The organism is Inquilinus sp. CA228, from assembly GCF_052078665.1.
Lineage (GTDB): Bacteria > Pseudomonadota > Alphaproteobacteria > DSM-16000 > Inquilinaceae > Inquilinus.
In genome coordinates this window covers 1-54556 of record NZ_JBQJIK010000014.1, presented here as the reverse complement: position 1 = coordinate 54556, position 54556 = coordinate 1, and the positions used below count along the sequence as shown (strand labels likewise).

The 54556-nt window shown below is 71.2% G+C and carries 56 protein-coding genes (1 of these 56 cut by a window edge); 20 read left to right on the top strand and 36 right to left on the bottom strand.

What is annotated here, in order from left to right; all coding sequences use genetic code 11:
• The 4 genes from panB to ACTOWL_RS09025 form a co-directional block, all read right to left on the bottom strand.
• Positions 1-372, bottom strand: partial view of a 3-methyl-2-oxobutanoate hydroxymethyltransferase gene (panB, locus tag ACTOWL_RS09040; RefSeq protein ID WP_441320882.1) — the start only. Its footprint begins 453 nt before the window's first position; only the first 372 of its 825 coding nucleotides appear in the window; the start codon lies at positions 370-372; its stop codon lies off the left edge, out of view.
• Positions 373-516: 144 nt separating this feature from the next.
• Positions 517-993, bottom strand: coding sequence for a carboxymuconolactone decarboxylase family protein (locus ACTOWL_RS09035; RefSeq protein ID WP_441320881.1), 477 nt, complete (start codon positions 991-993; stop codon positions 517-519).
• Positions 994-1096: 103 nt separating this feature from the next.
• On the bottom strand, positions 1097-2515 hold the full coding sequence (locus tag ACTOWL_RS09030) for an amidase (RefSeq protein WP_441320880.1): 1419 nt from the start codon (positions 2513-2515) through the stop codon (positions 1097-1099).
• A 58-nt stretch (positions 2516-2573) separates the two neighbouring features.
• Positions 2574-2858, bottom strand: a complete 285-nt coding sequence (locus ACTOWL_RS09025) for a GNAT family N-acetyltransferase (RefSeq protein WP_441320879.1) — start codon at positions 2856-2858, stop codon at positions 2574-2576.
• 186 nt (positions 2859-3044) lie between these two features.
• Between ACTOWL_RS09025 and ACTOWL_RS09020 the strand changes: the two genes are divergently transcribed.
• Positions 3045-4286 (top strand): class I SAM-dependent methyltransferase, encoded by a 1242-nt coding sequence (locus ACTOWL_RS09020; RefSeq protein WP_441320878.1) that lies wholly within the window; start codon positions 3045-3047, stop codon positions 4284-4286.
• 43 nt (positions 4287-4329) lie between these two features.
• Here ACTOWL_RS09020 and ACTOWL_RS09015 read toward each other — a convergent pair whose 3' ends face one another.
• Together ACTOWL_RS09015 and ACTOWL_RS09010 are read right to left on the bottom strand one after the other, a co-directional pair.
• The gene (locus tag ACTOWL_RS09015; RefSeq protein WP_441320877.1) at positions 4330-5514 is read right to left on the bottom strand and encodes an MFS transporter; all 1185 of its coding nucleotides are present in this window, start codon (positions 5512-5514) and stop codon (positions 4330-4332) included.
• Between the two features lie 111 nt (positions 5515-5625).
• Positions 5626-6789, bottom strand: coding sequence for a GSCFA domain-containing protein (locus ACTOWL_RS09010; protein WP_441320876.1), 1164 nt, complete (start codon positions 6787-6789; stop codon positions 5626-5628).
• A 177-nt stretch (positions 6790-6966) separates the two neighbouring features.
• Between ACTOWL_RS09010 and ACTOWL_RS09005 the strand changes: the two genes are divergently transcribed.
• Both ACTOWL_RS09005 and ACTOWL_RS09000 read left to right on the top strand, forming a co-directional pair.
• Entirely contained in the window at positions 6967-7860 is an 894-nt protein-coding gene (locus ACTOWL_RS09005) for a LysR family transcriptional regulator (RefSeq protein ID WP_441320875.1), read from the top strand.
• Between the two features lie 113 nt (positions 7861-7973).
• Complete coding sequence (locus tag ACTOWL_RS09000; protein ID WP_441320874.1) at positions 7974-9002, top strand: amino acid ABC transporter substrate-binding protein; 1029 nt, start codon at positions 7974-7976, stop codon at positions 9000-9002.
• Between the two features lie 38 nt (positions 9003-9040).
• Here the strand turns inward: ACTOWL_RS09000 and ACTOWL_RS08995 are convergent, their stop codons facing one another.
• The 5 genes from ACTOWL_RS08995 to ACTOWL_RS08975 form a co-directional block, all read right to left on the bottom strand.
• The gene (locus tag ACTOWL_RS08995; protein WP_441320937.1) at positions 9041-9481 is read right to left on the bottom strand and encodes a GNAT family N-acetyltransferase; all 441 of its coding nucleotides are present in this window, start codon (positions 9479-9481) and stop codon (positions 9041-9043) included.
• Positions 9482-9563: 82 nt separating this feature from the next.
• Positions 9564-9911 carry a hypothetical protein gene (locus tag ACTOWL_RS08990; RefSeq protein ID WP_441320873.1) on the bottom strand — a complete coding sequence of 116 codons (348 nt, stop codon included), beginning with the start codon at positions 9909-9911 and terminating at the stop codon, positions 9564-9566.
• A complete protein-coding gene (locus tag ACTOWL_RS08985) occupies positions 9908-10558 on the bottom strand; it encodes a glutathione S-transferase family protein (protein WP_441320872.1) in 651 nt (216 codons plus the stop codon). Before ACTOWL_RS08985 ends, ACTOWL_RS08990 begins: the two co-directional genes overlap by 4 nt.
• A gap of 70 nt (positions 10559-10628) precedes the next feature.
• Complete coding sequence (locus ACTOWL_RS08980) at positions 10629-11252, bottom strand: SRPBCC domain-containing protein (protein ID WP_441320871.1); 624 nt, start codon at positions 11250-11252, stop codon at positions 10629-10631.
• 117 nt (positions 11253-11369) lie between these two features.
• Complete coding sequence (locus ACTOWL_RS08975) at positions 11370-11921, bottom strand: methylated-DNA--[protein]-cysteine S-methyltransferase (protein WP_441320870.1); 552 nt, start codon at positions 11919-11921, stop codon at positions 11370-11372.
• Between the two features lie 202 nt (positions 11922-12123).
• Here ACTOWL_RS08975 and ACTOWL_RS08970 point away from each other — a divergent pair, with 202 nt between their 5' ends.
• On the top strand, positions 12124-12375 hold the full coding sequence (locus ACTOWL_RS08970; RefSeq protein ID WP_441320869.1) for a DUF1127 domain-containing protein: 252 nt from the start codon (positions 12124-12126) through the stop codon (positions 12373-12375).
• A gap of 15 nt (positions 12376-12390) precedes the next feature.
• Here ACTOWL_RS08970 and ACTOWL_RS08965 read toward each other — a convergent pair whose 3' ends face one another.
• Positions 12391-15666, bottom strand: coding sequence for a hypothetical protein (locus ACTOWL_RS08965; RefSeq protein ID WP_441320868.1), 3276 nt, complete (start codon positions 15664-15666; stop codon positions 12391-12393).
• A gap of 134 nt (positions 15667-15800) precedes the next feature.
• Between ACTOWL_RS08965 and ACTOWL_RS08960 the strand changes: the two genes are divergently transcribed.
• Entirely contained in the window at positions 15801-16532 is a 732-nt protein-coding gene (locus tag ACTOWL_RS08960) for an SIMPL domain-containing protein (protein WP_441320867.1), read from the top strand.
• 54 nt (positions 16533-16586) lie between these two features.
• Here ACTOWL_RS08960 and ACTOWL_RS08955 read toward each other — a convergent pair whose 3' ends face one another.
• On the bottom strand, positions 16587-17075 hold the full coding sequence (locus ACTOWL_RS08955; RefSeq protein ID WP_441320866.1) for a lytic transglycosylase domain-containing protein: 489 nt from the start codon (positions 17073-17075) through the stop codon (positions 16587-16589).
• A 118-nt stretch (positions 17076-17193) separates the two neighbouring features.
• Between ACTOWL_RS08955 and ACTOWL_RS08950 the strand changes: the two genes are divergently transcribed.
• Positions 17194-19275 carry a 3-hydroxyacyl-CoA dehydrogenase NAD-binding domain-containing protein gene (locus tag ACTOWL_RS08950; protein ID WP_441320865.1) on the top strand — a complete coding sequence of 694 codons (2082 nt, stop codon included), beginning with the start codon at positions 17194-17196 and terminating at the stop codon, positions 19273-19275.
• Between the two features lie 202 nt (positions 19276-19477).
• On the opposite strand, the gene ACTOWL_RS08945 is transcribed toward ACTOWL_RS08950, so the two are convergent.
• Positions 19478-20119, bottom strand: coding sequence for a hypothetical protein (locus ACTOWL_RS08945; RefSeq protein ID WP_441320864.1), 642 nt, complete (start codon positions 20117-20119; stop codon positions 19478-19480).
• 268 nt (positions 20120-20387) lie between these two features.
• Between ACTOWL_RS08945 and ACTOWL_RS08940 the strand changes: the two genes are divergently transcribed.
• Both ACTOWL_RS08940 and ACTOWL_RS08935 read left to right on the top strand, forming a co-directional pair.
• A complete protein-coding gene (locus ACTOWL_RS08940) occupies positions 20388-21287 on the top strand; it encodes an MBL fold metallo-hydrolase (protein WP_441320863.1) in 900 nt (299 codons plus the stop codon).
• Positions 21288-21389: 102 nt separating this feature from the next.
• Entirely contained in the window at positions 21390-22001 is a 612-nt protein-coding gene (locus tag ACTOWL_RS08935) for a helix-turn-helix domain-containing protein (protein WP_441320862.1), read from the top strand.
• A 452-nt stretch (positions 22002-22453) separates the two neighbouring features.
• Here ACTOWL_RS08935 and soxA read toward each other — a convergent pair whose 3' ends face one another.
• From soxA to ACTOWL_RS08875, 12 genes are all read right to left on the bottom strand, one after another.
• Positions 22454-23215 (bottom strand): sulfur oxidation c-type cytochrome SoxA, encoded by a 762-nt coding sequence (gene soxA / locus ACTOWL_RS08930; RefSeq protein ID WP_441320861.1) that lies wholly within the window; start codon positions 23213-23215, stop codon positions 22454-22456.
• Complete coding sequence (gene soxZ, locus ACTOWL_RS08925) at positions 23215-23535, bottom strand: thiosulfate oxidation carrier complex protein SoxZ (RefSeq protein ID WP_441320860.1); 321 nt, start codon at positions 23533-23535, stop codon at positions 23215-23217. The genes soxA and soxZ overlap by 1 nt, the downstream gene beginning before the upstream one ends.
• Positions 23532-23999: a SoxY-related AACIE arm protein gene (locus ACTOWL_RS08920; RefSeq protein ID WP_441320859.1), complete on the bottom strand. Its 468-nt coding sequence runs from the start codon at positions 23997-23999 to the stop codon at positions 23532-23534. The genes soxZ and ACTOWL_RS08920 overlap by 4 nt, the downstream gene beginning before the upstream one ends.
• A gap of 291 nt (positions 24000-24290) precedes the next feature.
• The gene (gene soxX / locus ACTOWL_RS08915) at positions 24291-24731 is read right to left on the bottom strand and encodes a sulfur oxidation c-type cytochrome SoxX (RefSeq protein ID WP_441320858.1); all 441 of its coding nucleotides are present in this window, start codon (positions 24729-24731) and stop codon (positions 24291-24293) included.
• Positions 24728-25984 carry an FCSD flavin-binding domain-containing protein gene (locus ACTOWL_RS08910; protein WP_441320857.1) on the bottom strand — a complete coding sequence of 419 codons (1257 nt, stop codon included), beginning with the start codon at positions 25982-25984 and terminating at the stop codon, positions 24728-24730. The genes soxX and ACTOWL_RS08910 overlap by 4 nt, the downstream gene beginning before the upstream one ends.
• Positions 25971-26282 carry a c-type cytochrome gene (locus tag ACTOWL_RS08905; protein ID WP_441320856.1) on the bottom strand — a complete coding sequence of 104 codons (312 nt, stop codon included), beginning with the start codon at positions 26280-26282 and terminating at the stop codon, positions 25971-25973. Before ACTOWL_RS08905 ends, ACTOWL_RS08910 begins: the two co-directional genes overlap by 14 nt.
• Positions 26279-28450 carry a molybdopterin cofactor-binding domain-containing protein gene (locus ACTOWL_RS08900; protein WP_441320855.1) on the bottom strand — a complete coding sequence of 724 codons (2172 nt, stop codon included), beginning with the start codon at positions 28448-28450 and terminating at the stop codon, positions 26279-26281. The genes ACTOWL_RS08905 and ACTOWL_RS08900 overlap by 4 nt, the downstream gene beginning before the upstream one ends.
• Before the next feature lie 11 nt (positions 28451-28461).
• Positions 28462-28935, bottom strand: a complete 474-nt coding sequence (locus ACTOWL_RS08895) for a (2Fe-2S)-binding protein (RefSeq protein WP_441320854.1) — start codon at positions 28933-28935, stop codon at positions 28462-28464.
• Positions 28936-29019: 84 nt separating this feature from the next.
• Positions 29020-29196 carry a hypothetical protein gene (locus ACTOWL_RS08890; protein ID WP_441320853.1) on the bottom strand — a complete coding sequence of 59 codons (177 nt, stop codon included), beginning with the start codon at positions 29194-29196 and terminating at the stop codon, positions 29020-29022.
• A gap of 151 nt (positions 29197-29347) precedes the next feature.
• A complete protein-coding gene (locus tag ACTOWL_RS08885; protein ID WP_441320852.1) occupies positions 29348-29719 on the bottom strand; it encodes a c-type cytochrome in 372 nt (123 codons plus the stop codon).
• A 39-nt stretch (positions 29720-29758) separates the two neighbouring features.
• Positions 29759-30121 (bottom strand): hypothetical protein, encoded by a 363-nt coding sequence (locus tag ACTOWL_RS08880; protein ID WP_441320851.1) that lies wholly within the window; start codon positions 30119-30121, stop codon positions 29759-29761.
• A gap of 141 nt (positions 30122-30262) precedes the next feature.
• Positions 30263-30922, bottom strand: coding sequence for an adenylate/guanylate cyclase domain-containing protein (locus tag ACTOWL_RS08875; RefSeq protein WP_441320850.1), 660 nt, complete (start codon positions 30920-30922; stop codon positions 30263-30265).
• A gap of 183 nt (positions 30923-31105) precedes the next feature.
• Between ACTOWL_RS08875 and ACTOWL_RS08870 the strand changes: the two genes are divergently transcribed.
• Together ACTOWL_RS08870 and ACTOWL_RS08865 are read left to right on the top strand one after the other, a co-directional pair.
• A complete protein-coding gene (locus tag ACTOWL_RS08870) occupies positions 31106-31825 on the top strand; it encodes a response regulator (RefSeq protein WP_441320849.1) in 720 nt (239 codons plus the stop codon).
• On the top strand, positions 31822-33261 hold the full coding sequence (locus ACTOWL_RS08865) for a sensor histidine kinase (RefSeq protein WP_441320848.1): 1440 nt from the start codon (positions 31822-31824) through the stop codon (positions 33259-33261). Before ACTOWL_RS08870 ends, ACTOWL_RS08865 begins: the two co-directional genes overlap by 4 nt.
• Positions 33262-33303: 42 nt before the next feature.
• On the opposite strand, the gene ACTOWL_RS08860 is transcribed toward ACTOWL_RS08865, so the two are convergent.
• Together ACTOWL_RS08860 and ACTOWL_RS08855 are read right to left on the bottom strand one after the other, a co-directional pair.
• Entirely contained in the window at positions 33304-34059 is a 756-nt protein-coding gene (locus ACTOWL_RS08860; RefSeq protein ID WP_441320847.1) for a TerC family protein, read from the bottom strand.
• A 58-nt stretch (positions 34060-34117) separates the two neighbouring features.
• Entirely contained in the window at positions 34118-34294 is a 177-nt protein-coding gene (locus ACTOWL_RS08855; protein ID WP_441320846.1) for a hypothetical protein, read from the bottom strand.
• 258 nt (positions 34295-34552) lie between these two features.
• Here ACTOWL_RS08855 and ACTOWL_RS08850 point away from each other — a divergent pair, with 258 nt between their 5' ends.
• Positions 34553-35416: a shikimate dehydrogenase gene (locus ACTOWL_RS08850; RefSeq protein ID WP_441320845.1), complete on the top strand. Its 864-nt coding sequence runs from the start codon at positions 34553-34555 to the stop codon at positions 35414-35416.
• Here the strand turns inward: ACTOWL_RS08850 and ACTOWL_RS08845 are convergent.
• Positions 35361-36095: a TetR/AcrR family transcriptional regulator gene (locus ACTOWL_RS08845; protein WP_441320844.1), complete on the bottom strand. Its 735-nt coding sequence runs from the start codon at positions 36093-36095 to the stop codon at positions 35361-35363. The two genes, ACTOWL_RS08850 and ACTOWL_RS08845, sit on opposite strands and share 56 nt — an antisense overlap.
• Before the next feature lie 214 nt (positions 36096-36309).
• Here ACTOWL_RS08845 and ACTOWL_RS08840 point away from each other — a divergent pair, with 214 nt between their 5' ends.
• The 4 genes from ACTOWL_RS08840 to ACTOWL_RS08825 are packed head-to-tail and all read left to right on the top strand — an operon-like array spanning position 36310 to position 41094.
• Positions 36310-36846, top strand: coding sequence for a TRAP transporter small permease (locus tag ACTOWL_RS08840; RefSeq protein WP_441320843.1), 537 nt, complete (start codon positions 36310-36312; stop codon positions 36844-36846).
• A 3-nt stretch (positions 36847-36849) separates the two neighbouring features.
• Entirely contained in the window at positions 36850-38130 is a 1281-nt protein-coding gene (locus tag ACTOWL_RS08835) for a TRAP transporter large permease subunit (RefSeq protein ID WP_441320842.1), read from the top strand.
• A 47-nt stretch (positions 38131-38177) separates the two neighbouring features.
• Entirely contained in the window at positions 38178-39188 is a 1011-nt protein-coding gene (locus ACTOWL_RS08830; RefSeq protein WP_441320841.1) for a TRAP transporter substrate-binding protein, read from the top strand.
• Between the two features lie 22 nt (positions 39189-39210).
• The gene (locus ACTOWL_RS08825) at positions 39211-41094 is read left to right on the top strand and encodes a bifunctional sugar phosphate isomerase/epimerase/4-hydroxyphenylpyruvate dioxygenase family protein (RefSeq protein ID WP_441320840.1); all 1884 of its coding nucleotides are present in this window, start codon (positions 39211-39213) and stop codon (positions 41092-41094) included.
• A gap of 6 nt (positions 41095-41100) precedes the next feature.
• On the opposite strand, the gene ACTOWL_RS08820 is transcribed toward ACTOWL_RS08825, so the two are convergent.
• From ACTOWL_RS08820 to ACTOWL_RS08790, 7 genes are read right to left on the bottom strand one after another with little or no spacing between them, the layout of a single operon-like run.
• A complete protein-coding gene (locus ACTOWL_RS08820) occupies positions 41101-41574 on the bottom strand; it encodes a YHS domain-containing (seleno)protein (protein WP_441320839.1) in 474 nt (157 codons plus the stop codon).
• Positions 41575-41600: 26 nt separating this feature from the next.
• Positions 41601-41735, bottom strand: a complete 135-nt coding sequence (locus ACTOWL_RS08815; RefSeq protein WP_441320838.1) for a hypothetical protein — start codon at positions 41733-41735, stop codon at positions 41601-41603.
• Complete coding sequence (locus tag ACTOWL_RS08810; RefSeq protein WP_441320837.1) at positions 41732-42589, bottom strand: alpha/beta hydrolase family esterase; 858 nt, start codon at positions 42587-42589, stop codon at positions 41732-41734. Before ACTOWL_RS08810 ends, ACTOWL_RS08815 begins: the two co-directional genes overlap by 4 nt.
• Complete coding sequence (locus ACTOWL_RS08805) at positions 42589-43770, bottom strand: OpgC family protein (protein ID WP_441320836.1); 1182 nt, start codon at positions 43768-43770, stop codon at positions 42589-42591. Before ACTOWL_RS08805 ends, ACTOWL_RS08810 begins: the two co-directional genes overlap by 1 nt.
• Positions 43748-45358 (bottom strand): thiamine pyrophosphate-binding protein, encoded by a 1611-nt coding sequence (locus tag ACTOWL_RS08800; protein WP_441320835.1) that lies wholly within the window; start codon positions 45356-45358, stop codon positions 43748-43750. The genes ACTOWL_RS08805 and ACTOWL_RS08800 overlap by 23 nt, the downstream gene beginning before the upstream one ends.
• Positions 45359-45862, bottom strand: a complete 504-nt coding sequence (locus ACTOWL_RS08795) for a YqhR family membrane protein (protein WP_441320834.1) — start codon at positions 45860-45862, stop codon at positions 45359-45361.
• A 21-nt stretch (positions 45863-45883) separates the two neighbouring features.
• Positions 45884-47215, bottom strand: coding sequence for a hypothetical protein (locus ACTOWL_RS08790; RefSeq protein WP_441320833.1), 1332 nt, complete (start codon positions 47213-47215; stop codon positions 45884-45886).
• Positions 47216-47606: 391 nt separating this feature from the next.
• Here ACTOWL_RS08790 and ACTOWL_RS08785 point away from each other — a divergent pair, with 391 nt between their 5' ends.
• From ACTOWL_RS08785 to ACTOWL_RS08765, 5 genes are all read left to right on the top strand, one after another.
• Positions 47607-48164: a sigma-70 family RNA polymerase sigma factor gene (locus ACTOWL_RS08785; RefSeq protein WP_441320832.1), complete on the top strand. Its 558-nt coding sequence runs from the start codon at positions 47607-47609 to the stop codon at positions 48162-48164.
• Complete coding sequence (locus ACTOWL_RS08780; protein ID WP_441320831.1) at positions 48161-48796, top strand: NrsF family protein; 636 nt, start codon at positions 48161-48163, stop codon at positions 48794-48796. Before ACTOWL_RS08785 ends, ACTOWL_RS08780 begins: the two co-directional genes overlap by 4 nt.
• 224 nt (positions 48797-49020) lie before the next feature.
• Positions 49021-49266 (top strand): hypothetical protein, encoded by a 246-nt coding sequence (locus ACTOWL_RS08775; protein ID WP_441320830.1) that lies wholly within the window; start codon positions 49021-49023, stop codon positions 49264-49266.
• A gap of 59 nt (positions 49267-49325) precedes the next feature.
• Positions 49326-50438: an ABC transporter substrate-binding protein gene (locus ACTOWL_RS08770; RefSeq protein ID WP_441320829.1), complete on the top strand. Its 1113-nt coding sequence runs from the start codon at positions 49326-49328 to the stop codon at positions 50436-50438.
• 269 nt (positions 50439-50707) lie between these two features.
• The coding region (locus ACTOWL_RS08765; RefSeq protein WP_441320828.1) for a hypothetical protein at positions 50708-54556 on the top strand (3849 nt) is incomplete at its 3' end.

The window sequence follows — 54556 nt, the reverse complement described above, 5'->3', positions numbered from 1 at the left end:
CATCTCCTCGCCGCCCTCCAGCTTCACGGCGGAGGCGCCCTCGGCCATCAGCCGGGCGGAGGCGGCGAAGGCGTCGCGCGGCGAGGCCTGGTAGCTGCCGAAGGGCAGGTCGGCGATGATCGCGGCCCGGACCGAGCCGCGGCGGACGGCGGCAGTGTGCAACGCCATCATCTCGAGCGTCACGCCGACCGTGCTGTCCAGCCCGTGCACCACCATGCCCAGGCTGTCGCCGACCAGCAGCGCGTCGACATGCGGGTCCAGCAGCCGGGCCACCGGCGTGGTGTAGGCGGTCAGCACCACGATCGGCTCCTGCCCCTTGCGGGCGCGGAGCTGCGGGATCGTGATGCGCCGGATCGCGGCGGAAACGCTCACCTCGGTGCACTCCCAGTCTTCGGGATCTGTCGTCCCGACCGGGATGCTGCAGTGCAAAATCCGTTGAGGCAAGCCGGATGTCACGGCGTGGAAAACGACGGGCGGCCGAAGCCGCCCGCCGGAGCCTACAGATCGGCCGGAACGTCAGGCCGCGGCCGCCTTCTTGCTCTCCGCGTCCGGCTGCGGCCCCTTGGCGAAGCCCACGGCCAGGCGGTTCCAGCTGTTGATCGAGCACACGGCCAGCGTCAGGTCGACCAGCTCGCGATCCTCGAACTGCGCCTTCACCGCCTCATAGATCGCGTCCGGCACCTGCCGGGTGTCGGAAACCAGGGTCAGCGCCTCGGCCCAGGCCAGCGCCGCCTGCTCGCGCGGGCTGAACAGGCCATGCGCCTCGCGCCAGCCGGCGACGGCGTCCAGCCGCTGCTGGCCCTCGCCGGCCTGGCGCAGCGCCTTGGCATGCATGTCGAGGCAATAGGCGCAGCCGTTGATCTGCGAGACGCGCAGGAAGATCAGCTCCTGCAGGGTCATCGGCAGGCCGCAGCCTTCGAGATAGGTGTGCACGCCGTACTGGGCCTTGATGGCACCGGGGGCGACGACGGCGTAGTTGAGACGAGCGGACATGGTCGAAAGCTTCCTCATCATGAGATCGGAACCGCCCATCGGGCGGTCTCGACATCAAGACGAGATGGCGTTCGCGGATGTGACGGGCCCGACCGAAAAATCGTCAGGCCGCCATCGGGATCGCCCGGCCGAAGCCGTTTTCCTTTGCCCAGGCCTCGATCGCGCGGGCGGCGGACAGCACCGCGTGGTCGCCGCGGCGGCGGCCGATGATCTGCAGGCCGAAGGGCAGGCCGGCCTCGTCGCGGCCGAAGGGCAGCGCCACCGAGGGCAGCCCGGCCAGGGTCGGGCCGTAGGCCAGCGCCAGCCAGTGGAAGTAGCTGGACAGGGCGGCGCCGTCGATCGTGGCCGGGTACCAGTCCTGCCACGGGAAGGGCGGGTGCCCGGCCACCGGGCAGATCACCACATCGACCCCGGACAGGAAGGCGTCGGCGTCGCGCACCACCCGGGTCTGCACCGTCAGCGCGCTGGCCACGTCGGCCAGGCCGAGCTTGAGCCCGGCGGCGACATTGGCGGTGACGTTCGGCCCGACCTTGTCCGGTGTCGCCTCGACCTTCTCGCGATGGCCGGCGACGAAGCCGACGGCGCGCAGCGTGGCGAAGGCCTCGTCCACCCCGCCCATGTCGACGGCGAAATCGACGCTGCGGCCGACCGCCGGCTCCAGCGCCTGGCGGGCGGCGCGGAAGGTCCGGCGGACGCGGCTGTCGACCGGGGCGAAGCCGAGATCCTCGGTGAAGGCGACGGTCAGGCCGCCGAGTTCGACCGGATTTAGCGCGCGGAAGGGCTCGCCCTCGACGCCGAGCGACAGCGGGTCACGCGGGTCGTGGCCGACCATCGCCGAGAGCATCAGCGCCGCGTCGGCCACGGTCCGCGCCATCGGCCCGTCGACCGACAGCGGCGACCAGCCATGGCCGCGGGTCTCGGTCGGGATCAGCCCCGGCGTCGGGCGGAAGCCGACGATGCCGCAATAGGCGGCCGGGGTGCGCAGGCTGCCGGCGAGGTCGGAGCCGGTGGCGAGCGGAACCATGCCGCAGGCCAGCGCCACCGCCGAGCCGCCGGAGGAGCCGGCACAGGTCAGGTCGTGATCGAAGGGGTTGCGGGTCGGGCCGAACACCTCGTTGCGGGTGTTGGCCCCGGCGCCGAATTCCGGCGTGTTGGTCTTGGCCAGCACGATCGCCCCGGCCTGGCGCAGCACCGCCACCACCCGCTCATCCGCCGCCGGCACGTTGTCGGCGAACAGCGGCGAGCCATAGGCGGTCAGCAGCCCCTCAGTCTCGCTGAGATCTTTGACCCCGATCGGCAGCCCGTGCAGCGGCCCCAGCGCGTCGCCGCGGCGCACCGCCGCCTCGGCCGCCCGCGCCTCGGCCCGGGCCCGGTCATAGGCCTTGGCGGTGATGGCGTTGACCGCCGGGTCGGCCGCCTCGATCCGGGCGATGCAGCTCTCGACCAGATCGACCGGCGAGACCTCCCCCGCCCCGATCAGGCGCCGCAGCTCCACCGCCTCGAGATCGCACAGCTCCGCCATGACCGCCTCTTGCTCCGGATTCTTGTCGGGCAAATCTGCGGGGCCGCGACGGACAGCGTCAACCGCGATCGGCGGCCACCAGATCCGCGTCGTCGGGATGGCGCTCGATGAAGGCGGCGATGAACGGGCACAGCGGCCGGATCGTCAGCCCGGCGGCGCGGATCCGGTCCAGCGTGCCGCGCGCCAGGGCGGTGCCGACGCCGCGGCCGGACAGCGCCTTCGGCACCTCGGTGTGGGTCAGCGCGACCACGTCGCCGTCGCGGCGATAGGCGACGAAGGCGGTGACGCCATCGACCACCATCTCGTACCGGCTCAGCGCCGGATTGTCGGCCACCTCGGCCATGGGTCTCTCCTTCGGATTCGCTGCCGGCAGTATGGCCCGGCGGCCCGCTGCAACAAAAAGGGTACACAAACGATCCGAGGCATGATCCTACTTTGCGCTTGGACAGGGGAATCGCCCCGGCATCCGGGTTCTCGGCTGTGCCCGACCCGCGCCAGGCGGCGACGGATCAATGTGAGATTGGGCAGGATGTTCATCGCACTTCTGAAATCGATCGTCCGGACCGGCAGCCTGCGGGTGATCGATGCCGCCGGCGTTACCCACAAGATCGGCGACGACTCGCCGCCCCGGGCGGTGATCCGGCTGAAATCGCGTCGGCTGGCCTACACCCTCGCTCTGAACCCCGGCCTGGCGCTGGGCGAGGCCTATATGGACGGCCAGCTGGCGATCGAGGAAGGTTCGCTCTACGACTTCCTGGCGCTGCTGGCGCGGAACTTCAAAGTCGACCGCAATTCCTGGCTGGCGCTGATCGAGCGGTTGACCCGCGGGCTGAAGCAGACCAATCCGGTCGGCAAGGCGCAGCGCAACGTCGCCCATCACTACGACCTGTCGGCCCAGTTGTACGACCTGTTCCTCGACACCGACCGCCAGTATTCCTGCGCCTATTTCGCCACCCCCGGGGACAGCCTGGAGACGGCACAGCTGAACAAGAAGCGGCACATCGCCGCCAAGCTGCTGTTCGACCGGCCGGGCCTGAAGACGCTGGACATCGGCTCCGGCTGGGGGGGCTTGGGCCTCTACCTCGCCCGCGAGGCCGGGGCAGACGTCACCGGCGTGACCCTGAGCACCGAGCAGCACAAGCTGAGCACGGCGCGGGCGGCCGCCGCCGGGCTGGCGGACCGGGCGCAGTTCCACCTGCGCGACTATCGGCAGGAGGCCGGGCCCTATCAGCGCATCGTCTCGGTCGGCATGTTCGAGCATGTCGGCAAGCGCAACTACGCCGAGTTCTTCGCCAAGCTGCACGGCCTGCTGGCCGATGACGGCGTCGCCCTGATCCACAGCATCGGCTATTCCGACACGCCGGGCCCGATCAACCCGTTCATCCGCAAATACATCTTCCCGGGCGCCGACCTGCCGACCCTGTCGGAGCTGGCGACGATGGCGGAGCGCCACGGCCTGTATGTCACCGATGTCGAGGTGCTGCGCATCCACTATGCCGAGACGCTGCGGCACTGGCGCGAGCGCTTCATGGCGCGCCGGGCCGATGCGGCGAAGCTCTACGACGAGCGCTTCTGCCGGATGTGGGAGTTCTACCTGGCCCTGTGCGAGGTCGGCTTCCGCTACCGCACCACCGTGATCTTCCAACTGCAATTCGCCAAGCGCATCGACACCGTGCCGATCACCCGCGACTACATGGTCGAGCGCGAACGGCAGATGGCCCAGACCGACACCGGTGACAGCGTGCCCGAGCCGAGCCGGGCCACGGGCTGAGACGAAAACGGCCCGCCGGGGATGGGCGGGCCGTCTTGCTGGATCAGGAGGCGCAGTCCGCGGCGGGGACCAGGGCCGGGGCGCGGCGGTCGAGCCGCAGGCTGAGCGTGGCCACCGCGACGCCGACCAGGGGCACCAGCGCCGCCACCCAGGGCACCGCGCCGAGGCCGGGCCCGTGCTCGATCACCTGGCCGCCGAGCCAGGCGCCCAGCGCGTTGCCGAGGTTGAAGGCGGCGATGTTGAAGCTGGAGGCCAGGCTCTGGCCGGCGCCTTCCGCCTTCTCCATCACCCACATCTGCAGCGGCGCGACGGTGGCGAAGCCGGCGGCGCCGAGCAGGCCGACGAAGACCACGGCCAGGACGGTGCTGTGCACGGCGAAGGTCATCAGCCCCAGCACCACGGCCAGGGCCAGCATGCTGCCCAGCACCGTCGGCACCAGCCAGCGGTCGGCGAATCTGCCGCCGAGCAGGTTGCCGACCACCAGCCCGCCGCCGAACACCAGCAGGATCGGGGACACCGCCTGCTCCGACACGCCGGTGATCTGGGTCAGGATCGGCGCGATGTAGGTGAAGACGGCGAAGACGGCGGCGAAGCCCAGCACGGTGGTCAGCAGGCCCAGCAGCACCGGGCGGCGCGCCAGCACCTTCAGGTCCTGCCGCCAGTCCGACACCTCGGCCGGCGCCTTGTCCTTCGGTACGGCGACGGCAATCACGGCGAGGGCGACGAGGCCGACCGCGGTCACGGCCCAGAAGGTTGCGCGCCAGCCGAAGCCCTGGCCCAGCCAGGTGCCGAAGGGCACGCCCAGGATGTTGGCGACGGTCAGGCCGGTGAACATGATGGCGATGGCCGAGGCCCGCTTCTGCGCCGGCACCAGGCCGGTGGCGACCACCGAGCCGACGCCGAAGAAGGTGCCGTGGGCGAAGGCGGTCAGCACCCGCGCCGCCATCAGCGTGGTGTAGTCGGGCGCCACCGCACAGGCCAGGTTGCCGATGGTGAAGATCACCATCAGCCCCAGCAGCACGGTCTTGCGCGGCATCCGGCCGGTCAGGGTGGTCAGGATCGGCGCGCCGGCGACGACGCCGAGCGCATAGCCGCTGATCAGGAGGCCGGCGGTGGAGATCGAGACGCCGAGATCGGTCCCGACCTCCATCAGCAGGCCCATGATCACGAATTCGGTGATGCCGATGCCGAAGGCACCGACCGCGAGGGCATAGAGGGCAACGGGCATGACGGCCACCTGGCGATGAAAGCTCATCGCTAGATGGTCGCCGCGCCCGGCTTGGATTATGCTTCGGGGAAGCCAATCAGTTGTGACGTGGCTTCCAAGGTGTCGAACCTCCTACTCCGCCGCGATCGCCGCCCCCTGGACCGCACGGCGCGCCGCGATGCGCTGCTGCCGCCGCTCCTCGCGGATCTTCGCCCGCTCCAGCTCGCGCTTCCGCTTCGCCGCCGCCAGCCGGGCCGCCTTGCGCTCATCCGCCGTCTCGGCCTCGTGCAGCGCCACCGCGGCGTGGCCGAGCTGGCCGATCAGCCGGTCCTGGCGCTGGGCGTAGCGGAACGAGGCCAGCAGCGCCTCGTCGTCCATCGCGGTCCGGCAATAGTAGCGCTCGAACACCTTCATGTTGAAGTCGAGCACATGCGAATAGACGTGCCGCCGGTCGTCCCGCCACTGGTGGCTGAAGCCGTGCATGACGATGTCGTAGCTCGGGAAATAGAACAGCCGCGGGTCGTCCGGCGCATTGCGGCGGAAGAACTCGTCCATCGCCGCCCGCAGGATCGCCTTCGACACCGCATTGGCCGACAGGCAGGTCACCGGCCGGAAGGTCGCGGTCAGCGGGATCGGCGACACAGTGAACAGCACCGCCGCATCCGGCCGGAAACCGCGGATCAGCGCATGGATCGCCTGCAGGTTCTCCAGGTTCTCGGCATGGCTGGTGACCCGGAACTTGTGCCGCGCCGGGTCGTATTTGTCCTTCGGCACCGCCCGCCAGAACACCTCGCCGGTCGGCTCGTCGTACCACACCTCGGACAGGCCGAGAGTGATGACGAACAGCTCCGCCTCGTCGAACAGCGCCTTGGTGCGCAGCCGGATAGCCTCGTCATAGCCGAACTGGGATGCGTCGTAGCCGTGCCACAGCTCGGCCTGCGGCGTCTTGCCCAGCCAGGCCCATTCGAACTGCTGGCGGATGGCGAAGGTGTTGACCATGCCGTCGCCCATGCTCGAGACATAGGCGAGGTTGTCGCGCTTGGTCAGGACGTTGAAGCCGGCCTTGTGCAGGTATCGGCTGATGTTCTCGGCGAAGCAGGAGCCGAAGGCGACGATCGGCGTGCCCCGGGTCACGAACCGCTCCGCCGGCATCCAGCCCTTGGCGAAGTAATCGACGACGACGCCGGCGCGATCGAGCGATTTGTCGCTCGGGTAGAAGTTCGTCGTCTCGCCGCGGAAGAACGTCGCGCTGGCCTTGCGCTGCACGCCGTCCTGCTCGATCAGGATTCTGGACATGGAAGATCCCCCTTGCTGCTCACAGGCCAATCCGTACGGGCCGACCAACACCTCGAAACCAGCTTTGATGCACCGCAGCATGACAGGACGTCGTTTCCGAATCCACCCTCGATGGCCCGAACCTTGAATCTCAAGATTTCGTGAACCGAGCCGCCGCGCCCCAGCCGAGAACCGCCCATGGACATCAACCGTTCCGGTGAAATGGAAGTCTTCGTGCGGGTGGTGGAGGAAGGCAGCTTCTCCGCCGCCGCCCGCCGCCTCGGCCTGACGCCGTCGGCCGTCGCCAAGCTGATCGGCCGGCTGGAGGACCGGCTGGGGGTACGCCTGCTGGCCCGCTCCACCCGCAGCCTGAGGCCGACGCCCGAGGGCGACCTGTTCTACGACCAGGCCAGCCGGATCCTGGCCGACATCGCCGAGGCCGAGGCCGGCATCTCCGGCGCCTCGGCGCCGCGCGGGCGGCTCAGGATCAGCGCCTCGATCCCGTTCGGCACCCATTGCGTGGTGCCGCTGCTGCCCGAGTTCCGCGCCCGCTTCCCGGCGGTGACCCTGGATGTCAGCCTGACCGACGAGGTCGTCGACATCCTGGCCGAACGCACCGACGTCGCCATCCGCCACGGGCCGCTGCGCGACAGCAGCCTGCAGGCCCGCAAACTGGGCGTCAGCCGCCGGATCCTGATCGCCGCGCCTGCCTATCTCGAGCGGCGCGGCGTGCCGCGCACCCCGGCGGACCTGGCCGGGCACGACTGCCTGACCTTCAACTACCGGCGCAGCTTCACCGACTGGATCCTGGCCGGGCCGGACGGCCCGAAGCCGATGCAGGTGACCGGGCCCCTGGTGGTCAACAACGGCGAGACCCTGCGCCAGGCGGTGCTGGCCGGAATCGGGATCGGCCGCACCGCCCTCTACCACGTCAGGCACGACCTCACCGCCGGCCGGCTGGTCGAGCTGCTGCCGGACTACGACCCGCGCGAGATGGAGGAGATCCACGCCCTGTTCCTGGGCCGCGGCACCATGCCGGCCCGGGTGCGCGCCTTCATCGACTTCCTGGTCGAGCGGTTGCGCTTCGACTGAGACCGTGCCGATGGCGGGTTCGGTCATGGATCTGCAACGAATTCTTCCTATAACCCCGCCGTCGCCCCGAACGCATCGGCGTCGCCTGCGCGGTGGCGGGAACGAGAGGTTTCATGCAGATCCGTCATCTTCTGGCCGCCTGCGGTGCGGCCGCCGTCGCGTTCGGCTTCGCCGGCTCGGCCCAGGCCGGCGCGACCCTCGACGCCATCAAGCAGCGCGGCTTCGTGGAATGCGGTGTCAACACCGGCTTGGCCGGCTTCGCCCTGCCGGACAGCCAGGGCCACTGGACCGGCTTCGACGTCGACACCTGCCGCGCCATGGCCGCCGCCGTGTTCGGCGACGCCGAGAAGGTCAAGTACACGCCGCTGACATCGGAGACGCGCTTCACCGCGCTGCAATCCGGCCAGATCGACCTGCTGATCCGCGCCGCCACCTGGACGCTGACCCGCAACACCAAGCTGGGCATCACCTTCACCGCCACCTATTTCTACGACGGCCAGGGCTTCCTGGTGCCGAAGTCGCTCGGCGTCTCCGGCGCCAAGGACCTCAACGGCGCCACCATCTGCATCCTGCCGGGCAGCACCAGCGAGCTGAACCTGACCGACTGGGCGCGCGCCAACAAGATCGACTTCAAGCCGGTCGTGATCGAGAAGCTGGAGGATGCGGAGGCCGCCTTCTTCGCCGGCCGCTGCGACGCCTACACCAGCGACGCCTCGGGCCTGGCCGGCACCCGCGCCGCCAAGGCGCCGAAGCCGGACGACTACGTGATCCTGCCGGAGATCATCTCGAAGGAGCCGCTGTCGATCGCCGTGCGCCAGGGCGACGACCAGTGGGCCAACGTTACCCGATGGGTGTTCAGCGCCATGGTCCAGGCGGAGGAGAGCGGCGTCACCAGCCTGAACGTCGACAGCTTTGCCGACTCGCCCGATCCGACGCTGCAGCGCCTGCTGGGCAAGACCCCGGGCATGGGCGAGGCGCTCGGCCTGCCGGAGAGCTGGGCCCATGACGCGATCAAGCAGGTCGGCAATTACGGCGAGGTCTACGAGCGCAACCTCGGCCTGAAGACCCCGCTGGGCCTGCCGCGCGGCGAGAACGCGCTGTGGAGCCAGGGCGGGCTGCAATACGCCCTCCCGATCCGCTGACCACGGGCCGCGGGGTGAAGCGCGCTTCGCCTCGCGGCCTATCCTCCCCGCGCCGCCAGCGCCGCGAGGTCGTCCCAGGCATAGAGCAGGTTGTGCGAGCGCCAGAGCGGGCCGGGATCGGTGTAGCCGCCGGCGCGGCGGCCGCCCTGGGCTTCGTAGAAGGCGATCGCCGGGCCGTTGCCGACCACCACGCCGAGGCCGAGCGCCGCATAGCCCCGTTCGGCCAGCGCCGCCGCCAGCGCGGCGAGCAGCCGTCGGCCGAGGCCGCGGCGGGCGAAGCCGCGGCCGACATAGAGGTACTTGACCTCGCCGCGGCCGTCGAAGGCGGGGTCGCCGGGCGGCCCGGCCAAGCCGAAGCCGGCCAGGGCGCCGTCGATCTCGGCGACGAGGGCGATCTGCGCCGGATCGGCCAGGGTCGCCTCCCAGCGGGCCTGGCGGCGGGCGACGTCGAGCGCGGCCGCGGCCTCGGGCGGCGCCAGGTCGCGATAGGTGTCGCGCCAGACCGCGACATGCAGCGCGGCGATGGCCGGCGCGTCGGCCGCGACGGCGGGCCGGATGGCGTCAGTAGGGATCGCTGGCCTCCAGGATTTCCTGCCCCATCAGCGCGCAGGTGTCGGGGATCTGGGCGTAGAGGAAATGCATCCGGTACTCGGCCTTGTAGATGAAGCCCCAGACTTCGAGCACGTCGAAGCGGCCCTCGCCCCGCAAGGCCTTGACCGTGCCCACGGTCTTCGCGGTGTCGTCGACCGACAGCTCGGTGTCCTCGCCGAAATGGAACGCCAGCAGCGTGCGGGCGTGGGCGACGGCGTCGGCGGCACAGGGATGGGCGGCCTGAGCCCGGGCGGGGCCGGCAACGGAGAGCAGCGCGGCGGCGACGGCCCCGGCCGCGGCGAGGAACCGGACCCTCATGCCGCGGTCTGCGCCGCGTCCCGGGCCTGGGCGCGCTGCACCGCGGGGCGGGTGGCCAGCGTGGCGAGATAGGCCGCCAGGGTCGGATTCTCCGGCAGCTTGCCCCAGCCGTGCAGCCATTGCAGCAGCGACCCGATCAGCACGTCGGCGGCGCTGAAGCGGGCGCCGAGCAGATAGGGTCCGCCGGCCTGCAGCGCGGTCTCGACCCGCCGCAGCGCCTCGGGGAAGGAGCACCAGCCGAGCGTGCTGGCCGGCGGCTCCTCCCTGCGCGGGAACACCGAATCGGACAGCGCCGGCTCGAGCACCGAGGGGCAGTAGCCGATCCAGTTGGTGTAGGCCGCGCGCTCGCGCGAGCCGACCGGCGGCGCCAGGCCGGCCTCGGGCAGGGTGTCGGCGACATAGGCGCAGATCGCGGCGCTCTCGGTCACCACCGCCGGGGGCGACCAGTCCCCGGCCGGGCCTAGGTCGATCAGCGCCGGCACCTTGCCCGCCGGGTTGATGGCGAGATAGGCGGGGTCCTTGTGCGTCGCCTTGGCGAAATCGTGCTGGGCGACCTCGAAGGGCACGCCCGTCTCCTCCAGCAGCCACAGGATGCGGCTGGAGCGGGAGCGCGGCGCGTGGTGCAGGATGAAGCGCGGCGTGGTCATGGGTCCTCCCCCGAGGAATGTCGTCGTGGCGGCAGTGAACCACAGATGCGGAGTGTGAAGCGAGAGGGCTTCAGCCCGGCTTCGCCTGCCCGACCAGCGTGGCGAAACGGTCGGCGACGCCGCGCCAATGCGCCCGCATCGCCTCGCGCGCGGCGGCATCCGGCAGCTTCTCATGATGGAAGGTTATCACGGTCTTCGCGTCTCCAGGCTGCAGCGCGATCTGTACGGTCGAGGGCGCCGCGTCGCCCGGCCGTTGCCGGGTCAGGCGCAGCCGGTCGCCCGGCTTGACCACGCGGATCTCGCCCGAGACGCCGTCCGGCTCCTGGTAGGCGACGCCCGGCGCCAGCTGCGCCGGCTCCGCCGTGCCGAGCCACAGGGCGCGGCCTTCCGGCGACAGCAGCAGGCGCCAGACGGTCTCCGCCGGCGCCACCAGGGTCCGGCTGACGCCGACCTGGAACCCGGCCCCGGCGGTCTGGCCCAGGGCGCGGCGGCCGATCGCCCGCTCATAGCCGACGGTGACCGACTGGCCCCACCAGCCGGACAGGCCATGGGTCTCGCGCAGCCAGGCGACGATGCGCGGATGCGGCCAGTCGCAGGCGCCGGCGGCGTCGAGCAGCGCCTGCCATTCCGCCGGGTCCTTGCCGGTCGCGGTCGCCACCGCCGTGTCGCCCGGCTCGTTCCTGCCGCCGGTCATGTCTCTCCCCCGGTTCAGCCGATCCATCCTCGCCCCCGCGCACCTGCTCGGCAAGCCAGGCGCGGAAGGCGGCCAGCTTGGGCGTCCGCCACGTGGCCGGCCGGGCGGCGTGAGGACTCAGACCGCCAGCGACAGGGCCGGCGGCCGGGCGCCTTCCAGCTCCAGCAGGGCCGCCTTGCGGTGCAGGCCGCCGCCATACGCGGTCAGCGTGCCGTCGCTGCCGACCAGGCGGTGGCAGGGCACCACCACCGAGATCGGGTTGGCGCCGTTGGCGGCGCCGACGGCACGGGCCGCCTGCGGCCGATCGAGGCGCTGCGCCAGATCGCGATAGGTCAGGGCGATGCCGCAGGGGATATCGCAGAGCGCCGCCCAGACCCGGCGCTGGAACGGCGTGCCGAAGGGCGCCATGGGCAGATCGAACACCCGGCGCCGGCCGGCGAAGTATTCGGTCAACTGATGCGCGATCGGGCGAAGGGCGACGGGATCGGCCGGCCCGGTCTGCAGCCCCTCCCGGGCCAGGCGGCGCTGGCTGAAGGTCGGGGTGCCGTCGGCGCCCTCGAAATCCAGGCCGACCAGGGCGCCCGTCGCATCCACCAGGGCCAGCATCGGGCCGAGCGGCGTGTCGACCCGGCCGGCGGTGATCGGCGGGATGGGGTCGGCGAAGATCATCGCCGCATCAGGCCCGGCGGGGCCGGCGCCGGCAACCTGAATCTTGCGGCTACTCGCCCCGGCAATAGGAGCCAAGTCAATTTCAGGAGTAGTCGGAATCCCGGCATTCCGAAACCGTCGTGCAACGCAGGCCGGCGACAGTGATGCTCCCAAGAAAGGGGTCGCGACCACACTCGTCCCACAGACCCCAGAGGTAAGGATCATGAGCATTCCTGTCGCACAGCTGAGCTATCCGTTTCACAGCAAGACCGGTTTTTCGCTCTGCCGCCGGTCGCCCTTCCGGCGCCTGTCCGCTCCGTTCGCAGGACTTTGGCGGCGCCTGACCGAACACAACCGCCTGCGGCGCGACCAGCGGCATCTGGAGCAGATGACCGACCACGAGCTGAAGGACATCGGCCTGCGCCGCGCCGGCCCCCGTCAGTTCCACCACATCGGCGACGCGGAGGGCGGCTGACGCCGCCCCGCCCGCTCACGGCCGGCCGTAGCGCCGCCGCTCGCCGCCCCGCACCAGCTCCACCGCCAGGTCCGGATGGCCGGAGGGCAGCAGCGGGTCGGTGATCCGCTCGCCGAAGCTGCGGCGCAGGCCGAAGACGTGGCACAGCATCAGGTTGGTGGTCAGGCCCGGCCCGCTGGAATAGACCCGCCAGCCGCCATCGGCGGCGATCGCCCCCTGCTGCACCAGGGCCCAGTCGGCACCGGCCGCATAGCGGTCGGCGAAGGCGGCGTCGCTGGAGCTGAAATAGGCGTTGCGCTGGCGCGGCGTCGCGTTCGGCACCACCTCGGTCGACGCCACCGGGCTGGCCTGCAGCAGGATCCGCCACGCCGCATCCGCCTCGCCATGCGCCGCCATCGCCTCGCCGGCGCGGAGATGGGCGTGGGTGTACATCAGCCCGATCTCGCGGCCGAAGAAGGCGGCGGATTCGGCCCGGCGGAACAGGGTCTCGACCCCGCCGCGATAGGTCACCGGCCGGTCCATCAGCCGGATGCCGTCCGGGAAGGTCAGGTGCTCGCGGATCAGCTCGAGATGGCGCTCGACCGCCTCGCCGGCGAACAGCCCGGCGATCAGCGCCCGCTTCATCGGCAACAGCGAATAGTGCAGGCCGGTGCGGGTGTCGTCCGGGTGCAGCAGCAGCTCGGCCACCGTGCCGTCGGGGTTGAACACGGCATAGCCGGCCAGCACGCCGTCGCGCACCAGGTGGCGCTGCAGGTCCCAATGCATCGACCCGGCCAGGGCCTCGATCTCGCGCGCCTTGGCGGCCTGGCCGGCATGGTCCAGCACCCCGGCCCAGCGGTTGAGCTGCTGGGTCAGCAGGGCGACAGTCCAGGCGCTGACCATCCAGTCGCGCAGATGCGGGTCGACCGGCTGCAGCGAATCGTTCCAGTCGCCCTCGCCGTAGCGCAGCAGCCGGGTGCCGGGGATGAAGCGCTCCTGCACCACCGCGACGATGCGGTCGATATGGGCCGAGACCGGATCCCGCCGCTCGGTGCGGGAAAAATCCTGCTCGTTGCGCCAGGCCAGCGGCTCGTCCAGGAAGGCCATGTCGCCGGTGGCCTCGATGTAGTCGCACAGCGCCTTCAGCGGCCAGACGATGACGTCGCCATGGGCGTGGCGGTCCTGGATCGGCGCATAGGGCTCGAGCATGAACCATTGCGGCCAGTCGCCCCGGCCTTCGTATTGCTGGGCGAAGACCGTGCGCAGCACCTCCTTCGCCGCGGCGTCGTGCTCCAGCGCCAGCAGGAACTCCAGCGCGCCCTGGCAGACGTCGCGGGTGCCCCAGGCGCCGCCGGTGTACTGCTCCAGCCCGTGCGGCACGGTCAGGTGGATCATCGCGTCATGCGCCAGCCAGGGGAAGGCGGCGTCCAGCGCCGCGCCCTCCGACCCGCCGCCGGTGACGCGCAGGCCGCGCGTCACCTCCGCCCAATGGGCGTTGGCCGAGCCCAGCATCTCCTCGAAGGACACGCCGGCGGCATAGCGGTCGGCCAGGGGGGCGGCCGCGGCGGGATCGGTCAGCGACCCGGTGACGGCGAAGCCAAAGCCGGCAACTGGGCCGGTGCGCAGCGCGATGTACCCGCCGCCACGGCCCTGCCCGTCGGCATAGAGCAGCTCGTCGCCGCCGACCGCCTCGATCGCTTCAGGGGTCGAAGTGACCAGGTGGTAGATCGAGTCGGGATAGCGCTGGCCCCACAGCCAGTCCGGGTCGGGGCGGAAGGCGATGCGCTTGCCGGCGGCGTCGATCGAAACCCGCCCGGCCTGCTCCAGCTCGCGCTCGCCGAGCACGAGATGGCCGAGGACGAGGAAGCGGCAGGGCGCGCCTTCGACCTCCACCTGCCACTGCATCGCCGTGTCGGCGCCGGAGACGGCGGCGCGAACGGTCGTGGTTCGGCCGCCGAAGCGGTAGATCCAGCGGGCCTCCGCCAGCCCCATCTCGAAGGCCGAGGGCACCGACAGCAGGCGCCAGGCCGTGCGGCCCGCGCCTTCTCCCGCATCCACCAGGATGCGCAGGCCGGAGGCGCGGGTGATGTTGTAGGGGTCGCGCGAGACCGAGAACAGCTTGTGGAACGAGGTGTTGCCGACAGTCAGCTGGGCGGCGAAGACGCCATGCGCCCAGACCGTGGCGCAGAGCAGCCCGTCCGTCGGCAGCAGCGCCGCGCCGGAGCGCAGCAGCGCGCCGTGGCGGCGGCGCAGGTCGCGCTCCTTGGCCCGCAGCACGACATGGCGGTTCAGGTCGCCCTCATCGGCGAAGAAGGATTGCAACTCGCCGTCCCGCCGCTCCTCCAGCCGCCGGGCCGGCCACAGCCGGTCGAGCGCGGCGGTGTCGAGATCCTCGGCGACCAGCGGCGGCGCATCCTGCAGCAGGCCGCGCACAGGGGTCTCCAGCGCCACCTCGGCCGGGCGGAACGCCTCGGCGGCCTGCAGCGCCTGGTCGACCACGGCCAGGTCTTCATCCGCCGACGCCGCCTTGTGGTCGGGCACGAACAGGCCGAAGAAGCGCCAGGACGCCTTGGCGCCGGGCGCCAGCGTCGCGGTGCTTGAAGCGATGGCCGGGCAGGCGACCTCGTGCTGCAGCCGCTCGCTTGGCAGGTTGCCCGTCACCTCGGCGCGGTCGCGGAAGCCGGGGCCGAAGCTCTGTGCCGCATCGGTGGCGAAGCCCGCAGCGCCCTCCAGGCAGCCATGCGCCACCCAGGGAAACCGGCCGCCCTGGGCCAGGGCCTGGCGGCTCATCACCACCGGGCCCAGCTTGGGATGCCGGGCGACATGGTGGTCGGTGTATTGTGAGCCATAGGCTTCGTTGTTCATCAGGAAGCCGCGGCTGCCGAGGCCGATATCCTGCAGCAGCACCGCCGCGACCTCGGCCGCCGCCGAGCCCTTGTTCTCGACCTCGACCCGCCACAGCCAGAGATTGACCTCCGGCGCCAGCCACAGCGTGGCGCGATGCGACAGGCCCTCGGCCTCGCCGGCCCAGACGAACCGGTCCGGCCCGACCCCGACCTCGAGCCGCGCCGCCGGCCCGACCGCCTCGACCACGCGGCCGCCGTCGAGCCGCAGCAGCACCCGGCCGATGCCACCCGAGATCGGCGATCCCAGCACCTGGTTGACCAGCACCGGGTCGCTCTTGTCATCCACCCGGTGCGACAGGGCGAAGATCGTGCCGTTCGGCAGCAGGGCGGCGGCGAGGCCGGTGCGGTTGGCGATCCGGCGCAGCCCGAGATCGGCGTCGCGCGGCAGGATGAAGTCGGCCGTCATTGTTGTTCCCTCCGTCCGGGTTCCCCTTCTACCCTGCCCCGGAGCCGATGCCTATGGGACCCGATACCTGCCTTGGCAGCGTCGCAATTCGTCCCTCTACTCCGCCCCAACCGCAACCCATCCGGGGACCGACCATGACCCGATTCCGCTCCAGCCTGCTCGCCGCCGCCCTGCTCGCCGCCGTGGCGGTGCCGGCCACGATCGCCGCCACGGCACCGGCCCTGGCCGCCGAGGCTGCCGCCCAGACCCTATCCCTGGCCGGCGAGGGCAGCGCCAGCGCCGCCCCCGACCAGGCCACCGTGACCAGCGGCGTCACCAGCGAGGGCAAGACCGCGCGCGAGGCGGTGGACGCCAACAGCAAGGCCATGGCCGCGCTGATCGACGCCTTCAAGACGGCCGGCATCCAGGCCGCCGACCTGCAGACCAGCGGCTTCTCGGTGCAGCCGCGCTACGCCCAGCCGAAGGAGGGGTCGAGCGAGGCGCCGCATATCGACGGCTACGAGGTGCGCAACCAGGTGACGGTCCGAATCCGCGACCTGACCAAGCTGGGCGCCGTGCTGGACACCGCGGTCGCCACCGGCTCGAACCAGATCGACGGCGTCGATTTCGGTCTGGCCGACCCGGCGCCGGTGCTGGACAAGGCGCGCGAGGCCGCGGTGGCGGACGCCCGGCGCAAGGCCGAGTTGATCGCCAAGGCCGCCGGGGTGAAGCTGGGCCGCATCCTGGCGATCGCCGAGCCGGGCGCCGAGCCGCCGCGCCCGATGATGGCCGCCTACGCCATGGAGAAGGCCGCCGCCGTCCCGGTCGAGGCCGGCGAGAGCGAGTTCACCGCACGGGTCAACGTGACCTGGGAGATCGCGCAGTAAGGAACCGGTCGAGCCACCCCAGTGACCGTTGAGACTGCGCTGCAGTCTCAACGGTCACTGTCCTTGAATGACGTGGATCGCCTCGTAGACCCGGCGGACCTGGTCGGCATAGGGGCGGCCCACCGCGAGGTTCTCCGGCCCGGCATTGTAGGCGGCGACGGCGGACCAGATGTCGCCGCCGCCGGTGGCGACCCGCATCTCGCGCAGGATCTCGCCGCCGACCAGCAGGCAGACGCAGCGGTCGGCCAGCAGCGCCTCGCGGGTGACGCCGAGCGCGGCCAGCCGGGGATAGTGGATCGAGTTGATCTGCATCATGCAGATATCCTCGGTGCCGTTGCTGTTGGCCGCGTTCACCGCCTGCTGCCGCCAGCGCGTCTCGACATAGGACATCGCCAGGATCAGCTCGGTCGGCACCCCGGCCTGCAGCGCGGCGCGGGCCATGCAGTCGCCGGCCGAGGCCGGCCCCGGCAGCAGCAGGGCCAGCGCCGTCAGCGCCGCCGCGGCCGGCCGCCCGCCCTTGGTTTTCCCGTCATGCCGAGCCATCGGCCCCGCCCGCTGCGCCGTCGGAAGGAACCGAAGCCTATACCATCCGGCTTGCGGATCAATGACATCGCCTATACCGAAGGTGATGCCGATGGGATCCGCTGAACGGGGAAGACCGATGGAGAAGGTGCACACCGTGGTCGAGGACGGGATCGCCGTCGTCACCATCGCCAGCCCGCCGGTGAACGCGCTGGACGCGGGCGTCCGCGCCGGCCTGGCCGAGGCGGTGCGCCGCGCCGATGCCGACCCTGCGGTCCGCGCCATCATCGTCGCCGCCGAGGGCCGCACCTTCATCGCCGGCGCCGACATCAGCGAGTTCGGCAAGCCGCCGGCGCCCCCGTCCCTGCCCGAGGTGATCGACGCCCTCGATTCGGTCCGCAAGCCGCTCGTCGCGGCGATCGGCGGCGCGGCGCTGGGCGGCGGGCTGGAGGTGGCGCTGGGCTGCCACGCCCGCATCGCCGGCCCGGCGGCGAAGCTGGGCCTGCCCGAGGTCAAGCTGGGGCTGATCCCCGGCGCCGGCGGCACCCAGCGGCTGCCGCGGCTGATCGGCGCCGCCCCCGCGTTCAAGCTGATGGCCGACGGCGCCCCGGTCTCCGCCGCCGAGGCGCTGGCGCTCGGCATCGTCGACGCCGTGGCCGAGGGCGACCTGCTGGCCGCAGCCAAGGCCAAGGCGCTGGAGCTGGCCGGGGCCGGCACACGGCGGCGGAGCCGCGACCTCGACCGGCAGCTGCAGCCGGGCGGCCGCGAGGCCTTCGAGCAGGCGGCGGCCGAGGCGCTGAAGCGCAGCCCCGACCTGCCGAACATCGCCGCCCTGGCCGAATCGGTGCGCGCCAGCTTCACCGAGCCGTTCGAGGCCGGGCAGGCGCTGGAGCGCGCCCGCTTCGTCGCCCTGGTCGCCGACGACCGGTCCAAGGCCCTGCGCTACGCCTTCTTCGCCGAGCGCGAGACCGCCCGCGTGCCGGGGCTGGCCAAGGACACGGTGCGGCGGCCGATCCAGCGGGCCGCGGTGATCGGCGCCGGCACCATGGGCGCCGGCATCGCCATGTGCTTCGCCAATGCCGGCATCCCGGTCACCGTGATCGAGACCAGCGAGGAGCTGCTGGCCCGCGGCCTGGACCGCATCGCCAAGACCTACGCCTCGTCGGTGCAGCGCGGCAGCCTGTCGGCGGAAGAGCAGGCCCGGCGCCTGGCGCTGGTGGCCGGCCGGGTCGGGCTGGAGGCCGCGGCCGACGCCGACCTGGTGGTCGAGGCCGCCTTCGAGGACATGGACGTCAAGCGGCAGATCTTCGGCACGCTGGACCGGGTGGCCAGGCCGGGCACGATCCTGGCCACCAACACCTCCTATCTCGACGTCGACCAGATCGCCGCCACGACCGCCCGCCCGGCCGACGTGGTGGGGCTGCACTTCTTCAGCCCGGCCAATGTCATGCGCCTGCTGGAGGTGGTGCGCGGCAAGGCGACCGCGCCGGAGGTGCTGGCGACGGCGCTGGACCTGGGCAAGCGGCTGGGCAAGGTGCCGGTGGTGGTCGGGGTCTGCCGCGGCTTCGTCGGCAACCGCATGCTCGCCCGCCGCACCCAGGAGGCCGAGCGCCTGCTGATCGAGGGCGCGTTGCCGCACGAGGTCGACGCCGCCCTGACCGGCTTCGGCTTTCGCATGGGGCCGTTCGCGGTCAGCGACCTGGCCGGGCTGGACATCGCCTGGCGCAACCGCAAGTCGCTGGGTCAGACCGCGCCGGTGGCCGACGCGCTGTGCGAGGCCGGCCGCCTGGGCCAGAAGGTGGGCCGCGGCTACTACCTCTACCCCGAGGGCGCCCGCAGCGGTGTGCGCGACCCGGAGGTGGAGGCGCTGCTGGAGGAGGTCTCGGCCAGGCTCGGCGTCGCCCGGCGCGCGATCCCGGCCGAGGAGATCGTCGAGCGGCTGGTCTATCCGATGGTCAATGAGGGCGCCCGGATCCTGGAGGAGGGCATCGCCGCCCGCCCCGGCGACATCGACACGATCTGGCTGAACGGCTATGGCTGGCCGGCCTGGCGCGGCGGCCCGATGTTCCATGCCGACCAGGTCGGGCTGCAGATCGTGGCGGCCCGGCTGGAGGCCTTCGCCGCCGCCCGCGGCGAGCCGGCCCTGGCCCCGTCGCCGCTGCTGCACCGCCTGGCCGATGCCGGCCAGGGCTTCGCCGGCTGGGCCGCGCCGGCACGTTGAGCAGGCGTCCCGCATGGGTGCTTCGGCGGCTTCGCCGTCTCGCCATGGGGGAAGCACAAGCGCCTCCGACCCCCCCCGCGGGGCGGGAGAGGCAAAAACAATCCGGTTCTCGCAGGTTGGGTTCGCGACAGCGAACCCAACTGGATCGGGGGCCGCGATGGCGGCCGGGTGTTGGGTTCGCCCAGGGCGAACCCGACCTGCCTTACCCGGTGTCGGGCGGCCTGGGCTTGCGGCCGGAGGCCGAGCGGGGTGCGGGCGCATCCTCAGGATCGTCCTCGCCGTCCTCCGACGGCAGGAAGCCCAGATTCTCCATGGCCACGTCGGCCATTTCGAGCCAGCGCTTCACATTCGGCGGGAAGTCCCAGCGCCGGCACAACGCCGCCACCGCGACCTCGGCCCGGCTGGCTTCGATCAGCTCCGCCACCTCCGGCTGCTCCACCCGCTCGCACACCTCGGTGGCGTGGCGCTGGACCTCCTCGGGGTCCTCGGACGATTCGTAGGCCGCCGCCAGCATCGCCAGCTTCACCCGCAGCGCGTGCCAGTCCTCCTCGGCCGCCTCGCGCTTCGCCGCAGCCTTGCGCCGCTCGTCGCGCTGCCCGGCGAACTTCTGCTCTAGGAGCAGGGTCAGCCGCAGCGACTTCGTGATCACGGCGATCCGCTGGCCATAGTCGACGCCGGGCTGCGGCGCCTCCACCGCTTCGGTGCGGGTGGCCTCGATGATCTCCATATGGACGTCCGCCGCCCGGGCGAGCATGCGCAGATGCCGCGCCGCCCGCTCCTCCGCGGGAGTGGCCGGGGCTTCCGAAACCGAATCGGTCTGCGCCTTGTCCATAGAACGTAGCATGAACGAGATCGCAGACGTGACCAGCGGTCCAAGGCATCCTGCGACGCGATGCGGCCAGATTGATTTCTTCTATAGGAGATTGAATTCTGCCATAGAAGAAATTAGTATGGCCGCGTCGTAAGGACACTTGGCCCAGTGCAGCATGGAGTTGCGGAGGTTCAATCCTCTGGCTGGTGGGCTAAAAGATCGCGTCGCGATGGCCAAGTCGGATCCGACCTCAACACTCACAATGGAGTGACCTGTGCCGCCATCTGAGGGCTTTGATGCCATGACACGTCGCAATGTTTTGGGAGCGGCTGGTGCTATCGCAGCCGGTACGGTCGCTTCGCAGAAAAAAGCCTCCGCCGGTGAGCGGCGCCTGCAAAGGACAGCGTCCGGCACAAACTTCGCACGCTATGAATTCGGCGATCTCACCGTGGTCGCGCTCCGCGACGGCTATGTGGACATGTTGCCCAGCCGGTTGCGCCAGGCGGGTGATCGTCCTTTTGGACCGGACATGCCGGCCCAGGTGACATTGGTCGACGGGCACCTCCGCCTGTCGGTCAACGCCTTCCTGGTGATCGATAGCGAGCAATACGTGCTGATCGATACGGGAGCGGCGAATGCGTGGCTGCCGACGATGGGCTCGCTGCTTGACGCACTGGCCGAGGCGGGCGTGGCGCGTGAGAGCATCACCACCGTCGCCTTCACCCACACCCACGCAGATCACGTCAACGGCGTGGTCGCCGCCGACGGCTCGGACGCGTTTCCCAACCTCCAGCGGCTGCTTGTTCCACAGGAAGAGCTGTCGATGTTCGATGGGTACGAACGGCTGTCTCGGTTTCGCCAGGCCCGTTTGCCCTTCGGGGATGGCTTCAAGCTGAGCGACAGCATCGCCGCCGTTCAGGCGCATGGCCATGAAGTCGGCCACACCGCATTCGAAGTGTCGAGCGGAGGCGAGACTCTGTTGATCTGGGGGGATCTCATCCATGTGCCCTCGATCCAATTCGAGAGACCGGAGCTGACTTGGGAATATGACGCCGACCAGCAACAGGCGCGTGCCAGCCGCGCCAAGATGCTGGAGCACGTGGCACAGCGCGGTGTGTTCGTCGCCGGTGCGCACCTCGATTTCCCGGGCGTCGGTTATGTCGAGCGTGCCGGGCAAGCCTATCGGTTCCTGCCGCTCTGATCCTCGGCGTCGGTGCCTTGGCGCGGGCTCGCCCAAGAGTGACATGCGCCCGCCCCGTACTTAGGATGGCCGCTGACGCACGCGAGCGGAAAGCGGAGCCAGTTGAGCAACCCCGAACACTCTCGGCCCGGAGCCCGCGATGCCGTCAGCGCTTTCGGCGACCGTGCCCGCACCATCCGCGAGCAGGCAAATCTCACACTTGAACAACTCTCCAAGTTGTCCGGGGTGAGCCGGGCGATGCTGTCCAAGATCGAACGTGGAGAGAAGAGTCCGACCATCGGCATCGCCAAGCAGATCGCGCATGCTCTCGGTGCTTCATTCTCTTCCCTTGTCGGTGACGAGTCGCCGACGCGTCGCGCCTTCGCGCTCGTGACGAAGGATCAGCGCCAGGTGTTTCGGGATCCGGAAACAGGGTTCGAGCGCTCCTTGCTTTCGCCGATGATGCCCGGCATGACCGTCGAAGTTGTTCTGCACCATCTGCCGGCGAACACGTCGACGGGCCGTTCGCCGCCGCGCCAGTCGGCGACCGCCAAGCACATCGTTGTCTTCCAGGGTCACGTGGTCGTCGCAACCACGGACAATGAGACGGTGCTGAACGAGGGCGATTGCCTGTATTTCGAGGCGGACGTCGAACACTGGTTCGAGAACCGCACATCCAAGCCAGCTGAATATTATCTGATCATCTCGGTGCCGCCGGCGAATCGCTCGTCCTAGTGGCAAGGCCGCTCATGGAACGGGCCGGACGCGCCCGCCATGCTGCCCTATGGTCCGCTTCTCACTCTTCGCAGTCAGGAGGCACGGCCGCGGCGCCACGACCCCAGGGTCCGCTTCCCGCCCATCCCGGCCGGTCTGACCGGACGGATCACGCGCAAGGCCGCCGCGGGGCAGCCTTCCCCTGACACTCGCACAAGGGTCGCAGGAACGGGATCGATGACGGTCCGATCGTTCCGCGTGCCGTGTCCGCTTTCGGGCAGGATTGGATCGCCGGAGATATCCGCTTGAGGGAAGCCAGCGAGGCCGGCGATCGTCCGCAACGAGCCGAATGCAGTCAGTCGACCAAAGATTCGACAGGTCGGATAAGCGACGCGCCGGGTCATATCCAACAGGAACGGCCGCGCATACCACTGTGATGGTGTTCCCACGGTGGCAGGCGCGCCCCACCGGTGTCAGGGGCGCACCCCCGGCGTCTCGACCGGCAGGCCCTCGGCGCGCGAGCGCAGATAGAGCTCGAGGGCGGTGAATTCCGGCGCGCCCCAGGCATAGGGCTCGGCCCGCACGCCGATCATGCAGTTGCGCATCCGCCGCTGCAGCGACCCGACCGACTGCCATTCGAGCCGGTAGATCGGGTAGCCGGTCGGATGCGCCTGCGGGATCACGCTGCCGCCCAGCTTCTGCCCCCAGCGCTGGTCGTGGCAGGCGGCGCAGGACAGGTCGAGCTGGCCGATCCGCCGCTCGAACAGCCGGCGCCCCTCCTCGACGAAGGGCGTCAGCCGCGGATCGTCGGCCGGCGTGACCGGCATGCCGCGCGACTGGTGGGCGACGGCGGTGGTCAGCGCCAGCAGCTCCTGGCTCTCCGCGGCAAAGGGCTCGGCACCCTGCCGCACCTGGCGGCACTGGTTGATCCGCCCCTGCAGGTCGATCGGCCGGCTGGTCGCCGCGTCGAAGGCGGGGTAGCGGGCGGCAACGCCGCGCATGCTCTCCGCCGCGTCGCCATGGCAGCCGGCGCAGCTGATGCGGGCGGAACCCCCGGGTTCCTGCCACAGCGCCTCGCCCTCCAGCACCCAAAGCATGCCCGGATTGCTGGCGTCGTCGCGCTGCAGCGCCTGCGTCTCCGGCGCCATGAAGTCGAAGCCCGAGCGCCGGTCGGCCGCCGGAGCCTGGCCGCCGACCGCCAGGGCCACGCCGAGCAGCAGGACCGCTCGCCACATCAGATGACGGTGATCTCGACCGCAGCCTGCTCGACCGTACCGTCGTCGGCGGTCCAGGCGAATCCGATCGTCCCCGATTCCGTGGCCACGGTGGTGAAGGCGATGAAGGGGTTGGCGGACATCGCCGGGAACAGCTCGGCCGAGAACACCTCGACGCCGCCATAGGTGCAGGCGAAGCGGTGGATGATGTCGCGCGGGATGGTCTGGCCGTTCGGGCCGAGGCGGTAGCCGGTCTCCATCTTGTGCGCGATCATCGCCTTGATCTCGATGACATCGCCGCGCCTGGCGGATTTCGGCGCGTTGATCAGGGCGCGGGTCACGACAGATCCTCGATGCAGGCGGCGAGCGTCACGATCACGTCGGCCTCGGCCGACCAGACGCTGCCGTCGCTCATCTCGGCCAGGGCGACGATGGTCTGCGAGGTGGCGAGGCGGATCCGGGTGGCGACGCTGGCCCGGCCGGAGCGGGGGCCGAGATGGAACACCACGATGTCCGCCTGCGGGTTCTTCTCGTTGACCAGGGCGATGCGGCGGACGTGGTCGGCCTCGGTCATCGGGCTGTCCACCGCCACCGTGACGCCGACGGCATTGCCGTTCTCGACCAGAGGCGGGACGTCGAACCGCACCCGGCCCGGCCGGATCTCCGCCCCGCCGGCAAAGCCGCGGATGGCTTCCTGCAGCGACGGGCGGGCCCGGGCTCGCGAGGGGGCAAGCACCAGCACCGCGAGCGCAGCCCCGGTCGCCAGGATGCCGCGGCGGGCGAGGCGGAGATCGGATCCGCGCATCCGAGACTTGGAGGCGGAGTGAGCATTGTTATCCTCCCCCTCCCCTTGCGGGAGGGGGTAGGGGGAGGGGTTTGGCGCCGCCGGGACCAATGCCAGAGACTCGCCGCGCCCCGACAGCTTTTCTGGACAATCTCCCACCGGCTCTCTTCGATCGACACCCCCTCCCCCTACCCCCTCCCGCGAGGGGAGGGGGAGAGTGGAGGGCATGGCCGGCCCAAATGATGGGGACCCGAAGAAGCCCTGCCTACGGGAGGGATCGGACACGAGATCATGCGGGCGTTTGGCCATCGCTCAGTCCTTCAGCGTCGCGAGATAGGCGATCACATCCTCGATCTCCTCCGCCGTCAGCACCGGCCTGTCCCGCCAGGCCGTGGCGACGCGGTCGAAGCCTTCCGTCCGGACATAGGACGGCATGATCGAATCCGGGACCAGGCGCTTCATGTCCACCACCCGCAGCCGCAGCTGCCCTTCGCTCCATCGCGCACCGATGCCGCGCAGGTCGGGCGCCAGCGTACCCTGCTGGTGCGGCGGGGCGAAGGGACCGGGATGGCAGAGGGAGCACAGGCTGCGCTGCCGGTCGGCCATCAGCGCCTCGCCCCGGGCCGGGTCGCCCGGCTGCCCGGTCAGCGGCCGCGGGATGGCGTCGCCCTCGACCACATAGGGAAGCTGCGCCTGCCCGGCTCCCGGCACCGCCGCAGCGACCGCGGCCAGGACAAGGGAGGCGGCCCTCATCCGAACACCGACCCGGTGATGGTCTGGAACCAGGCCTCGGCGTAGCGGGCCTCCAGCTCGCGGAATTCCGGCGGCGCGTCGAGCGGGCTGGTGCCGCCGGCGCCTTCGACCTCGCGCAGCAGCCCGTCGCTGGGCCGGTACACCCCGGCGATCGAGATGCCGTAGCCGGGCGCGATCAGGCTGTAGCAGGTGTTGACCAGCTTCTGTTCCGCCGGCGTCTCGCCGCGCAGCAGGCCGGCCACGGCGGCGGCGCAAACCTGGGCCTGGCCGTTGGCGGCGAAGGCGGATTTCGGCATAGCGCCGGCGATGGCGGCGTCGCCGATCACATGGATGCCGGGCTGCAGCCGGGATTCGAAGGTGACCGGGTCGATCGGGCACCAGCCGGTCTGGTCCGCCACGCCGGCGGCCTGGGCGATGGCGCCGGCCCGCTGCGGCGGAATGACGTTGGCGACGTCGGCGCGGTGGCTGCCGAATTCGGTGACCAGCGTCTTGGTCGCGGCATCGACCTCGGTGACCCGGCCGCCGGAGGACAGCGGCACCCATTCCAGCAGCCCCGGATACAGCGCCGCCCAGGCCGCCTGGAACAGCCGCTGCTTCGAGAAGGCGTCCTTGGCGTCGAGCACGATCAGCTTGGAGCGCGGCTTGCGCGTCTTCAGGTAATGCGCGATCAGGCTGGCCCGCTCATAGGGCCCGGGCGGGCAGCGGAACGGGTTGGCCGGGGCGGCGATGGCGACCACGCCGCCATCCGGCATCGCCTCCAGCTGCCGGCGCAGCAGCAGAGTCTGCTCGCCCGCCTTCCAGGCATGCGGCATCGCCTCGGCAGCGGCCTGGTCGTAGCCGGGCAGCGCGTCGAAGCGCAGCTCGATGCCGGGCGCCAGCACCAGCCGGTCATAGGCGAGGTCGGACCCGTCGTCGAGCCGCACCCGCCGGGCCTGGGCGTCGACCGCGACGGCGCTGCGCCGGGCGATCTCGACACCCTCCCGCCGCAGCCCGTCATAGCCGAAGCGCTGGGCGTCGAGGTCGCGCAGGCCCGCGATCACCTCGTTGCTGAACGGGCAGGCGGTGAAGCGCTCCTCCGGCTCGACCAGCGTCACCGCCAGGTCGCGGCGGCGCAGGGCGCGGGCGCAACTGGCCCCGCCGAAGCCGCCGCCGACGACGACCACTTGTGCCCTGCTTTGCCCCAGCACGGAAGGGGCCCAGAGCGCGGCGCCGCCGGCCGCGAGGCCGCGCAGGACGGCCCTACGGCCGGGCATGATCCTGCCTTCCCGCAAGCCACTCCGCGATCGCACGCGTTTCGTCATCGGTGAAGCCTTTGGCGATCCGATCCATCACCGTCGCCGGCCGCTCGCCGCTGCGGAACGCCGCCATGGCAGCGGCGATCTCCGCGGCCGGGCGGCCCTCCAGGCCCGGCACCGGCCCCGTCCCGGCCGGCCCGTGGCAGCCGGAGCAGGAGGCGGCGCCGGAGGGCTGCGCCGCGGCCGGGGCCGCCACGGCCGAGGCCGCCAGCGCGGCCAGGACGGCCGCGCCGGCGAGCACCCGATGCATGGTCATGCGCTCAGATCGTGGTTCACCAGCGGCAGGGTGCGGATGCGCTTGCCGGTGGCGGCGAACAGCGCGTTCAGCACCGCCGGTGCCGCGACCGAGATGGTCGGCTCCCCGACCCCGCCCCAGAAGCCGCCGGAGGGGATGATGATCGTCTCCACCGCCGGCATCTCGTCCATGCGCAGCACATTGTAGGTGTCGAAGTTCTCCTGCTCCATGCGGCCGCCCTTGACCGTGCACTCGCCGTAGAGGCAGGCCGACAGGCCGTAGACGAAGGACCCCTCGACCTGCCGCTCGATCTGCGCCGGGTTGACGGCATGGCCGGGATCGGTCGCGGCGACGATGCGGTGGATCCTGAGCCGCCCGTCGGTGACCGAGACCTCGGCCGCGGCCGCGACATAGCTGCCGAAGCCCATGATCTGGGCCAGGCCGCGATGCCGGCCCTCCGGCGCCGGGCTGCCCCAGCCGATCCGCTCCGCCACCGCCTCCAGCACCGCCAGATGCTTCGGATGGTTCGCCATCAGCTTGCGGCGGAAGGCGAGCGGGTCCTGCCCGGCGGCATGGGCCAGTTCGTCGATGAAGCACTCCAGATAGACCGCGTTCTGGTTCAGGTTGACGCCGCGCCAGAAGCCCGGCGGCACCGGCGGGTTGCGCATGGCGTGGTCGACCAGCAGGTCGGGGACGGTGTAGCCGATCACCCCTTCCGCCCCGCTGCCGACTAGGCCCTGGAACACCACCGGGTCCATGCCGTTCTGCAGGCGATCGGGCAGCACCGCCGCCAGGATCGACTGACCCGAGATCCGCATGTGCAGCGCCGTCAGGTTGCCGTCCGCATCGAGGGCCCCGGTCAGCTTACACCGGGTGGTGGGATGATAGGCGCCGTGCAGCATGTCCTCTTCGCGCGACCACAGCAGCTTGACCGGCGTGCCGGGGATCTGCCTGGCGATGCTCACCGCCTGCCGCACATAGTCGTGGAACGCGCCGCGCCGGCCGAAGCCGCCGCCGAGATGCAGCTTGTACACCTCGCATTGCCGCACCGGCAGCTCGGCCGCCTCGGCCGCCGAGGCCAGCGCGGCCTCGCCGTTCTGGGTCGGGCACCAGACCTCGCAGCGCTCCGGCGTCCACACCGCGGTGGCGTTCATCGGCTCCATGGTGGCGTGGTTCTGGTACGGGAAGGCATAGACCGCCGTCACCGTCTTGGCCGCGCCGGTGATCGCCTTGTGCGCATCGCCCGCCTGGTTGCCGATGAAGGCATCGTCCGCATCGAGCCCGGCGGTCAGCATCTCGGCGATCGAGGCGCTGCTGACGCCGGTGTTCGGGCCTTCGTCCCAGACGACCGGCAGGGCGTCCAGCGCGGTCTTGGCCCGCCACCAGGTGTCGGCCACCACGGCGACGGCGGTGTCGTCGACCTGCACCACCTGGCGCACGCCCGGCATGCCGGCGACGGCGGCGGCGTCGAAGCTCTTCACCTTGCCGCCGAACACCGGGCAGGCCTTGACCGCGGCGTTCAGCATGCCGGGCCGGACGATGTCGGCGCCGTAGACCTGCTTGCCGGTCAGCTTGTCCGCCGTGTCCAGCCGCGGCAGCGGCTTGCCGGCGATGGTCCAGTCCTTCGGGTCCTTCAGCCTGACCTCGGCCGGCGGCGGCAGCTGCGCCGCGGCGGTCGCCACCTTGCCGAAGGTGGTGCTGCGGCCGCTGGCGGCATGGCTGATTACGCCCTTGTCGACCGCGCAATCCGCCGCCGGCACCTGCCATTCCGCCGCCGCGGCCGCGACCAGCATCTCGCGCGCCGCCGCGCCGCCCTTGCGGACATAGTCGTGGGATTCGCGGATGCCGCGGCTGCCGCCGGTGGAGAAATTACCCCAGACCCGGTCGCGGGCGACGTTCTCGCCCGGCGTCGGATATTCGGTGGTGACGCGGGACCAGTCGCAGCCCAGCTCCTCCGCCACCAGCTGGGCCAGGCCGGTCAGGGTGCCCTGCCCCATCTCGGAGCGGGCGATGCGGATCACCACGGTCTCGTCCGGCTGGATCACCACCCAGGCATTGATCTCGGGCACCGCCTCGGCCGCCAGGGCCTCGCCGGCGAAGGGCACGCGGAAGCCGAGCGACAGCCCGCCGATCGCGGCGGCGGCACTGACGATGAATCCGCGGCGCGATACGCTCTGCACGATCGTCATTTTCGCCTCCCTCAGCCGCTCTGGACCGAGCCGCCATTGGCGGCGGCCTGCTTGATCGCCGCGCGCACCCGGTTGTAGGTGCCGCATCGACAGATGTTGGTGATCTCGGTGGAGATGTCGTCGTCGGTCGGGCTGCGGTTCTGCTGCAGCAGGGCGGCCGCGGCCATGATCATGCCGGTCTGGCAGTAGCCGCATTGCGGCACGTCCAGCGCCAGCCAGGCCTTCTGCACCGGGTGCGAGCCGTCGGGCGACAGCCCCTCGATGGTGACGATCTGCTGCTCCGGCGTGATCGCGCTGACCGGCATCGCGCAGGACCGGGTGGCGACGCCGTCGACATGCACGGTGCAGGCGCCGCATTGGGCGATGCCGCAGCCGTATTTGGTGCCGGTCAGGCCGATCTGCTCCCGCAGCACCCACAACAGGGGCGTGTCGGGCTCGACGTCGACGCTGCGCTCGGTTCCGTTGATTCTGAGGGTGAAGGCCATGGCTGCCTCGCGGTTGGGCTGGGTAGGGCCGGAACGCCGTCACGTAGCTGGCGGGCACCGGTGGGGGCCGGTGCCCGCGCCGTCTCAGCTCGGCTTGGCGTCCGACGCCGGGGCCGGGGCCGTCGTGGTCGTCGTCGGGGTGCTCTGGGCCCCGGCGTTGGCATTGCGCTCGATGCAGCCGTCACCCTGGGCCAGGGCGGTGCCGATGGTGGCCAGCAGGGCGAAGCCGGCCAGGACCGGAACGGGGAGTCTGGTGATCACGACACGTCTCCTGTGGTGGTTGCACGGTGGCAGCCTGGGCGCCGGCTGTCGCAGAACCTTGTCCGGCGGCCCCGGGCTTTGTCGCGAGCCGTCTCGACACGGCCCGCTGACACGGTTTGATACAAAGTCCCCCTTGAAGTCCGGGGCCGGCTCAGCGGCCGGACAGGTAGGCGATGATGGCGGCGCGCTGCGCGGCGTCGGCGAGGCGCACCGTCATGCTGGTGCCGGGCACGGTCCCGCGCGGATCGGCCAGATAGCCGTCGAGCGACTGGGAGTCCCAGGTGATGCCGGAGTCGCGCAGGGCCTGCGAATACCGGGCGCCCTCGACGCTGCCGGCCTTGCGACCCGCCACGCCGGCCAGGCTGGGGCCGGCCCGGTTCTGCCCGGGCTCGACGCTGTGGCAGGTGGCGCAGCGGGTGCGGAAGGCGCGCTCGCCCGCCGCGGCATCCTGCGCAACGGCGGGCAAGGGGGCGCCGAGCAGCGCCGCGAAGGCCAGCAGCATGGCCGGACGGGCCAACGTCATCACGAAACAGTTCTCCATCAGTCTGGGATCGATAGTCGGTTACGCCCGGCCCTGGGGGCGCGGGGCGAAGACGAAGGGCTCGGTCCCTCCGGCAGTGGGGCCCAAAGCCCGGCAGTCCTGCGCGCCAGCCGCCCCCTCGACGCCATGTAGGCCGACGCCGGGCACCCCGGCCGAGAGGTACACGGGCTCGCCCACCGGCTCGCGGCCGATGATCGCGGCGACGCCGAGGACCGCCAGCAGCCCGCAGGCCGCCAGCCAGCTCGCCGCCACCTCGTCCCAGCTCAGGGCCAGCCGGTCGACCGGCGGGCTCCAGCCGGGCTCGATCCACTCGGGGTCGATCGCCGGGCCGGCGGCGATGGCGGTGCCCGCCGCGGCGGGCCGGATCTGTGTCGCGTCATGCATGGGGTCATCCCTTTCGCTGATGCCCGGGCAGCATGCCGGCCGCTTGTCGCAGAACTGTGCCGCTGGGCCGGCGGGTTTGTCGCGGAATGTCGCGGTGCGGACCGGGCCGCACAGTTTGATACGATTTTCCCGGAGGCCGGCTCAGGCCAGGATTGCGGCGCGGATCGCCATCCCTTCCGCCCGGCCGGGGATCTGGGCGCGGCCGGCGGCGGGGAACCAGGCCAGCCGGCGCTCCGCCGGATCGTGCAGGGCCACCGCCCGGAACAGTTCCTCCGAGACGATGATGTCGCTGTGGTGGGTCCGGGTCATCCGCTCCAGCCGGTGGGCGACGTTCACCGTGTCGCCGAACGCGCCGAGCTTGTCGTGCCCGGCGGCGCCGACCCGGCCGATCATCACCGTGCCGGCATGCAGGCCGATGCCGATGCGCAGCGGCAGGCCGTCGCGCCGGGCCCGGTTCCAGTCCTCGATCGCCTCCAGCATGGCGAAGCCGCAGCGCAGGGCCGAGCGCGCGGCGGCCGGCGCCGGGCCGCACCACACCGCCATGATCCCGTCGCCGATCGGGTCGCCGATCGCGGCGCCATGGTCCGCCACCGCCTCCGCCATGCGCTGGTGGAAGCTGGACAGCAGGGCGAAGGTGCCCGCCGGCTCCAGCGTCTCACATAGCCGGGTGAAGTCGACGATGTCGGCAAACATCACCGCGGCGTAGGCGGAGCGCGGCGTCCGGTCCGGCCCGGGGCCGGCCCTGCGCGGCACCGGCGTCCGCCCGGGACCGCCATGGCCGTTCTGTCCGATTGCCCACATCACTTGAGACCATCGCTGTTACGCTGACGGGGGCACTATGGAGGGCAACTGTCGCAGGGATCTGTCGCCGGACCGGCTTTTGAGTCGCGGAGTGTCGCAAACCCGCGATTCGAGACAATCTGATACAATTTCCTGCGCGGGATCTTACGCCGTTTTCGGTATGTTCGACCGTGGAGCGCGCCCATGGAATCCGTACCGCACATCGCCGTCGTCGACGACCATCGCGACATCCGCGACCTCGTCGGCAAATACCTGTCCCAGCACGGCTACAGGGTCAGCGTCGCCGAGAGCGCGGCGGCGCTGCGCCGCATGCTGGAGCGCAGCGCGCCCGACCTGGTCGTGCTCGACGTCATGATGCCGGGCGAGGACGGGCTGTCGCTGTGCCGCTATCTGCGCGGCACCAGCAACCTGCCGGTGATCCTGCTGACCGCGATGGCGGAGGACACCGACCGCATCATCGGCCTTGAGATCGGCGCCGACGACTACCTGACCAAGCCGTTCAACCCGCGCGAGCTGCTGGCCCGCATCAAGGCGGTGCTGCGCCGGGTCCACAGCCTGCCGCCGCAGCGCGGCCGGCTGAAGGCGAAGGCGCTGCGCTTCGACCGCTGGCTCCTGGATGTCGGCCGGCGCGAGCTGGTCGGCGAGGACGGCGTCGCCGTGCCGCTGAGCACCGCGGAGTTCCGGCTGCTGAACGCCTTCCTCGACCATGCCGGCCTCGTGCTCAGCCGCGACCAGCTGCTGGACCTGACGGTCGGCCGCGCCGCCGACAGCTTCGACCGCAGCATCGACAACCAGGTCAGCCGCCTGCGCAAGAAGATCGAGGCCGACCCCAAGGTGCCGGCGCTGATCAAGACCCATTGGGGCGGCGGCTACAGCTTCGTGGCGGAGGTCGACCCGGCATGAGGCGATGGTGGACCCACAGCCTGGCAGCCCAGTTCATCGGTCTGATGCTGCTGGCCCTCGCCCTGTCGCAGGGCATCGGCTTCCTGATCTCCTGGGACGAGCGCGGCCAGGCGCTAAAGGCCGCCGCCAAGAGCGAGTTCTTCAGCCGCACCGCGTCGCTCTCCCGCCTCCTGGAGTCGACGCCGCCGGCGCTGCAGGACGACATCCTGCGCGCCAGCGGCACCTCTTACAGCCGCTTCTGGGTGTCGACCGACGGTCCGGGCGACGCCACGGCCTGGCGGCGCCAGGCCTGGACCCAGCTGGCAAAGCCGCTGCCGAGCGTGACACCCTGGGGGCCGAAAGCCCCGAAGCCGGACAAGGACAAGCCCCAGGATCGGCGGGAATCGGCCCAGATCCTCGGCATCGGCACGGCCACGGCGGCCGTCACCACGCCCTGGGCGGACGTGCCGCCCCATGCCTGGCCGCTGTCGGGCCCGGCCAAGTTCCTGTATCTCGACGAGTCCTACGGCATGGGCCTGTCGGTGGAGCTGGGCAGCGGCGCTTGGCTGAACAGCGCCTATGCCAAGCCGACCGGCAATTCGTTCTGGACCAGCCAGTCGGTGGTGTCGGTCGCGGTCACGGCGATCGTGCTGTCGGTGTTCGGCATCATCGTCGCCCGCGGCATCGCCCGGCCGATGCGGCGCCTGGCCGTCGCCGCCGAGGCGCTGGGCCGAGGCGAATCCGGGGCGCCGCTGCCGGAGGCCGGGCCGGACGACATCCGCAACACCGCCGAGGCCTTCAACCGGATGCAGGAGCGGCTGCAGCGCTTCGTCGAGGACCGCACCCGCATGCTGGCGGCGATCGGCCACGACCTGCGCACGCCGCTGACCTCGCTGCGCCTGCGCGCCGAGTTCGTCGCCGACACGGAGGAGCGGGACAAGATGCTGGCGACCATCGCCGAGGTGCAGAAGATGACCGAGGCCACGCTGGCCTTCGCCCGCGAGGAGGCGACGGCCGAGGGCACCCGCGCCGTCGACCTGCCGGCCCTGGTCGAGAGCCTGTGCGACGACCTGGCCGAGCTGGGCCGGGACGTCACCTTCCAGGAGGGGCCGAGGATCAGCTATCGCTGCCGGCCCGACGCGCTGCGCCGCGCCGTCCGCAACCTGGTCGAGAACGCGGTGCGCTACGGCGAGCGCGCCCGGGTGCATGTGGCGCGGGCCGGCGACGGCATCGAGATCGTGATCGAGGATGACGGGCCGGGGATCCCGGACGGCGCCGCCGAGCAGGTCTTCGCCCCGTTCTTCCGGATCGAGAACTCGCGCAACCCGGAGACCGGCGGCGTCGGCCTCGGCCTGTCGATCGCCCGCACCATCGTGCGCCACCATGGCGGCGACATCACCCTGGCCAACCAGGCCAAGGGCCTGCGCGCCACCATCAGCCTGCCGCGGGTGGGGTAGGGCCGTCCGGGCCACCCCGGACGGCCCTACCCCACGCTGCGGTCAGTGCTTGGAATCGGCCGAGGTCGGCGCCTTGCGTCGCGTGGCCCGGCGGGACAGCATGTTCAGCCCCTCGACCAGGGCCGAGAACGCCATGGCGGCGTAGATGTAGCCCTTCGGCACATGCGCGCCGAAGCCTTCCGCGATCAGCGTCATGCCGATCATCATCAGGAAGCCCAGCGCCAGCATCACCACGGTCGGGTTGGCGTGGATGAAGCGGGACAGCGGGTCGGCGGCGGCGAGCATCACTCCCACGGCGAAGATCACCGCGATCACCATGATCGCCACATGGTCGGTCATGCCGACCGCCGTGATGATGCTGTCGAGCGAGAACACCAGGTCGAGCAGGAGGATCTGCCCGATCGCCGCGCCAAAGCCCAGCGTCGCCTTGGCGCTGCCGAAGACGTCATCGGCCGGGACCGGGTCGACGCTGTGGTGGATCTCCTTCGTCGCCTTCCACACCAGGAACAGGCCGCCGCCGATCAGGATCAGGTCGCGCCAGGAGAAGGGATGGCCGAGGACCTCGAACACCGGCTCGGTGAGCTGGACGATGATCGAGACCGTGCCCAGCAGGGCCAGCCGCAGGAACAGCGCCAGCCCGATGCCGATCCGGCGCGCCCGGCTGCGCTGACTTTCAGGCAGCTTGTTGGTCAGGATCGAGATGAAGATCAGGTTGTCGATGCCGAGCACGACCTCCATGACGATGAGGGTCGCCAAGGCGATCAGGGCGGTCGGGTCGGAGATCCAGGAGAAGTCCACGGGAGGTCCCTCGGAGTGGTGGGGGATGGGGGATCCGGCGGCGCCGGGGCGTGCCGTCTCACTCGAACAGCGGCCGCTCGGTTTCCGGCCGCTGCAGGCCGTGCCGGGCGAGTTCGAGCGGCAGCAGCCGGGAGAAACCCTCGTGCTTCAGCAGCCGCTGTCGCGGCACAGCACTGGCCGGCTCGTCGTCGGCGATCAGGATCGTCGACCGGCGCGTCAGGTCAGCGGATGGCATTGCCCCCTCGTCATCAGCCCCGACACTCGTCGGCGCCGTCGTCCAACTGGCCGTTCAGTCGCGACAATTCAAGATGGGCAGCATAGCGCAGCCGCCGATCCGGCGTCCTGAGTTCGTTCGGCGGCAATTGACATGAACGTACCAGTTAGTACATTTCTATTTAAGGAGACACCAGCGGGGCAGCATGAATCGTCCGAGACGCACCGCGCATCCTTGCGGAACCGAGCCGGCCGGGCGGCCCGGCGCGGGTCCCTGCCCGTGACCCATATCCGCCCGACCACCCTCCGCGTCGGCCTGATCGGCGCCGGCATCCAGGCGTCGCGGACCCCGGCCATGCATAGGCGCGAGGGGGCAGAGCAGGGGCTGCGCTACGACTACGAGCTGATCGACCTCGAGGCGCTCGGCCGCGGCGTCGAGGCGCTGCCGGAGCTGGTCGTGGAAGCGGAGCGGCGCGGCTTCGCCGGGCTCAACATCACCCATCCCTGCAAGCAGGCGGTGATCCCGCTGCTGCACGCGCTGTCCGACGACGCGCTGGCGCTGGGCGCGGTCAACACCGTGGTGTTCGAGGACGGCCGGCGGACCGGCCACAACACCGACTGGTGGGGCTTCGCCGAGAGTTTCCGGCGCGGCCTGCCGGATGTGGGCAAGGACCGCGCGGTCCAGCTCGGCGCCGGCGGCGCGGGGGCGGCGGTGGCGCATGCCGCCCTGACCCTCGGGATCGGCGAGCTGGCGATCTTCGATGTCGACCACGGCCGGGCCGAGGCCACGGCCGCCGGCCTGTCCGCCCGGTTCGGGGCGGGGCGCGCCGTGGCCGGCACCGACCTTCCCGCCGCCATGGAAACGGCGGACGGGCTGATCCACGCCACCCCGACCGGGATGGCCAAGCATCCCGGCCTGCCGCTGCCGGCCGAACTGCTGGCGCCGCGCCACTGGGTCGCCGAGATCGTCTACTTTCCGCTCGAGACCGAGTTGCTGCGCGTCGCTCGCGCCCGCGGCTGCCGCACCCTCGACGGCGGCGGCATGGCGGTGTTCCAGGCGGTCGAGGCGTTCCGGCTGTTCACCGGCATCACGCCGGATTCCGAGCGGATGACCCGGCACTTCGCCTCGCTCGGGCCGGGGTAGCAGCGGGCGCGGCCTCCGCCCCGCCCTGCAGCAGGCGGATGACGGCGTCGCCGATCATCCGCCGGTGCGTCTCGCGCAGCCCCGGCTCCGACAGGTCGCGGCGGAAGATGCTGCCGAAGGTGTGGCGGTTGGAGACGCGGAAGAAGCAGAAGGCGCTGATCAGCATGTGCAGGTCGACCGGGTCGACCTCGGCCCGGAACACGCCCGCCTTCCGCCCACGCTCCAGGATCGCGGCGATGGTCTGGATGATGCCGAGATTGGTGCTGCGGATCGAGGCGGTGTGCGCCAGATGCTCGCCCCGGTGGATGTTCTCGATGCTGACCAGCCGGATGAAGTCGGGATGCGCCTCGTCATAGTCGAAGGTGAACTCGGCCAGCCGCCGCATCGCCTCTTCCGGCGGCAGGTCCTCGAGATGCAGCTCCGCCTCGGCGGTGCGGATGTCGGCATAGGCCTTCTCCAGCACCGCCTGGTACAGCCCCTCCTTGCCGCCGAAATAATAGTAGATCATGCGTTTGGAGGTGCGGGTGCGCTCCGCGATGGCGTCGACGCGCGCGCCGCTCAGCCCATGGGTCGCGAACTCCTCGGTCGCGACCTCGAGAATATCCTGCTTGGTGCGCTCGGGGTCGTTCTTGCGGGCGGTCTTCCGCTCCGCCGCGCCCGACTTGGTCCTGCCCGCCATTTCCTGGCCCGCTCCCCGCACCGACGCTGCCGCCCGATCGGCGGACAGGCTTCTACTTCTCCGGAACTTCGCCGCCGCGAACAAGCGGTTTTCGGTCCGATCGCCGCCGGGCCGCGCCGGAGACTTGACTATACGTACCAGTTCGTACATTTGTGAAGAAGAAGAATTCAGAACCGACGAAGCCGCGCCCGGCGGCCACCACAGGGAGAGCCCGATGCGTCTTGTCGTCGAGAGCTATTTCGCGCTGCTGAAGCTGCTGATCGCCCTGCTGCTGGCCGGGATGGTGGTGCTGGTCTTCGGCAACGTCGTGCTGCGCTATGCCTTCAACCAGGGGCTGACCGCGTCGGAGGAGCTGTCGCGGCTGTTCTTCGTCTGGCTGATCTTCCTCGGCGCGGTGGTGGCGCTGCGCGAGCGCGGCCATATCGGCGTCGACACGCTGCTGCGCCGCCTGCCCCGGCCGGCGGCCAAGGCCTGCCTGGCCCTGTCCGGCGCGCTGGCGCTGCTGGCGATCTGGCTGCTGCTGAAGGGCAGCGTCGAGCAGGCGGCGATCAACCTCGACGTCGCCTCGCCGGCCGTGGGCTATCCGATGGCGCTGATGTACGGCGCCGGCATCGCCTTCGCCGTGCCGGCCGCGCTGATCATCCTGGTCGATCTCATCCGCCTCATGCTCGGCCGGGCCGGGCCCGAGGAGCTGATCCTGGTCCGCGAATCCGAGGAGCTCGCCGCCCTCGACACCCCGCGGAAGGGCTGAGCCGTGGTCGTCGCGGTCTTCCTGTCGTCGCTGCTCGGCACCATGGCGATCGGCATGCCGATCGCCTTCGCCCTGATCCTCAGCGGCGTCGCGCTGATGATCCATCTCGGCCTGTTCGACTCCCAGATCGTCGCCCAGAACGTGATCAACGGCGCCGACAGCTTCCCGCTGATGGCCGTGCCCTTCTTCATGCTGGCCGGCGAGGTGATGAACACCGGCGGCCTGTCGCGCCGCATCGTCGACCTCGCCATGGCCCTGGTCGGCCATATCCGCGGCGGGCTCGGCTTCGTCGTCATCCTGGCCGCCTGCCTGCTCTCCAGCCTGTCCGGCTCGGCCCTGGCCGACGCCGCGGCGCTCAGCGCCCTGCTGCTGCCGATGATGCTGAGATCCGGCCACAGCGCCGGGCGGTCCGGCGGGCTGATCGCCTCGGCCGCGATCATCGGGCCGATCATCCCGCCCAGCATCGGCTTCGTGCTGTTCGGCGTGATCGGCGGCGTGTCGATCACCAAGCTGTTCCTGGCCGGCATCGCGCCCGGCCTGATGATCGCGCTGGCCCTCTGCATAACCTGGCTGCTGGTGGCCCGGCGCGAACAGATCGACCTGCCGCCGCGCCGCAGCGGGGGCGAGCGCCTGCGCGCCCTGATCGACAGCCTGTGGGCGATGCTGCTGCCGGTGATCATCGTCGTCGGGCTGAAGTTCGGCGTGTTCACCCCGACCGAGGCCGGCGTCGTCGCCGCGGTCTATTCGCTGTTCGTGGCCATGGTCGTGTACCGCGAGCTCAGCCCCGGGCAGCTGTTCGACGTGTTCGTCTCGGCCGCCAAGACCACCAGCGTGGTGATGTTCCTGGTGGCCGCCGCCGGCGTCTCCGCCTGGCTGATCACGGTCGCCGACCTGCCCGGCCAGCTCGCCGCCATGCTCGACCCGTTCATGGACAGCCCGATGCTGCTGATGGCGGTGATCATGCTGCTGGTCGTCGCCGTCGGCACCGCCATGGACATGACCCCGACCATCCTGATCCTGACCCCGGTCCTGATGCCGGTGATCAAGCAGGCGGGCATCGACCCGGTCTATTTCGGCGTGCTGTTCATCATCAACAACTCGATCGGCCTGATCACCCCGCCGGTCGGCACCGTGCTGAACGTCGTCTGCGGCGTGTCGAAGCTGAGCATGGAGGATTTGATGAAGGGCGTCTGGCCCTTCCTCCTGGCCGAGTTGGCGGTGCTGGCCCTGCTGATCCTGTTTCCGGAGCTGGTGACGGTTCCGGCCAAATGGCTGGCCCGATGACCGCGCCGGCCGACAACAACCACCGAACAATCCTTGGGAGGATCACCATGTCCAGGACCCTGACCGGCCTGATCGCCGCGCTGTCGGCGGCGCTGCTGCTGGCCCCCACGGCACAGGCCGAGATCCGCGAGCAGCACATCAAATTCGCCGCGGCGAACAGCAAGGGCCATCCCCAGGTCACGGGCATGGAGAAGTTCGTCGCCATCGTCGCCGAGAAGAGCGGCGGCAAGATCACGGTGCAGCTGTTCCCTGGCGGCACGCTGGGCGGCGACGTGCAGACCCTGTCGGGGCTGCAGGGCGGCATCGTCGAGATGACGGTGATGAATGCCGGCATCCTGTCCGGCAACGCCCCGGCCTTCGGCGCGGTCGACCTGCCCTTCCTGTTCGACACGCCGCAGGAGGCCGACGCGGTGATGGACGGCCCGTTCGGCACCCATCTGCTGACCCTGCTGCCCGAGAAGGGGCTGGTCGGCCTGGCCTATTGGGAGCTGGGCTTCCGCAACCTGACCAACAACCGCCATCCGGTGGCGAAGGTCGACGACATCAAGGGGCTGAAGATCCGGACCATCCAGTCGCCGATCCCGATCGCGCTGTTCAACGCGCTCGGCGCCAACGCCGTGCCGATGCCCTATCCCGAGCTGTACGGCGCGCTGGACACCGGCACCGTCGACGGCCAGGAGAACCCGTCGGCCAACATCATCAACGCCAAGTTCTACGAGGTGCAGAAGTACCTGACCCTGACCCGGCACCAGTACAACCCGCAGATCGTCCTGGTCAGCAAGACCTTCTGGGACAAGCTGAACGACGAGGAGCGGGCGGTACTGCAATCGGCTGCGACCGAGGCGCGGGACTATCAGCGCCAGGTGTCGCGCGAGGCCGACGCCAAGGCGCTGGACGAGATCCGCGCCAACGGCATGGAGGTGACCGAGCTGCCGCCCGATGAGGTGGCCAAGCTGCGCGCCGCTTCCGCGCCGGTGGTCGAGGAGTTCCGCCCCAAGATCGGCGACGACACCATCGCGCTGCTGCAGGCCGAGCTGGACAAGCTGCGCAAGAAGTGACCCGCGACGGGAGATCTGTCCGATGAAGACGTCGATCGCCACCGTATCCTTGAGCGGCGACCTGCGCGACAAGCTGGAGGCGATCGCCGCTGCCGGCTTCGACGGCGTCGAGATCTTCGAGAACGACTTCCTGTCCTTCGACGCGGCGCCGCGCGAGGTCGGGCGGATGGTGCGCGACGCCGGGCTGGTCGTGACCACCTTCCAGCCCTTCCGCGACTTCGAGGGCATGCCCGAGCCGCAGCGTACGCGCGTGTTCGAAAGGGCCGAGCGCAAGTTCGACCTGATGGCCGAGCTGGGCGCCGACCTGCTGCTGGTCTGCTCCAACATCTCGCCGGCGGCGCTGGGCGGCATCGACCGCGCCGCCGCGGATTTTCGCGAGCTGGGCGAGCGGGCGGCCAAGCGCGGGCTGAAGGTCGGCTTCGAGGCGCTGGCCTGGGGCCGGCACGTCAACGACCACCGCGACGCGTGGGAGATCGTGCGCCGCGCCGACCACCCGAATATCGGGCTGGTCCTGGACAGCTTCCACACCCTGTCCCGCGGCATCGACCCGGACAGCATCCGCGCCATCCCGGCCGACCGGATCTTCCTGGTGCAGCTGGCCGACGCGCCGCTGCTGGAGATGGACCTGCTGTCCTGGAGCCGGCATTTCCGCAACCTGCCGGGCCAGGGCGACCTGCCGGTGACCGCCTTCACCGAGGCGGTGGCCGCGACCGGCTATGACGGCGTCTATTCGCTGGAGATCTTCAACGACCATTTCCGGGCCGGCTCAGCCCGGTCGGTCGCGATCGACGGGCGGCGGTCGCTGCTGCAGCTGGCCGACACGCTGGAACGGCGCAAGCCCGCCGCCGAGCGGACCCGGCCGCTGCTGCCGGACCGCGCCCGCTGCCTCGGCGTCGAGTTCGTCGAATTCGCCGTCGACGAGGCCGGCGCGATCGAGCTGGAGGTGCTGTTCGCCGGCCTCGGCTTCGCCCGGCGCGGCCGGCACCGGTCGAAGGACGTGACCCTGTGGTCGCAGGGCGGCATCGCCCTTCTCGTCAACCGCGAGAAGGAGGGCTACGCCCATGCCGCCTACATCATGCATGGCCCGGCCGCCTGCGCGATCTGCCTCAGGGTCGACGATGCCCAGGCGGCGACGGCGCGGGCCGGCGTCCTGCTGGCGACCGGATTCCGCCAGGAGGTGGGGCCGGGCGAGCTGGAGATCCCGGCGATCCGCGGCGTCGGCGGCAGCCTGATCTACCTCGTCGATCCCGGCAGCGACCTGGCGCGATGGCGCGAAATCGACTTCGTCCCGCTCGAGGATTCGACGCCGGAGGCCGGGCTGGCGCGGATCGACCACCTGTCGCAGTCGATGCAGTATGACGAGATGCTGTCCTGGCTGCTGTTCTACAGCTCGATCTTCGACCTGGCGAAGACGCCGGAGCTGGAGATCCCGGACCCCGCCGGGCTGGTGCGCAGCCAGGTGGTGCAGAACGCCGAGGGCACGCTGCGCATCGTGCTGAACGCCTCGCAGAGCCAGCGCACTTTGTCGGCGCGCTTCCTGTCGGAGTTCTTCGGCTCCGGCATCCAGCACATCGCGCTGGAGACCGGCGACATCTTCGCCGCCGCGGCCCGGATGCGGCAGGCCGGCGTGCGGTTCCTGCCGATCCCGGCCAACTATTACGACGACATCGAGGCCCGCTTCGGGCTGGAGCCGGAGCAGCTCGACCGGCTGCGCGAGGCCGGGATCCTGTACGACCGCGACGGCGGCGGCGAGTTCTTCCAGCTCTACACCACCAGCTTCGCCGACCGCTTCTTCTTCGAGATCGTGCAGCGCCGGGGCTATGCCGGCTTCGGCGCCGCCAACGCGCCGATCCGCCTGGCGGCGCAGACGCGCCTAGCGCCCGACGTCACCATGCCGCGGCGCTGAAGCAGGCTACTTGATGTCGTCACGATCGAGCTTGGGCCAGTTCGCGTTGGCCTGGTCGATATAGCCCTTGGTGTCCTTGATCCAGGTGTCGCGGACGCCGAGGTCGTAGTTCAGGTACAGCCGGCCGTCGACGATCGACCAGGCTTCCGGCTCGATCTTCACCAGATAGCCTTGCGAGGTGCCATAGGCGCAGAAGCCGCCGAAGGCCGGCATGTACTTCTCCGGATCGGCCTCGAACAACGCCTTGTCCTCGGCACTGGCGAACCACCAGGTGGCGCCGTCATGCTGCGCGGCGAATTCGGGCTTGCCCTGGCGCGGACCGCCCTCGCGGAAATAGGCGACCGGGTCGTAGCCGCGGATCGCGACATGGTCGGCCGGCGCCCCCAGCGTGTTGACGGGACGGGACGCGTCCTGCGCCTGGGCGGCCAGGGGGACGATGCAGGCCAGCGCGGCCAGCGCCAGCAGGGTGCGACGGAACATGACGGGCTCCTTTCGGGGTTGCGGGGTCACTGGGCCAGCAGCGCAGAGGCGCGCAGCCGGGCCAGCTCCTCCTCCAGCTCGCGGATACGCCGGTCCTTGCGGGCCAGTTCGCGGGCGGCGGCATCGTCGGACCGCTTCGGGTCCTCGGTGCTTCGGGTCATGGTAGAACCTCGCTGGTGATCGGCAGGACGGGATGGCTCAGCGCGCTCAGGGCGCCGTCCAGCCAGCCGGCCTGCACCTCATGCCCACCATCGTGCAGGCACAGGGTGATGGGGCCGCGCTCGCAGCCCTGGACCTGGGCGCAGGCGATGCCGGCGATCGTCACCGGCGTGTCGGTGCCGAGCCGGCAGCCGGCCCGCGCTTCCAGCACCGCGAGGCTGCGGAAGGTGTCGCCCTGGTGCCAACGGTCGCCGATGGCGCGGCCGGCCAGGGGGAAGGTGCGGTCGGCGCGGCCGTGAAAGTGCACCAGCGGCGGCGGCACGGCCTGGCAGTCGGAGGGCTGCGGCAGCGGGTCCCAGAACACGCCGGAAAAGGTGACGGCGCCGGCGACGCGGCCACCGAGATCGCAGGCCACGTACCAGGCCATCGACGCGCCCTGCGAGAAGCCGCCGACCACGACCCGGTTCGGGCCGAAACCGAAGCGGCGCTGCAGGTCGTCCAGCACCTCGCCGACGAAGCGGATCTCGTCGCGGTCATGGCTGGGCGAGGTCGCGAAGGACCAGGTCCGGTCGAGCCCGTCCGGGGCGGCGAAGGCCAGGCCGTGCGCCCGGGCCACCGCGATCAGATCGGTCGCCTGCATCTGGTCGGCGGCCGAGCCCTCATAGCCGTGGAAGAACAGATAGACCCCGGCCGGCGCCCCGCCCGGCGGCAGGGCGATGCGGTATTCGCCGTCGGCGACGCGGCACGGCACGTCGCCGCCGCAGGTTTCGGTCGCGGTCACGGGCGCGGCCGCGAGCGCGGGCTGCAAGGCCAGGATCAGCGCGGCGCAGGTCAGGAGCGTCGAGAGCCTGGCCATCATGCCGACTCCGGCGCGGGCGTGCCGGCGGTGCGGGCCGGCATCCCCTTGAACCAGGCGACCGCATAGGCGACCACGACCAGCACACCGAAGCCGGCCAGGTTCGCAGCGGCCACCGTAAACGGATCGCGGCCGGTGTGGTCCAGCGCCATGCCCAGCAGCTGCGCCGTGACCATGCCGCTGACGAACACCGCCAGCGTCTGCTGCCCGACCTTGGAGATGACCGTAACCGCCGCGCCCTGCAGCCGCGCGCCGCCGGGCCCGACCAACTGCACCGCCAGATAGGCCAGCGCCAGGAAATGCACCAGCCGCAGGATGCCGAAATGGGTCTTGTCGGTCAGCGGCGCCAGCGCCTGGGCCCAGCCGCCGAAGAAGGGCGAGGCCTCGAGGATGCGGTAATAGGCGAAGGGCACCGTCGCCAGGACGAAGAGCGCGGCCAGGACGATCAGAGCCCGGCTGAAGCCCGGCGCCGGCAGGGTGCGGCGCATCAGGAAGAAGCCGAGATAGAACAGCAGCTGCCAGCCGAACGGGTCGAAGAACCAGCTGCGGTCCGACCAGGGCTCGGCCGGCAGGTCCAGCAGATGCGCCTGGGTCAGGCCCCAGATCGCCGCCATCAGCACGAAGGGCAGCGCCTTGTGCAGCCGCTCGGCCAGGATCATCGCCGGCATCAGCGCCAGGATGACCAGGTACATCGGCAGGATGTCGAAGTAGTTCGGCACATAGGCCAGGACCAGGAACCGCGGCAGCAGGCCCATCGGGTCGGCGAAGAAGTGCGGCAGGTTCAGTTCGACGATGTAGCTCTCGCCGCCCGGCCGGGTGCCGGCCGCCGCCGCCAGCGCGGCGATGACGACGAAGACCGCGACATGGATCCAGTAGATCTGCCAGACCCGGCGGGCGACGCGGCCGGTGCCGCGGGCGAAGCCGTCGCGGTCGAACACCCGGCCGAAGGCGATGGCCGAGGCCATGCCGGACAGGAACACGAACATCTCAGTCGCGTCGGAGAAGCCGAAGCGCGCCGGGATCCACAGGATCCAGGTGTTGTCCGGGATATGGGCGGTCAGGATGATCAGCATCCCGAGGCCGCGGAAGAAGTCGAGCCGCGGGTCGCGCCGGGATTTCGGCACGATGGCGCTGGACAGCGCCTCGCGCGCCGGCGGCTCAGAAGGCCTGGTGATATGCATCGGCGTCGAACCTGCAGGCGATCAGGGTGAAGCGGTCGCGGGTGCGGGCGGCGGCCAGCTCGGCCGCCAGCTCGGCAGCGCTGGTGACGGTGCGGCCATGGCCGCCGAAGCCGGCGGCGACCGTGGCGAAATCGGTGAGGCCGAGGCCGACGCCATGCGGCGCCAGCCCGGCCGAGTTCTGCTTCAGGGCGATCAGGGCTAGGCTCCGGTCCTGGAACAGCACGATGGTGACCGGCAGGCCGAGGTCGCGCAGCGTCGCGAGCTCGCCGATCCCCATCTCCAGCCCGCCATCGCCCATCACGGCGACGACGCGGCGCGACGGGTCGGCGACCTTGGCGCCGATCGCCAGAGGCAGGGCCGCGGCCATGGTGCAGAAGCCGGCCGATTGCAGCAGCGACAGCGGCCGCCGCGCGACCCATTTCTGCGACAGGAGGATGCGGTGGGCGCCGGCATCGACGGTGACCAGATCGTCGTCCCTGACCGCGCGGTTCAGCACCTCGACGATGGCGTGCGGGCCCCAGCCGGCAGGCGCGGCGAAGCGTTCGGCCAGTGCTTTCCGGGCCACGGCGGGCTCGCCACCGGTCCAGGCATCGCCGGGGCGGACCGCCTGGGCCAAAGCGGCGATCGCGGCCGCGGGCGCGGCCAGCAGGCGCGTGCCGGCATGGTGCATGGCGTGGTCGGCCGGGGCAGCGGTGATCTCGACGATCCGGGCCGGATCCGAGACGAGATCGAGCCAGCCGAGCCGCATCTCGATCGGGTCGTAGCCGACGAACAGCAGCAGGTCGGCCTGCTCGAACAGCGGCAGCAGCACCGCATCCGCGGCCGGCGACAGCCCGGCGCCGCCGAGCGCCAGAGGATGATCCTCCGGTACCAGCCCCTTGGCCTTGTAGGTGGTGACCACCGGCGCGCCGAGCCGTTCGGCCAGGCGCAGCAGCGCCGGCCCGGCGCCGTTCTGCGCCGCCTCCAGCCCGGCCAGGATCAGCGGCCGCCGCGCCCGCGACAGGCGGTCGGCCAGCGCCGCGATCGCCGGGTCCTGCGACACGACCACCGGTCGCAGCACGACCGGCGGGGCGACCGGCCGCGGCGCCGGGTCGGTCATGGCCGCCACGGCCGGCGACAGGTCGAGATGCACCGGCCCCATCGGCTCGGCCAGCGCGATGGCCAGGGCCCGGGCGACGGTCGGGCCGGCGCTTTCCGGCTCGACCTCGAAGCTGGCCTTGACCAGCGGCCGCAGCAACGCGGCATGGTCGATCACCTGATGGGTGTAGCGGGCCCGGGTCGGCCGGTCGACGATGCCGGAGACTACGACCAGCGGCACATGCTCCTGCGCCGCATCGGCGATGCCGTTGACCGCGTTCGCCAGCCCCGGACCGACGGTCGCCACCAGCAGGCCCGGCGTCGCCGTGGTCACCGAGGCGCCGGCGGCCATGATCGCCGCCGCGGTCTCGTGCCGCGCCAGGTGGAAGCGGATGCCCGCCGCCTCCAGCCCGTCGATCAGAGTCACGACCTCGCCGCCCGGCATGCCGAAGGCATGGCGGACTCCATGGGCGTGCAGGGTGGCGGCGATCGTGTCGGCGATGCGGATCATTTACCGGGCGCTTTCAGCGGGTTGGGACTCGCGGAAGCGTACGACGTAGGCGACCACCAGGCCGAACAGGATGTGGCCCACCAGCGAGGCCCAGGTCAGCGGGATGAAGCCGAGGAAAGCGGGCAGGCCGGCGAAGATGTGGGCCATGACGTAGAGGGCGAAGACCCAGAGGCCGATGCCGAAGCCGATGCCGGTCAGCACCAGCGGCAGCTGCGGCAGGATCCGGCGCTGCAGCGGCCGGGCGATGAACAGGTAGCCGATCGGGTAGAACACGATGCCGGTGATGGCGTGGATCAGCTCCGCCGCCGCCCAGCTCTGGAAACCGAACACCGACTGCACCAGGGCCGCGGGCTCCAGCGGGCCGCCGACCAGGAAGGGCGTGATGCCGCGGGCCCAGATCTCCCAGGTCACATCGGCGGCGATGCCGGCGAGCAGGATGGTCGGGACGAGGCGGCCGGTGACCGCGGGAAACAGCGGCGTATCGGATGTCTGGGTCATGGTCATGATGGGGATCTCCAGTCGAACTCAGCGTTGGGCCCAGAGGCGGGCCGCAGGGGACAGGGCGCGGCCGTCGACCGCCGTGATCAGGCGGTCCTCGGCCTTCAGGCGGCGGCGGGCATCGCCGATCGCCCGCAGCGCCGGGGTGTCGCCGCGCCGAGATGCGGTCTCGGCCAGGGCCAGGACGAACAGGTCGCGCTGCGCATTGCTGCCGCCGATCTGCGGCAGGGCGGCGGCGAGGCGGTCGAGCGCGCCGCGCTCCCCGCCCAGCCCGGTGATCACGCGAGCCAGGGGCAGGCCGAGATCGGCCGCGACCCGGGCCTGGTCGCCGCTGCCCTGGGCGCGGACCTGCAGCGCCATCACCAGCTCCGCCGCCGCCGGCCGGTCGCCGAGCGCGACCAGGGCGATCAGGGTGTGCAGCGCGGCGAAGACCAGGGTGGTGTCGGCCCGGCGCTTCCGCGCGATCTCCGCCAAATCGGCCCAGCGGCCGCCGACATCGACGCCCAGCCGCTCCAGCCGCCACAGCAGCGACACGGCGTTGGCGACGTCGCGGACATCGTCGGTCGCGGTCGGCCGCACCTCCTGGTCATAGAGGCGCAGCACGCGCTCGTGGTCGCCGCGCTCGAGATGCAGCAGCGCCAGATGCCAGGCCATGTGGAAGCTGAAGTTGTTGCAGCGGGACCAGCTGGCGCGGCTGCCCTCCAGCCACTCGACGCCGGCGGCGGTTTCGCCCCGCATCTCGTGGACATGCGAGACCGCGTGCAGCCCCCAGGCGTCGTCCGGCTCCATCGCCACCGCCTGCCGGCCATAGGCCTCGGCGGCGGCATAGGCGCCGTGCTCCTCGACGGCGAAGGCGTGGCAGCCCAGCAGGAAGCCGGCGGCCGGGCGGTCGGGCGACCACACAGCGATCATCCGCTGCGAGGCAGCCAGCATGCCCGCGGCATCGCCCAGCATGAAGCGCAGCGCATGCGCGATCTTGAACGGCAGGAAGGTCGCCGGCCGGTCGGCAAAACGGATGTCCAGGCAGTCGGCGGCCTGGGTGAAGCGGTCTTCGGCAGCATAGGCAAGGGCCTCGACCAGGGCCCGTTCGTCGGCGGTGCCGCCATCCTTCGCCGCCAGGGCCCGCCGGGCCGCCGCCAGCGCTTCCCGTGCGGGAGTCGCCAGCTCCTCGCGGGCCAGGATCAGATTGGCGAAGCCCTTCAGCGCCAGGGCCGGGACATGGTCCGGGTCGGCTTCCAGCGCCCGGCCCAAGGCGACGCCGGTCGAGGGCCGGTGGGCCGCGAGGCCGCGCACCGCCTCGTCGAAGGCCAGGGTGGCATCGGCGCTGGCGGAGCTGGTCGACAGGTCGAAGGCGTCCATCGGCAAGTCCTTTCTCGCCCATTCGGGCAAGGCTCGACTGTGGCGTCGATCGGGCGACGCGGCGGCACATCGGTTCGAAAGGTTGATTGGCGGCAGTGTCTGGCGGGGCTCAGCCGTCCCGGGTTGCGACCCTCGACTGCAATGCAGAGGAGCCGGCTGGGCCGGCAGGATGGGTCGTCGCCGGATCAGCGACCCTCGGGGCAAGAAGAAGCAGGAGACGATCCATCGGATGTTCCGCAGAAGAGGCACGCCGCAACGGGCTTGTGACGACTTCTTCGGCGGTCGGGCGGCTGGTATTACACCGCCTGGGAAAATTTTTCTGATGCCGTCCGCAGAACCGCCCGGCCCTCTGTAACGAATCCGGAACCGGAGCCGTATGAGGTGATGACGCGTGAATGATCCCTTGCGGGAGGAGCAGTGGGCGACATGGATGCGGGCCGCGATCTCGGGCGACGCCGGTGCCTATCGCCTGTTCCTGCAGGCGGTGACGCCGCATCTCCGCGCCATGGCGCGGCGGCGCGGCACCCTGTTCGGCGGCTCGGCCAGCGATGCCGAGGACGTGGTGCAGGAGGTGCTGCTGGCGATCCATCTGAAACGCGGATCCTGGGACCAGTCGCGGCCGATCGGGCCGTGGATCTCGGTGATCGTGCGCAACAAGATGATCGACGCGCTGCGCCGGCGCGGCCGCCATGTCGACGTGCCGATCGAGGATGTGATCGACACTTTGGAGGCGGATTCGCCGCCGGACGGGCTGGAGCAGCGCGACGTCGAACGCCTGCTGTCGCAGCTGAAGGACCAGCAGCGCGACATCGTGCGCTCGATCTCGGTCGAGGGCGGCAGCGTGCGCGAGACCGCCAGCCGCCTCAGCATGACCGAAGGCGCCGTGCGCGTGGCGCTGCACCGTGCGCTGAAGGCCTTGGCCGCCTTGTATCGGAGTGAACCCGGGTGAAGACCGACGACCTCATCATCGCCCTGGCGCAGGACGCGCCCATCCGCTGGCCGCTCGGCCGCGCGGTGGCCGCCGCCATGGCCGGCGGCGCGGTCGTTGCCGGGGCGATCTTCCTCTTTGGCATCGGCATCCGGCCGGATGTGATGCAGGCGGTCGAGACCGTCCGCTACCTGTTCAAATTCGTCGTCACCCTGGCGCTCGCCGTCACCGCCACCGGGCTGATCCTGCACCTGGCGCGGCCGGGCGTGCCGCTAGGCGCCTGGCGCTGGGCGCTGCTGGCCGCGCCGATCCTGCTGGCCGTCTCGGTCGCGCTGGAGATGATGGCGATGCCGATGTCGACCTGGGGCGCCCGGTGGATCGGCACCAATGCGCCCTACTGCATGACGTATATCCCGCTGATGGCGCTGGGGCCCCTCGCCCTGCTGCTGCTGGCCCTGCGCCAGGGCGCGCCGCGGCGGCCGGGCCTGGCCGGCGCGGTCGCCGGGCTGGTGGCCAGCGGCATCGCCGCGACCTTCTACGCCGCGCATTGCCCCGACGACAGCCCGTTCTTCGTCGCCACCTGGTACACGCTGGCGACCGGGATCGTGGTGCTGATCGGCACCCTGGCGGGCCGGCGCTGGCTGCGCTGGTAGGGATGCACGGATACGCAGCCTCGGGACCCTGTTCCTGGCCGCGATGACCCTGATTGTCTTCTGGTAGATGAATTTGATTTGAGCGAGGAGATCGCCCGGATGAAGGAGATTGAACTCCGCGTCGAGACTCGCCGTACCCGAGACATAGACCATGCTGCCGGCCCGCACGGCCTGGGTGTAGCGCAGCCTGGAGCACCCGGGAAACGCGTGCCGAAAAGGAAGAAGTGATCGAGAATCACAAGTTGGCGGCGCGGATCACCGCGGTTGGTTGCCGAGGCGATTGCGATGCGAAATCCGAAGGCTGCGGCCAAGGCAATGGAACGACATTTCAGCAAAGCCACCGGATATCTCGTGCAGGCGCGCTACAAGCCATCGGTGAACAGCCTTTGATCTCCCGCCAAGGTGCCATTTTGTGGCAGGCGGGCGCCGAAGCTGGCCATTCCCGGCTCGGCCACTCGCCGCGCCGCTGACGTTCACTCTGCGATCCGGGCATACTGCACCCAAATCGTCACCCGGGAGACGCCGACGCATGCAGACGCCACCGTCGCCGCCTGGAGCAGAGCGGGCTGACGATTCAGCCGTCCGGATCGGCGCTCTGGTTCCGCTGACTCGGCCTGGCTGGGTCGAGGCCGGCCGACATTTGCTCGCCGGACTCGAGCTGGCCGTTTGCGACGTCAATGACGCCGGCGGGATCGTCGGAAGACCACTCGAGCTGGTGGTCCGAGACACCGCGGCTGATCCACAGAGGGCCGTGGCGGCCGTCGATGAATTGGCTCGCCTGGGCGTGGCCGCCTTGGCGGGGGAGTATCACAGCGTCGTCGCTCGCGCCGCTGCTGCCAGGGCCGACGCCCTCGGCCTGCCGTTCCTCTGCTCGTCGGCGGTTCTCGACGCGCTCACCGAACAGCCAGCGACATGGGTCGCGCGCCTCGCCCCGGCGCAGTCCCACGGCTGGCAGATCTACGCAGACTTCCTCCTCGGCGCGGGCCACCGTCGAATCGCCGTAGCAGCCCAGCCGAGCGTCTACTGGGCATCCGGGGCCCGCATTCTGCGGGACACCCTCGCTCCACGCGGCGGCACCGTCATCGAACTCGACCTGCGCTCGCTCGCCCCCACGGCGGTGTGCGACGAACTCGTCGACAATCGCGCGACAGCCCTTCTTCTCCTGGTCGGCCACCCGGAGCCGGCCGTGTCGATCGTCAGGTCCGTCCGCCACGACCCGCGCCTCGCCGGGATCATGATCGGTGCTCCGGCCGGGCAACCGGAGTTCGCCGAATGGGCGACGTTGCTGGGCGATGACGGCACCGCGATCCCGTTCCTGCGCTACCTGCCCGAGCGCCTCAGCCCACTCGGTGCACGAGTCGAGACGGCCCTCCGCGAGCGGCTGGGCGAAGCGCCCTCCTTCGTCGCCTTCGAGGGCTACGACACGGTCGCCGTCCTCACCGATATGCTGCGGTCTCACGGCGTGGACCGGGCGCGCATTGCCGAATCCTGGCCGCGCGTTGCAGTTGAAGGCACCCGCGGGCAGATCCGGTTCTCCCGCACGCCAGGCATCAGCGTTTGGCAATGGGCTTGGACGCCAATCCAGGTCGTTGATCGAGATCCGGCGCAACCCGATCGCTTTCGGATCCTCCACGCCGGCTGAGAGAGCACGGAGGCCCGACCCCGGACAAAGGCCATGATGCCGACGCGATCCGCAATGACCTTGCAGCCGGGCGGCCTCCGGCTGGCCGGGGTCGTTGAGCGTCGTGATCGCGTCGCTCAGGCTGCGCGGCTTCGGGCGAAGGTCGCCCGGGGCGGTGGCGGCGTCATCTCGACGACGCGCCGCGGCGAGGATCATCGAAATGCCACGAATCCCATTGACACAATGGTGGAGCCGAGGCGGTCCGACGATCCGGACTGGGGGGTGACGCCATGAATGCCCGTCGTTGGATCAAGCTGCTGGGCCTGCTGGCCGCCCTCGCCGCCCCGCCCGCTTTGGCGCAGGCCGCGCCCCCCGCGGCGCCACCGGCCGCGGCCGCCACCGTCGACCAGGACAAGTTTCCCGCCGCCGGCCAGCACGACACCCTGCTGCGCGTGCTGCAGCCCGGCCGGTTCTCGATCCGCGTGCGCAGCCAGAGCGGCGTGGCGATCCAGCTGGTCGACATGCTGACCGGCCCGTCCGAGCTGTCGGGCGACGCCGGCGCCACGGACGGGCGGCTGGATGTGCTGCTCGATGTCGGCACCTACAAGCTGCGGCTGTTCGGCGCCAAGGGGGCCGAGGGCGAGACCGCGCTGACGGTGGCGCCCTTCCGTGAGGCCGAGGCGCCGGGCCTGCGCCCGCGCGACGGCGTGGTGCAGAGCACGACCTTGACCGACCTGCAGCAACGGTCCTTCTGGGTCGCCGTCGAGGCGCCGGGCTTCCTGCGGCTGGAGGCGGCGGGCCGCAGCCTGGCCGATCTGCGCTTCTGGCGGAACGGCACCGGCCTGGTGCCGCAGACCGGGCGGATGCGGATCATCGAGCCGGTGGCCGGCCACCCGATGACCGACGTCACCTTCGAAGGCACCCTCGAGCCCGGCACCTACCTGGTCACCGCCTATGGCGGCCCGGCCGCGGCCTGGGCCGACGGCGACACCGCCCAGCCCTTCCACATCCGCTTCGGCGCTGCCGACGCGCTGCTGGCCGGCTGGGTCGGCGGCACGATCGGGCCGTTCGGCCGCGACCTGTACCGGGTCGACGGCGGCGCCCGGCTGTTCCGCCTGGCCCTGCCCGCCTCCGCCCCGGCCGGGCTGCGGGTGCTGGACGGCACCAGCGTCGTCTCCGGCGGCGCGATCGTCATGAAGAGCCGTGAGCCGACGACCTCGGCCAACTCGGTGGCGTCGCAGACCCCCGGGGACCGCGTCGTCGAGCTGACCGGCGCGGCCGGCCAGGCCTTCCAACTGCGGGCGATCGAATCGCCGAGCGGCATGAGCATCTCCGAGGCCGGGTCGTGGTGGCTCTCGGCCCCGACCGCGGGCTTCGGCGGCGACGAGCTGCCCGCCACCCTGGCGCTGATCCGCACCGAGCGGGACAAGCCGGCCGTCACCGTCGCCGGCAACGCTCCGCAGATCGGCCCGGGCGCGGCCTGGCGCCAGCGCTTCAACCTGCGGGGTGCCAGCACGCTGCTGCTGCAGGTGACCGCCCCCGGCCCGATCGCCGTGCGCAGCGACGGCCCGGCCATCCGGCCGTCGATCACCGTGCCGAGCGGCGATGTGCTGGCCGCCCGCACCGACGGCCCCGCCCCATCCTGGGACCTGGCGGCCGGCTGGTACGTGCTGAAGCTGAACCCGGTCGACGGCGCCACCGGCATCCTCGACCTCACCATCGGCCCGCCCGGCCTGGCGCCGCAGGACAACCGGCCGCAGCAGCCGGCCGATCCGGTGGTCGGCTTCGGCCGGCAGGAGCTGGCGGACGGCCACACCCTGCGGCTGATCACCAACAGCGGCCCCCAGGCGCGGACCGCGCTGTCGGCCCGGCCCTGGCCGCTCGACCTCGCCGACGGGCCGCTGGCCGTAACCCAGGGCGCCGGGGAGGCGCTGAGCCTGTCGCTGACGCATCCGGCGGAGGGCACGCTGCTGCAGACCGAGGTCGGCACCGGCACCACCGCGCTGAAGCCCGCGCCGGTCAAGGCCAGCGCCACCGGGGCCGACCTGACGCTGCCGGCCCCGGACAAGCCGCGCACCACGATCCTGTCCTGGCGGCTGCCCGCGGCGCCGCTGCCGGATCCGGCCGTCACCCCCCCGCCGCCGCTGACCGCGCTGCAGGCCGGCCAGCCCGCCTGGTTCGACCTGGACCGGGAGGCCGAGCGCAGCTTCGCCCTGACCGTCGCCGATGGCGGCCTGTACCGGGTCGAGACGCTTGGCCGGCTGCGCACCAGCGGGTCGATCGGCACGCCCTTCGTCGCCTCGCTGGGCGAGGCTTTGGCCAACGGCGCCGGCCAGAACATGCTGCTGCAGCAGTATCTGCGGGCCGGCCGCTACCGCGTCACCGCCAGGGCGGAGGACGGCACCGGCCGGCTGGGCATCACCGCCCGCCCCACCCCGATGCTGTCCGGCGCCGCGCTGGTGCCCGCCGGCACCGTCCGCGCCTCCCTGCCCGCCGGCAATGGCATCCTGTTCCCGATCGAGATCCCGGCCGACGGTTCGTACCGGCTGGAGATCCTGGGCCTGGACCGCAGCTTCACCGCCCGGCTGGAGGATGCCGAGGGCTGGCCGCTGCTGGCCGCCGGCGACCTGTCGGGGCTGGAGCAGGAGCTGGCCGCCGGCCGCTACCGCCTGATGATCCTGCCCGAGGCGGTCGACACCCGCGTGGTCGCCCGCCTGACCCGGATCGAGCCCGAGGTCGCGCTGGAGGGCCATGGCCCGCACCCGCTGCCCTTCGACGCCGACCAGGTCTTCCAGTGGCGCGAGCCGGCGGGGCGCGGCGATCCGCGCACGCCGGACCGGTGGGATTTCACCCTGGCCGGACCGGCCAAGACCACCCTGACCATCGGCGAGGGCATGGTCGCCGAGCTGCGCCGGCTGGACACGCCCGAGGCCGCGGCTGTGGCCCGGTTCAGCGGCAGTGCCGCCTTCGCCGGCGAGCTGCCGGCCGGGCGCTACCGGGTCGAGGCGACCAGCCTGGGCCGCAACGACCGGCTGGACTACACCGTGACGCTGCACGCCGACGAGCTGCAGCCGGGCAGGGCGCGCGAGATTTCGCTGCCCACGACCGTGCCGTTCAGCATCGCGACCGACCGGGTGGTCAGCCTGACCAGCTTCGGCGCCCTCGACGTCAAGGCCGTGCTGCGCGATGCCCAGGGCCAGGTGCTGGGCCGCTTCGACGACCGCGACGGCGACTGGAACATCGCCGTGTCGCAATACCTGCCGGCCGGCCGCTACAGCCTGGACCTGGCCCCGGTCGAGGCAGCCTCCTCGAGCGACGGCTCGGACGACTCCGAGGACTATGACGGATCGCAGCCGACCACCGAGCTGCGGCTGTCGCTGCCGGCCGAGGACGGCGCCACGGCCGCGGCGCAGCCCTCCGGCACGGTCGAGCTGACGGGGCCGACGGTGCATCGCCTGGCCATGCCGGCAGCCGCCGCCGGCAGCCTGATGGTCGCCGCCGCCAGCTCCTCCGCCGAGCTCACCCTGTCGCTGGAGCGCCAGGGCGCGGACGGCGCCTGGGCCAGCGTGGCGCTCGATCGCGGCCTCGCCCCCGTCGTCGCCGTGCCGGCCGATGACGACACCTCCCGGCCGTGGCGCGCCTCGGTCTGGACCGTCGATGGCGGCGGCGAGCCGGTGCGCTTCGCCGCCCGCGTGGTCGACGCCCAACCCCAGAAACCTGGCCCGGTCGCCCTGGCGCCGCTGCCGCTGGACGGCATGCCGCAGACCCTGGCCACCGCCCTGGTCGCCGCCCCCGGCGCCGGGCTGGAGCGGGTCGACGGCGCCGATCTCGATGGCGGCCTGTGGCAGGGCTCGGCCCCCGGCCGGGCGCTGCGGCCGCTGACCGCGCCCGTGCTGGCGCCGCAATCCGACCGGCTGTGGCTGCTCGGGCGCACGGCGCAGCCGGCGAAGCCGATTCTGGTGCCGCTGGCCACCGACCCGTCGCGGACCACGGTGCTGGACCTCGCCGCCGGCGAGGCCGCGACCCTGCCGCCGCCCCCGACGCAGCGCGACCGGCTGCGGGTCTGGCTGGCGCGATCGGGCGACGGCCAGCCCGGGCTCGAAGCCGGCTTCGGCAAGGGCGTGGCCGATGGCGAGGCC

Excerpts from the sequence above, each read along its gene's own strand:
- ACTOWL_RS09015 (WP_441320877.1), bottom strand. The coding sequence starts at position 5,514 with ATGCCCGTTGCCCTCTATGCCCTCGCGGTCGGTGCCTTCGGCATCGGC.
- ACTOWL_RS08905 (WP_441320856.1), bottom strand. The coding sequence starts at position 26,282 with ATGACCATGCATCGGGTGCTCGCCGGCGCGGCCGTCCTGGCCGCGCTG.
- ACTOWL_RS09020 (WP_441320878.1), top strand. The coding sequence starts at position 3,045 with ATGTTCATCGCACTTCTGAAATCGATCGTCCGGACCGGCAGCCTGCGG.
- ACTOWL_RS08950 (WP_441320865.1), top strand. The coding sequence starts at position 17,194 with ATGGAGAAGGTGCACACCGTGGTCGAGGACGGGATCGCCGTCGTCACC.
- soxX (WP_441320858.1), bottom strand. The coding sequence starts at position 24,731 with ATGAGGGCCGCCTCCCTTGTCCTGGCCGCGGTCGCTGCGGCGGTGCCG.
- soxA (WP_441320861.1), bottom strand. The coding sequence starts at position 23,215 with ATGTGGCGAGCGGTCCTGCTGCTCGGCGTGGCCCTGGCGGTCGGCGGC.
- ACTOWL_RS09005 (WP_441320875.1), top strand. The coding sequence starts at position 6,967 with ATGGACATCAACCGTTCCGGTGAAATGGAAGTCTTCGTGCGGGTGGTG.
- ACTOWL_RS09000 (WP_441320874.1), top strand. The coding sequence starts at position 7,974 with ATGCAGATCCGTCATCTTCTGGCCGCCTGCGGTGCGGCCGCCGTCGCG.
- ACTOWL_RS08885 (WP_441320852.1), bottom strand. The coding sequence starts at position 29,719 with ATGACGTTGGCCCGTCCGGCCATGCTGCTGGCCTTCGCGGCGCTGCTC.
- ACTOWL_RS08865 (WP_441320848.1), top strand. The coding sequence starts at position 31,822 with ATGAGGCGATGGTGGACCCACAGCCTGGCAGCCCAGTTCATCGGTCTG.
- ACTOWL_RS08985 (WP_441320872.1), bottom strand. The coding sequence starts at position 10,558 with ATGACCACGCCGCGCTTCATCCTGCACCACGCGCCGCGCTCCCGCTCC.
- ACTOWL_RS08990 (WP_441320873.1), bottom strand. The coding sequence starts at position 9,911 with ATGAGGGTCCGGTTCCTCGCCGCGGCCGGGGCCGTCGCCGCCGCGCTG.
- ACTOWL_RS08830 (WP_441320841.1), top strand. The coding sequence starts at position 38,178 with ATGTCCAGGACCCTGACCGGCCTGATCGCCGCGCTGTCGGCGGCGCTG.
- ACTOWL_RS08815 (WP_441320838.1), bottom strand. The coding sequence starts at position 41,735 with ATGACCCGAAGCACCGAGGACCCGAAGCGGTCCGACGATGCCGCCGCC.
- ACTOWL_RS09030 (WP_441320880.1), bottom strand. The coding sequence starts at position 2,515 with ATGGCGGAGCTGTGCGATCTCGAGGCGGTGGAGCTGCGGCGCCTGATC.
- ACTOWL_RS08880 (WP_441320851.1), bottom strand. The coding sequence starts at position 30,121 with ATGCATGACGCGACACAGATCCGGCCCGCCGCGGCGGGCACCGCCATC.
- ACTOWL_RS08800 (WP_441320835.1), bottom strand. The coding sequence starts at position 45,358 with ATGATCCGCATCGCCGACACGATCGCCGCCACCCTGCACGCCCATGGA.
- ACTOWL_RS08770 (WP_441320829.1), top strand. The coding sequence starts at position 49,326 with ATGCAGACGCCACCGTCGCCGCCTGGAGCAGAGCGGGCTGACGATTCA.
- ACTOWL_RS08955 (WP_441320866.1), bottom strand. The coding sequence starts at position 17,075 with ATGGCTCGGCATGACGGGAAAACCAAGGGCGGGCGGCCGGCCGCGGCG.
- ACTOWL_RS08960 (WP_441320867.1), top strand. The coding sequence starts at position 15,801 with ATGACCCGATTCCGCTCCAGCCTGCTCGCCGCCGCCCTGCTCGCCGCC.
- ACTOWL_RS08805 (WP_441320836.1), bottom strand. The coding sequence starts at position 43,770 with ATGCATATCACCAGGCCTTCTGAGCCGCCGGCGCGCGAGGCGCTGTCC.
- ACTOWL_RS08920 (WP_441320859.1), bottom strand. The coding sequence starts at position 23,999 with ATGCGCGGATCCGATCTCCGCCTCGCCCGCCGCGGCATCCTGGCGACC.
- ACTOWL_RS09025 (WP_441320879.1), bottom strand. The coding sequence starts at position 2,858 with ATGGCCGAGGTGGCCGACAATCCGGCGCTGAGCCGGTACGAGATGGTG.
- ACTOWL_RS09010 (WP_441320876.1), bottom strand. The coding sequence starts at position 6,789 with ATGTCCAGAATCCTGATCGAGCAGGACGGCGTGCAGCGCAAGGCCAGC.
- ACTOWL_RS08965 (WP_441320868.1), bottom strand. The coding sequence starts at position 15,666 with ATGACGGCCGACTTCATCCTGCCGCGCGACGCCGATCTCGGGCTGCGC.
- ACTOWL_RS08945 (WP_441320864.1), bottom strand. The coding sequence starts at position 20,119 with ATGCTACGTTCTATGGACAAGGCGCAGACCGATTCGGTTTCGGAAGCC.
- ACTOWL_RS08970 (WP_441320869.1), top strand. The coding sequence starts at position 12,124 with ATGAGCATTCCTGTCGCACAGCTGAGCTATCCGTTTCACAGCAAGACC.
- ACTOWL_RS08825 (WP_441320840.1), top strand. The coding sequence starts at position 39,211 with ATGAAGACGTCGATCGCCACCGTATCCTTGAGCGGCGACCTGCGCGAC.
- ACTOWL_RS08980 (WP_441320871.1), bottom strand. The coding sequence starts at position 11,252 with ATGACCGGCGGCAGGAACGAGCCGGGCGACACGGCGGTGGCGACCGCG.
- ACTOWL_RS08875 (WP_441320850.1), bottom strand. The coding sequence starts at position 30,922 with ATGTGGGCAATCGGACAGAACGGCCATGGCGGTCCCGGGCGGACGCCG.
- ACTOWL_RS08870 (WP_441320849.1), top strand. The coding sequence starts at position 31,106 with ATGGAATCCGTACCGCACATCGCCGTCGTCGACGACCATCGCGACATC.
- ACTOWL_RS08855 (WP_441320846.1), bottom strand. The coding sequence starts at position 34,294 with ATGCCATCCGCTGACCTGACGCGCCGGTCGACGATCCTGATCGCCGAC.
- ACTOWL_RS08895 (WP_441320854.1), bottom strand. The coding sequence starts at position 28,935 with ATGGCCTTCACCCTCAGAATCAACGGAACCGAGCGCAGCGTCGACGTC.
- ACTOWL_RS08910 (WP_441320857.1), bottom strand. The coding sequence starts at position 25,984 with ATGCCCGGCCGTAGGGCCGTCCTGCGCGGCCTCGCGGCCGGCGGCGCC.
- ACTOWL_RS08975 (WP_441320870.1), bottom strand. The coding sequence starts at position 11,921 with ATGATCTTCGCCGACCCCATCCCGCCGATCACCGCCGGCCGGGTCGAC.
- ACTOWL_RS08790 (WP_441320833.1), bottom strand. The coding sequence starts at position 47,215 with ATGGACGCCTTCGACCTGTCGACCAGCTCCGCCAGCGCCGATGCCACC.
- ACTOWL_RS08840 (WP_441320843.1), top strand. The coding sequence starts at position 36,310 with ATGCGTCTTGTCGTCGAGAGCTATTTCGCGCTGCTGAAGCTGCTGATC.
- ACTOWL_RS08820 (WP_441320839.1), bottom strand. The coding sequence starts at position 41,574 with ATGTTCCGTCGCACCCTGCTGGCGCTGGCCGCGCTGGCCTGCATCGTC.
- ACTOWL_RS08845 (WP_441320844.1), bottom strand. The coding sequence starts at position 36,095 with ATGGCGGGCAGGACCAAGTCGGGCGCGGCGGAGCGGAAGACCGCCCGC.
- ACTOWL_RS09035 (WP_441320881.1), bottom strand. The coding sequence starts at position 993 with ATGTCCGCTCGTCTCAACTACGCCGTCGTCGCCCCCGGTGCCATCAAG.
- ACTOWL_RS08795 (WP_441320834.1), bottom strand. The coding sequence starts at position 45,862 with ATGACCATGACCCAGACATCCGATACGCCGCTGTTTCCCGCGGTCACC.
- ACTOWL_RS08810 (WP_441320837.1), bottom strand. The coding sequence starts at position 42,589 with ATGGCCAGGCTCTCGACGCTCCTGACCTGCGCCGCGCTGATCCTGGCC.
- ACTOWL_RS08940 (WP_441320863.1), top strand. The coding sequence starts at position 20,388 with ATGACACGTCGCAATGTTTTGGGAGCGGCTGGTGCTATCGCAGCCGGT.
- ACTOWL_RS08900 (WP_441320855.1), bottom strand. The coding sequence starts at position 28,450 with ATGACGATCGTGCAGAGCGTATCGCGCCGCGGATTCATCGTCAGTGCC.